Origin of the sequence: Paenibacillus sabuli (assembly GCF_014705605.1) — a bacterium.
GTDB lineage: Bacteria > Bacillota > Bacilli > Paenibacillales > Paenibacillaceae > Paenibacillus_D > Paenibacillus_D sabuli.
The window spans coordinates 1-57,671 of sequence record NZ_JACXIZ010000006.1 but is presented as its reverse complement, the minus strand read 5'-3'; the positions used below and the strand labels follow the sequence as shown (position 1 = coordinate 57,671).

Sequence of the window (57,671 nt, the reverse complement as noted above, 5' to 3'; positions counted from 1 at the left end):
TGTTCGACGCGGCCAAGGCGGCCAGCGTGGCGGGCAAGGCTCAGTCGCAAGGCCAGCCCAAAGCGATCATTCTGATCGACGATCTGCCGGACGACCCGGCCGACGAGGTGAACGTGACGCTGCCGCAGTCCTCCGTAGGCATTCTGGCGGAGCACAAGATAGCGCTGGAGATTCGCTCCGAGGAGGCCCGAGTCGAGCTGCCTGCGGAGAGCCTGGCGGCGATGGCGGAGGCGGGCTTGACGGATCTGTTCTTCCGGCTCGTGCCGATTCGCGGGGAGGCCAGACAAGCGATCGCGCAGCGTACGGTCACCTCGGAGCAGGTGGAAGCCGCGGCCGGCGGCGGGATGGCGCAGGTGTTCGGCACGCCGATGACGATTGAGACCAACTATTCGGACTTCGCCACCCGGCTCGTGTTCCCGCTGCCACAGATCGAGCTGCCTGCGCAGGCAGTGGCGCTGCAGCGTCTGCTCGATTCGCTGGCGGTATATATCGAGCATAGCGACGGCGAGAAAAAACTGCAGCGCGGCGTTATCGTCTACGACGACGCCGGCGCGCCTGCAGGCATCGAAATCGAAGTAAGCAAATTCAGCACCTTCACCATCGTCGGCCTTGGCGAGGAAGAGAGCCACGTGCCGTATATCACAGGCTATCCGGATGGCCGCTTCGGTCCGGAGCGCATCGTGACCCGCGCCGAGCTGGCGGCGATGCTCTCGCGGCTGCTGGGCGAGGTCGAGCTCCGTCCGGAGGTGGATTACCGCGACCTGAGCGGCGAGCATTGGGCGGCGGGCTACATCGCCGACATGCAGGCTCTCGGTCTGATGCAAGGGTACCCGGACGGCAGCTTCCGTCCCGATCAGACGATCAGCCGCGCGGAGCTGGCGACCGTCGCCAGCCGCCTGCTGCCGGTCGATGCAGCGGCCGGGGTGGCCGTGCCAGATACGACGGGACACTGGGCCTACGAGGCAATTGGCCGCATTGTGGCAGCGGGCCTCATGCAGGGCTATGCCGGCGGGGAGTTCCGTCCCGATCAGGGCCTGACGCGGGCCGAGGCGGTCACGGTGCTGAATCGTCTGTTCGAGCGGGCGCCCCTGACCGGAGCGGGCAACCCGTACACGGATGTACCGGCTGGCCACTGGGCGCAGGGCGATATCCTTGAGGCGTCGGTGGCCCATGCGGCAGCGGATCGGCATGACGCGCGATGACGCTTGCCAGAGGCGAGCTCCTCGTATATAATAGCGACTATTACGTCCTCTAGGGTTCCGCGCCATGTCGGCGGCCTGGTCCGAGAGAGGACGCGCAGCCCTCGCGCGATTCGCGCGTATAGATCGCGTCTATACTCGAATATATAGAATTTATTAGTTTCACGCTAATAAACGGTCTCTATATTCTCGGAACGAAGCTTGCTGCTCCATAAAAGACGGCTTGCCCGTTTCGCCTTGGCTGTGACACGGCGGGACAAAAGCCCGGGAGATACGCACGTGCGGTGCGTGGCTCCCGGGCTTTTTCGGATGGAAAACAAAGGGATCCGCGCGGCGCGCACGAGCAACACGGAGGAGGATGAACATCATGAATCGTGCTTGGGGAACGGTCCTGCTGGCGGCGGGATTCGAGGTCGGCTGGGTCCTCGGACTCGGCCATGCGGACAGTTGGTGGACATGGGGGGCGACGGTGGCTGCGATTGCGGCGAGCTTTGGTCTGATGATCGCGGCGGTGCGGGCGATTCCGGCAGGGACCGCATATGCAGTGTTTGCCGGCTGCGGCACGGCCGGCACGGCGCTCGCGGAGATCGTCTGGCTGGGGGCGCACGCCGATCCGGTCAAGCTCGGCTTGATCGCGCTGCTGGCGGCCGGCGTCGTCGGCTTGAAGTGGCTGAGCGGCTCGCCGCAGAAGGAGGGAGAGGCGCGATGAGCTGGCTATGGCTGATGCTGGCGGGGCTGTGCGAGATGGCCGGCGTGCTGCTGCTGGGCCGCATCGCCCGCCGGCGCACCTGGCGGGACGTCGGTCTGCTGGCGCTCGCCTTCGGCTGCAGCTTCACGCTGCTGTCGCTGGCGATGCGCACGATCCCGATGGCGACCGCGTATGCGATCTGGACCGGGATCGGTGCAGCCGGCGGCGTCACGCTCGGCATGCTCCTGTTCGGCGAGCCGCGGAGCTGGCAGCGCGTCGGTCTGCTGGCGGTCGTGCTCGGCGCGGCGATCGGACTGAAGCTGACCGGGTAGCGGCGGCGCCGCGTGACGGGGCGAAGGGGCAGGAGGCGCGGATGTTGCTTTGTAGAAGGGTGCAGGAGTAGTGTGGAGGAGCGGAAGAGTGGTGTGCAGGAGTGGTGTATAGGAGAAGACGTGTACAGAAATCGTGTATAATAGAAGCAACACCTCGAAGAGGAGCGTGAGAGAGCATGCACGAAGTTGACACGACCCCGTTCCGCTTGCCGCTCACGAATGACGGAGCCGAGCTGACGCTTCGCGGCGACATTCGGGCCCCCCGCGACGGCGGCCCCTGGCCGACGGTTGTCCTGGTGCACGGCTTCAAGGGCTTCAAGGACTGGAGCTTCTTTCCGTACGCGGCCGAGCGGCTGGCCCGAGCCGGGATGATGACGGTGACCTTCAATTTCAGCTGCAATGGCGTTGGGGAGGGCACGGATTTTGACGAGCTGGACAAGTATGGCGCCAATACGTACGCGCGCGAGCAAGCCGATCTGGCTGCGCTGCTCGGGGCGCTGCGTGCGGAGGAGCTGCCAGGTGCGGCGCGGTGCGATACGCGTCGCCTCGCCCTGCTCGGCCATAGCCGCGGCGGCGGCAACAGCCTGATCCGGGCGGCGGAGGACGCGGGGATCGGCGCGGTCGTTACCTGGAATGGAATCGGCGATGTCGATTTGTTCAGTCGCGACTTCCGGCAGACGGTGCTGCAGGATGGAATCGGCTATGTGGAAAATGCGCGCACGAAGCAGCAAATGCCGATCACGGCAGCTTTTTTTGAGGACTTGGACGCCAACGCGGAGCGCTATGACCTGCCGACCGTGCTGGCCGGACTGCGCACGCCTGTGCTGCTGCTGCAGGGCGATGCGGACAGCGCGCGGCTGCTGGACGGTTTTCGGCGCTTGCGCGAGGCGGCGCCCGCTCAGACCTATGCAGGCATTGAGGGGGCCGGCCACACCTTCGGCGCGGTCCATCCGTTCGCGGGGACGACCGCTGCGCTCGAAGAGGCGCTGGAGCGGACGCTGGCGTTTCTCGGAACGCAGCGGATTCGTCCGTAAAAGACAGCCTCGCCGTTTTGTCTTGCGCGGCCAAAGGATGGCGCCAACTGATTCGCTTTGCAGCTAAGCTGGAGCTTGCCTGATTCGCTGTCCTTGCGGTACCATTACTAGCGGAGGGATTGCAGCATGCGCTTTACACGCCACCGCTTTGGCAAACGCATTATCAAAACCGGCGCCGCGATTTTTGTGACGGCGCAAATTTGCGACTGGCTCGGATTGCCGGCCATCTTCGCGGTCATCTCGGCGATGGTGACGATCGAGCCGACGATCAAGGCTTCCTTTCGCAAGGGCGCGATTCGTCTGCCGTCCGCCGCGATCGGGGCCTTCTTTGCGATGGTGTTCGACTACGCGCTCGGCCCTCAGCCGCTGACCTATGCGCTGTCCGCGCTGGCCACGATCTACGTCTGCCACCTGTTGCGCTGGAATGACTCGATTGTCGTCGCCACGCTGACAGCGGTCAATATGATTACTTATACGGACGTGCACTATTTGCACGACTTTGCCATTCGGCTCGGGACGACGACGACCGGAATCGTCGTCTCCTCGGTCATCAACCTGCTCGTCTTTCCGCCGAATTACCGCCGCCCGATCCTGGAGACGGCGCCGCCGATTGCGACGCATACGCTCGAGCTCGCCGACCTGACTGTCCATGCGCTGCTGGAGCCCAAGTCGGCCGCTGCCACAGCGCATCTATTGGATCGGCATGCTGCGATCAAGCGCCAGTGCGCCCAGGCGCTCGTGCTGATCGGCTACTATGTCGACGATCATCGCATCCGGCGGCGACCGCTGGCCGAGCTGCGGCACATGCTGCGGCTGCGCGATGCAGTCAGTCAATGCCGCGAGATGACCGTATGCATCGACGTGCTGCTGCACTCGCGGCACGAGATCGCGCGGCTGTCGGAGGCGTCCAAGCGGCTGCTGCTCGAGCGCTGGCGCAGCGCGCTCGGCGGCAGCGGAGGCAGCGGCGACGTGCTGACGCTGGACGGCGGCGAGACGTCCCGGCCAGCGCACACCTCGCGCGGCCAGCGGCTGGAGCTGAGCCAGCTGGAGCTGCTCTACGCGCTCGCCGAGCGGCTGCGCTGCACAGCGCTGCGCGCCGCCGGGGCGGACGATGCGTCCGGCGACCGCGACCCGCACGGCGACGACGGCTCGCACGGCGACGACTCGCCAGGGGCGCCCGGGCTCATCTGAGCATGACGGCGCCGATTCAAGCTCGCCATACGCGCTTGAATCGGCGCGGCGAGCCTGCGGCGCCGCAGGCTCGCAAAGCGCGCTTAAATCGGCGCCCGGCGAGCACTCGCCCATGACCTTTGCAAAAGCGACGGCCTTGCTGCCTACACGCCGGTGAAGCCACCGCCTGCTTCGCCGTCAGGCGGGACCGCACATTGCCGCACTCTGAGGCTCCGCATACACATTGCTCCAACATTGCTCTCCCTTGGCGGTCCGCGAGAAGCTCGCTACTCCTTGACCGCGCCGATCATGACGCCCTTCACGAAGTACTTCTGCAGGAACGGATACAGGAACAGGATCGGCAGCGTGGCGACAATGATCGTGGCGTACTTGATCGTCTCGCCGATCGGCATCGAGTCGCTGCTGGCGACGGAACCGATCATGCTGCCCGTGTCGTTGGCGATCAGGATCTCGCGCAGAATGAGCTGCAGTGGGAACAGCTCGCGCGTCTGCAGGTAGATCATCGCCGGGAACCAGGAGTTCCAGTGGTATACGCCGTAGAACAGCACCATGACCGCGACGACCGGCAGCGACAGCGGCAGCACGACGCGGGCCAGGATCGTCCAGTCGCTGGCGCCGTCCAGCCGCGCCGACTCCTCGAGGCTGACCGGCACGCCCTGGAAGGCGGTGCGCATGATGATCAGGTTGAATGCGCTCACCGCCGTCGGGATGATCAGCGCCAGCCGCGAGTCGAGCATGCCGAGATTGCCCACGAGCAGGTAGAGCGGGATCAGTCCGCCCTCGAAGAACATCGTGAACACGATCAGGAACATGATCGTGTTTTTCCACATTACGTTGCGCCGCGACAGCGCGTAGGCGCCGAGCGAGGTCATGACGATGTTGACGGCGGTGCCGCAGACGACGTAGATCAGGGTGTTGACGTAAGCGGTGGCGATGTTTGGGTTGGCGAAGACGAGCTTGTACGCCTCCAGCGTCAGTCCCTTCGGGTACAGGAGCAGCCCCCGATTCTGCACGACGGCGTTCGGATCGCTGAGCGAGGCGAACAGCACGAAGACGAGCGGGTACAGCGTCACCAGCGCGAGTGCGACCATGAGCGCGGCATTGAAGCCGTCAAAGGCGCGTTCTCCGATTGTTTTGTGCATCATTACCGCCTCCTTACCATAGTCTCGATTCGCCCAGCCGCCGCGCGATGGCGTTGGCCAGCACGAGCAGCGTGAAGCTGATCATCGCATTGAACAGCCCGATCGCGGCGCTGTAGCTGAAGTCCGCCTGCAGGATGCCCTTGCGGTACACGTACGTCTGAATGACATCCGCGGTCTCGTACGTGACGGGATTGTACATGAGCAGGATCTTCTCCGCGCCGACGGTCATGAAGCGGCCGATGAACAGGATGAGCAGGATCGTCACCGTCGGCAGGATGCCGGGGAAGGTGATGTGCATCGCCTGGCGGAAGCGGCTCGCGCCGTCGATGCGCGAGGCCTCGTACAGCGCCGGATCGATATTGCTGATCGCAGCGAGGAAGATGATCGAGCTCCAGCCGATGTTCTGCCATAGATCCGAGCCGATGAACAGCGTGCGGAACCAGCCCGGATCGCGCATGAACGGCACCGGCCCGATGCCGATCTGGCCGAGCAGGTTGTTGATCAGCCCATTCGTCGACAGGAAATCGACCATCATGCCGACGATGACGACGAGCGAGATGAAGTGCGGCATGTACGTGATCGTCTGGATCGTCCGCTTGAAGCGCGGGTTGCCGATCTCGTTGAGCAGCAGCGCCAGCACGATGCCGGCGGGGAAGAAGAACAGCAGACTGTAGAAGCTGAGCAGCAGCGTATTGCCGAGCAGCCGCCAGAAGTAGAAGCTGTTGAAAAACGCGACGAAATGGTCGAAGCCGACCCACGGGCTGCCGGTAAAGCCCTTGGACGGGATGTAATTTTTGAAGGCGATCTGCAGCCCGTACATCGGACCGTACTGAAAGATGATGTAGTAGACGAGCACCGGCAGCAGCATGAGATAGATGGTGCGATTTATTTTGAAGTCGCGGATGACGCGGCGGCCGAAGCGGTCGCTCGCGAACGTCTTCTGCTGCTGCGGGTTCGGCGCGCCGGGGCGTTGGAGCTGAGCCATGATGGATGCCTCCTTCTTCGAAACATGGGACGGGCAAGTTCGAGTGGGCCCGCGTGAGTCTGAGTAAGACCGGGTGAGCCCGAGCTAGACTGAACTAGAGTGAGATAGGCTGAGAAATCCTGAGCTAGACCGAGCAAGCTCAAGCGAGACCAAGAGGTCGAGACGAACTACACGATCTAATCGATCTAGCCGATCTAACGGATCTAGCCGATCTCGTCAATCTAACGGACACCAGCGACGCTTAGCGCCTCCTATGTCCGTTAGCGCTCGATTTCGCGGAACGAAACTGACTCGGCCGTTAATAGACGGCCGCGCCGTTTCGCCTTGAAATCGAGCAGTCCTGCGCTTCACCTGCAGGACCAGGCGCTCGATTTCGCGGAACGAAACTGACTCGGCCGTTAATAGACGGCTGCGCCGTTTCGCCTTGAAATCGAGCGTGCCCTGCGCTTCACCTGCAGGACCAGGAGCTTGATTTCGCGGAACGAAACTGATCGGCCGTTAATAGACGGCCGCGCCGTTTCGCCTTGAAATCGAGCGTGCCCTGCGCTTCGCTTGCAGGACCAGGCGCTCGATTTCGCGGAACGAAACTGACTCGGCCGTTAATAGACGGCCGCGCCGTTTCGCCTTGAAATCGAGCGTGCCCTGCGCTTCGCTTGCAGGACCAGGCGCTCGATTTCGCGGAACGAAACTGACTCGGCCGTTAATAGACGGCCGCGCCGTTTCGCCTTGTCACCGCCGATTACCGCTGATTATAGCGGTCGAGAGCGGCTTGCTGGATCTGGATCGCCTGCTCGATGCCCATGCCCTTCAGCGTCTCGACGTATTGGTCGAAGCTGGTCAGCGGCTCCACGCCCATGATGAATTTGGTCACCATTTCGTCGGAGTACGTGTTCAGATCGGTCATGATGGAGGCGAATTGCTGATTCTCTTCAGCGGTCATCGTCACCGGCGGCATCTGAATTTTGTTTTCCGGCTCGCTCCAGATTTTCACCGCTTCCTTCTGCGCATCCATCTGCATGTATTGCTCGATGTAGCGCTTATCCTGGATGAACGGGCCGCCGTAGGCGGAGCGGAAGTGCATGCTCATCGCCTGCGAGACGTTGAGCCCGTCGGGGTTGTTCATGATCGTCTCGGTATAGGTCGGGTAGCCGTCGATCATCTCGTAGGAGACGCCTTCCTTGCCGAAGTTGAACAGCATATGGCCTTCCTCGCTGTAGGCAAAATCGAGCCACTTGACGATCTGCTCGGGATTTTTGGCCTTGCCTGTGATGGCGGCCGTGTAGCCGCCGGAGTAGGCGCTGTCGCGCTGGCCGAGAGGCGCGACTTTTCCTTTTTCCAGACTCGCATAAGGGGTCGGATACAGCTCCGCCTCCGGATAGTCCTTCTCCATCAGACCGGTGTAGCGGCCGATGCCGCTGCCGGCATAGCCGTAGAACGCCCCGAGCTGGTTGCCGGTTACCTTGGCGTCCTTGAGGCTGCCGTCGGTGGCGGCGAAGTCCGGATCGAGCAGCCCCTCCTCGTACCAGCGGCTGAGCACGGTCAGGAATTCCTTGAATTCGGGCTGAATCTCGCCATACTGGACCTTGCCGTCCACCTGGTAGAACTGGGCGGCGATGCCGAAGCTGCCGATGAAATTATTCAGGCCGGGACTCTTCACGTTGCCGTCGTACTTGACGAAGAACGGGATCTCGTCTTGCTGCCCGTTGCCGTTGGGATCGTCGTCGCGGAAGGCGGTCAGGACATCCTCCCATTCGTCGATCGTGGTCGGCATCTCCTTGCCGACGGCTTCGAGCCAGTCCTTGCGGATGATCGGTCCGTTGAACACCATCAGCTGCTCGTCGCCGCGGATGAACGGGAAGCCGTAGATGCTGCCCTCGTCGGTCTTGATCATCTTCTCCACCTCGGGATGCTCGTCGAGGTACTTGCGGAAGTTGGGGGCGTGCTGCTCGATTAGCTCGTTGAGCCGCAGAATCGTGCCCTCCTGGATGGCATTCTCCGGTCCGCGCGGGATCGTCAGCCAGTTCGTCTCGACGACGTCGGGCAGATTCTGCGAGGCGATCATCAGGTTGAGCTGCTCGGTCACCTGCTCGCCCTCGCCGCTCGGATGCTTGAAGTCGACCTTCGTGCCGGTGATGCGCTCCAGCTCCTGATACAGCGACACCTCGTTCAGGCTCGTGACGCTGCCTTTGATGTGATCGACGATGGTCGTCCAATACGTAATTTGCGCGGGATATTCGACATCCGCTGCTTCCCCGTTGCCGGCGGCGCCGGTGTTGCCATCGGAATCGCCAGACGCGGCACCATCGTTGGTGCCGCTCGCGTTATCTCCCCCGGAGCAGCCGGCGAGCAGCGCCAGCACCAGCGCGGCGGCGGCCAGCAGGAGCATCGAACGGCTCGTAAGCGTCTTCATCATCGTGTGTAGCCTCCCTTTTTCGATTGTGATGAATGCGATCTTGCGATCTGTCTTCAGCATAATCGTCGCCCCCGCAGACGGCTATCCCACATCCTCGCGATCGGTTATCCGCGCTTTGGATCGGGGATTATCCGTTCTTTGGGCGGGTAATCCGTTCATTGGAAATGGTTGCTGCGGTACTGGCCGGGCGTGATGCCCTCGATTTTTTTGAACACGCGAATCAGGCCGACGCTGTTGGCGTAGCCGACCCGTCCGGCAATGTCGGAGATCGTCAGCGACGGGTCGGCGAGCAGCGCCTTGCACGCTTCGATGCGCCGCCGTGTGATGGAGTCGGACAGGTTCTCGCCGCTGTGCTTTTTGAAGAAGGCCGACACGTAAGAGGCATTGAGCGCGAAATGATCGGCAATCGAAGTCAGACTCAGATTGCTGCTCGGGTACTCGGCCTCGATGTAATCGAGCATGCTGCGGTACAAGCGCTCCCCGGGGCTCGGCCGCTGGCTGCGCACCTGCTCGCAGAGCATGCGGAACAGCGTCTTGGTATGCGCCAGCATCTCCTCGGCGGTGGCGCTGTCCGAGATCAGCTTGATCGGATCGGGACTGTCCGCTGGTCGCGGCGGTTCGTCCAGGTTGACCGCGCTGGCCGCCTTGAGCAGGGTGCTGGTCAGATTGAAGAACAGGCACTTGCCCATCTCGGGCGTCAGGCCGCGGGCATGGAAATTGACCTCGTAGATCTGGTCCAGCGTCGTCTCGGCTCCGGCGGCGTCGCCGCTCTGCACATAGTTCATCAGCTGGCCTTCGGTCGCGGCTGGATAATGATAGTAATGGCGGATGCGATCCCGCAGGTCGTCGTAATAGATGACCGTGTGGCGGCCGCGGATCAGCTTGTAGTCCATCGCCATGATCGCCTCGCCGTAGCAGGCGGCGACTGCGCTCAGCCCGGCGTGGACGCGGCTGATCGCCAGGGTGACGAGCGTCCGGAAGCGCTGCTGCAGGATCTGGCTGAGCTCGCCCGCGAAGGCGCGCATCTGCAGCTCGCCCTCGTCCCCGTCCTGCGGCAGATTGACGAGGAACAGCACCCGCCCCAGCTCCAGCTCGATCGCGTGCGCGCGGCTGCCGAGCAGCTCGCCGCCGAGATTGCGGATGACGAAGCGCAGCAAGGCCCATTCCTTCTCCGAGGCCTCGCGCATGAAGGCGTGGCCGTCGTCGATATCTGCGAGGATGACGCAAAAGCGGCCATGCGGGAAGGTCAGCCCCAGCGCGGCCAGCTCGCCCTCGGTCACCGCCGAGGCGTCGATGTGGCCGCGTACGAGCCGCGAGAGGAAGTCGGTCTGCACGACCGGCGTCTGCTGCGAGATCGTGCGGCGCAGCCGGCGCTCCTCGTCCATGGCGGCGGCGAAGGACTGCCGGATGAAGTCGTATTCGTTGGCATAGCGTTCGTGCGTCCCCTGGCCGCCCCGCGTGAGCGTATGGACGAGCTCGCGCAGCGGACGGTAATGCCGATACGCCATATAGTAAGAGCCGGCGGCGCCGAGCGCCAGGCAGAGCGCGACGAGCCACAGCGCCGCCGTCTTGATCGTGTTGACGCGCTCCAGCACGATCGCGCGCGGTACCGTGGAGACGTAGGTCCAGCCGTTCTGCGCGGAGATCGCGGAGGTGACGACCATCTCCTCGCCGGCGGCGGTCACGTAGGGCGCGTCCGGCGAATCGGCGGCCAGCGCCGCCTGCAGCCCGGGAGAGAGGACGTCCGGCTCGTCCGTGCCCGTCGCCATGATGACTTCGCCGCGTTCGTTCACGATGTAGATCGCGCCGCTGTTGACCCATTCGATCTGATCGAGCAGCTCGCGGATCTGGGTCTCGTCGATCAGGATGACGAGCGTGCCCTGCGGATTGGTGCGCTCGCCGAGCGGCAGCGACTGCACGTAGGTGATCACCCCGGAGCGACCCTCGTAGGCGGTCCAGGGCAGGAAGGAGCGCTGATGATACGTCTGCAGCACCTGCTCGCGGTAGACGGCGTAGCTCATGTCGTCGTAGGCGGCGATCTTGTGGTAGTAGAGGTGGGGATCGGTGCGCATGCTCGGCGTCAGGATCGTATCGGTATTGTCGAAGTAGACGTAGAACGTGTTGATGTAGCTGCTGACCGTGCCGTACCGGGCCAGATCCTTCATGAACTCGATGAAGCGGTACAAGTCCTGCGAATCCGAATAGTCGGTGCTGTCGAGCAGCCATTGCAGCTTGGGATTGAGCGCGATCTGCGCGGCGAGCTGCTCGATCTCGCTGACGCGGCCGTCGACGGCGACGCGCACCTGTTCCAGCATTGCCTTGTTGGAGCGCGAGGCGTGATCGATCAGGGCGCCCTCGATGCGGCCGTAGAACAGACCGCCGATCAGCACTGGCACGAGGAAGATGGCGAGGAACGACAGCAGCAGTGTCAGGAAGGCGCTGCGGCGTCGCTGCAGGGTCGGCGAGGCCGTGCGATTCGGCTCCGGATCGGAGCCCCCTGTGCGCGATGCCGGTGGCAGCGGCAGCTCGCGCACCCGGCCCGCTGCTGCAGTTCTCCAGGACGCAGGGCTTACCCTGAATATAAAGCGCTTCCAATCAGACATAAAAAGTACCTCCCGGCATGATCTGATGGTTCCCATTATAAGGCGTCCGGGGCATGGATACAATGTGCGATTCCTCCCACTGGATCGGGCTCCTGATTCCCGATTGGGCGCGTCCATTTGGATTAATGGAATAACAAATAAGCCGATCGCACGCCCGCTTCGGGCGATCGATCGGCTCGGACAACGCTAGTGCGGCTGACGTTCGACATGTGGAACCGGATGACCAGATGACCAGACAACGAGATGACCAGATACGCCGAGCTGCCGACTCGGCTCAGCCTCGCAGCAGCGAGCTGCCGCCGTCGATGTAGATGTCGGTGCCGGTAATGTGGGAGGACTCGTCCGAGGCCAGGAAGAGCACCAGATCGCCGCATTGCTCGATCGTGCCGGGCTGGCCTTCGAGCGGCTCGCTGCCCTCCGGGAACTTGACCGGAATCTTGACCTCGTCCAGCGTGTCGGAGCGGTCCGTATTGTCGTCGATATTCGTATCGATCGCGCCCGGACAGACGGCGTTGACGCGAATATGATCGGGCGCCAGCTCCAGCGCCACCATCTTCATGAAGGCGACCTGGCCGGCCTTGCTGGCGCTGTAGGCGCTCGCGCCGGTATTGGAGAAGATGCGGTTGCCGTTGATCGAGCTGGTGATGACGATGCTGCCGCCGCCGCCTTCCTTCATATATGGGGCGGCGTACTTGACGGTGAGGAAGGTGCCCTTGAGATTGATCGTGAGCGTCTGATCCCAATCCTCCGGCGTCAGCTCCTCCAGCGGCGCCCAGGTGCCGTTGATGCCGGCGTTGGCGAAGAGCACGTCGATCTTGCCGAACGTCTCGTAGACCTGCTTCATCGCCCGCTCGACCATCTCCGGCCTGGAGACGTCGGTCTCGATGACGAGGGCCTTGCCGCCGGCCTGTTCGATCTGCGCCTTCACCTTCTGCGCGGTGTCGACCGTCCGGTCGAGCATGCAGATCGTCGCGCCTTGCTCCGCCAGCCGCAGGGCCGCACCCTTGCCGATTCCCGAACCGCCGCCGGTGATGACGGCGACCTTGTCTGCTACGCGTCCTTGCTTGCTCATTATCCCTCACACTCCCTGTGTGCTGTGTAATTGTGTATATGCTTGCTTTACACCACAGCCGGGAACTTGACGCAGGCGATCAACTGCTGTGTCCGCCTGCTAGGCGGACATCTCGAACGGGCGCAGCATCCGCGCGCTCCGGCGCAGCAGCAGAAAGATCAGCGCCGTCAAGAGTGCCTGCACGATCAGCAGCGGGAGCAAAAAGCTCAGCTCGGTTTCGTCCACGCGCAGCGCGAACGATTGGCCGATCAGTTGGGCGGCCGCGACGATGGTGCAGCCCCACTTGTATATGCGCGCCGTCCAGGCGGCGGCGCCGTAGCCGCGAGCCGCGGCGCGCAGCGCGTACAGCCCGGCGCCCATCAGCCCGTAGCCGATCGCGTCGGGCAAGACGTCAACACCGGACAGGCGCAGGTCGAGCAGCACGAGCAGCAGGCCCCACGAGATGCGGAGCAGGGCGCTGCGTGACGTGGGACGCTTCATGGGCGAAGTCCTCCTTCCGGATCGACGGTACGAACATAGTCGCGCAGCGACTGCGCATCGATGAAGGGACGCGCCTCCAGCAGATGGGTCCACGCCGCCGACTCGGCGGCGCGCTCGCGGGCTCCGAGACGACGGGGATGTGCAGCTCCAGCGAGTAGAAGGTCAGCCGGCGCGCGTCCGGCGGCGGATCGAAGGTGTAGCTGAATTGCAGCTCATCGCCGGGCTCGAGCGTCACCGGCCAGTGCGCGGCGCGGCGGTCTGGAGGCGGCCCTCCGCCCGATGGCATCGATGCGCCGGAGCTGGCGGCCTGCACCTGCACCTCTTGCGCGTAATAGGGTTGAGCCGAGGGCGGCAGGATCGGCTGCTCGAGCGTCATCTTCTCTGTGGCTTCGACGCTGCGGCTGCGCCGCCCTTCGCTGCTGGCGGAGCCGCTGATGCTGCGGAAGGGGGGCGCGGGCGCTTCCCTCTCGCGCAGCACGACCCGGCCTAGCGATCGGCGCAGCGCGCTGCCGTCGTCGAAGAGCGCCTCGACCGCGGTGATGGGCGACTGAATGCCGGGAGGCAGGGACTCCTCCTCCGGAATCACGACGACTGCTTCATATACCTCATACAAGCCGTAGCTGCCGCGGCCCATCGTATGCTCCACGTACAGCGGCTGCTCGACGCCCGGGGCCCGCAGCGCCTGCAGCCGGCGAGGATCGCCGCGCCCGACAACATAGTACAACTCGATCCAGCTGCCGGCGGCAATCGTGCGATCGATGTGATGCTGGAGGAGGATCGGCGCCTCCAGCCGGTTGATCGTATAATAGCGGATATTGCTGAGCCACGCTGCTCCGACGAGCAGCAGGACGAGCGTCAGGATGAGCGGTTCTTTGCGCATATGCGGACCTCCTTGCGATGCATCGGCTATTCGGGCGGCTCCCGCCCCATCCGATACCATTGACTGTGCCATGGGAGATACTGGAATTCAATATGGACAAGAGCATTGCGTGCCCGGCGCGAGCGTGGTAATGTGGGGAAAGGCTGGGAAGACCGGAGAGACCGGCCAGCGTATCGATTAACGAGAGGCAGGGGAATCACGTGACGAAATCGACCATTCGATGGGGCATCATGGGGGCAGGCAATATCTCCCGCAAATTCGCAAAGGACCTGGCGTATGCCGAAGGCGCCGAACTGACGGCGGTCGCTTCGCAGACGCTGGAGAAGGCCGAAAAATTCGCGGCGGAGCTGAGCATTCCGCGCGCCTACGGCAGCTATGAGGAATTCCTGAAGGACGACAACGTCGACATCGTCTACATCGGCACGCTGCATCCGATGCATCTGGAGGGCATCCTGCAGTGCCTGCGCGCCGGCAAGGCCGTGCTGTGCGAGAAGCCGTTCACGATGAACGCCGAGGAAGCGGCGGAGGCGGTCCGCGTCGCGCGCGAGCACGACACCTTCCTGATGGAGGCGATGTGGACGCGTTATCTGCCGCCGCTCGTGCAAGCGCGCCAGTGGATCGAGGCGGGCAAGATCGGCGAGGTGGTGCAGGTGCATGCCAACTTCGGCTTCAATGCCGGCTGGAACCCGGGCGGGCGCTTGCTGGACAAGAAGCTGGGCGGCGGCGCCTTGCTCGACGCGGGCATCTACCCGGTCTCCTTCGCCTCGATGATCTTCGGCCGTCAGCCGGACCGGATCAGCAGCACGGCGCATCTCGGCGAGACCGGGGTGGACGAGCGCTTCTCGGCGCTGTTCGAATACGACGGCGGCCAGACGGCGCTGCTCAGCGGAGCCGTGCGGCTGCGTCTGTCGAACAATGCTTACGTCTACGGGACGGAAGGCTTCATCCACCTGCCGAACTTCCTGTTCGGACCGTCCGCGACGCTGCATGCCAATGGCGAAGAGCCGGTCGTCTTCGACGAGCCGCGCGAGGCCAATGGCTACAACTTCGAGGCCGAGGAAGCGATGCGCTGCCTGCGCGAGGGCCGCAAGGAGAGCGCCATCATGCCGCTCGATGAGACGCAGGCGGTCATGCAGACGCTCGACACGCTCCGCCGCCAGTGGGGCCTGGAGTACGAATAAAGCTTCGCAGCGACCGCAACGGCGGCCGCACGCAACGAAACCGGGCTGCCCGCTGAAATGCGGGCGGCCCGGTTTTCTTAAAAAAAGCAGTCCTAGCTCGCGATCTCGACTACCAGAAGGACGTAGGAAAGGGCAAGCGTCAACCCCAGACTAATCAATATTGTCATGAGAAACGATAAAATGGATAACATCCACATTGTTTGGAGAGGAGCAAAACCAAGCTGGATCGGGCCAAAGCTGAACAGCAGGGTCAGCAGCAGGCAGGTGAGCGAAGCCCAGAGGCCATACTTATTTATGAATTTTAGAATGGCGGCATCACCTCGTCTTCACTGCTAACGGTTGTCAGCGTGCAGGGCTCATATTTTCGATCATGCTGTCCCATCTTAAACGCTGCGCCTTGGCCAGTTCCAGTTTGTCGGTTTTGGTTGCGTCTTTGGTGATTGAATTTGGAGCCTGCCCTCGTGCCTTGCACTTCAATGCGCGCCAGGATATACGCAATTTTAGCTGTCATAATCTTCGCGGTTTTCTCTCCACGCTCGGCCCGCATATTCAGATCCTCAATGTATTCCCAGACCTCCTAAGCGCTGAGCGCCGCTGGTGTCCGTTAGAGCTGCCGCGCGGAGTGGCGTTGCCCCGCGGCGCACCCGACTGCGCACTCCACACCCGACAGCCCGCTCCGGTCTGACTGCGTTAGCCGGAAGCGGCGAAGCCGCGGCAAAGGTCAGGCGACATACCGATAATGGCGGCGCCCCACGGCGATTCTTTCCGCGCGGGCCTCCCGGCGTGAAGATCGACCAGGCCGCATGGCGATGATGGCGGCGTCCCATGGCGCCCCTTCGGCAGCAAGCGGCAACAGACGTCCGATGACGCGGCGTGGACGTTTCAGGCTCCCTGCCTGCTCACGTAGCCGCGGTACAGCGCGCTCGAACGGAGCAACTCGTCGTGCGTGCCGTGGGCGACCGCTTGCCCGCCGTCGATGACGTAGATGCGGTCGGCATTGCGGACGGTGGACAGGCGATGCGCGATCACGATCGTCGTTCGCCCTGCCCGGAGGCGGTCGAGACTGTCCTGGACCCGACGCTCGGTCTTCAGATCGAGCGCGGACGTCGCCTCGTCCAGGACAAGCACCTCCGGATCGCGCAGCACAGCGCGGACCAGGGCGAGCCGCTGCCGCTGGCCGCCCGAGAGCGTCACGCCCCGTTCGCCGATCACGGTGTCGTAACCCTCCGGGAGCGCGGCGATGACGTCGTGGATCTGCATCGCTCGGCATACCTCTTCGACCCGCTCCGGGGGCTGCTGCCGGCCGAGCAGCAGATTCATGCGGATCGAGTCGGGGAACAGATACGGCTCCTGAAAGACGATCGTCACCCGCTCGCTCCACGCTTCGCGCCGGATACGCTCCAGCGGGACGCCGCTCACTGCGAGCGTACCGGCGTCCGGCTCGAAAAACCGGGCCAGCAGACTGGCCACGGTCGATTTGCCGCCGCCGCTGGGACCGACGAGCGCAATCTTCTGTCCCGCTGTCACAACGAGCTCCAGGCCGCGCAGCACCGGCTGCTCATCGTATCGAAATTCGACCGCGCGAAAGGCGATGTCGCGGATCGGTCCATCGATCGGCTGAACGCCTTCTCCGTCGCGTGCTCCCTCCACTATCGCGCGAATGCGGTCGGCTGCCGCCAGCTTGCCCGACAGATCCATCGCATACTGGTATACCCCGCTCAGCGATTCCATCAAGCGCGTCGTGAATTGCACCGCCACGACGAACAACCCGACACTAAGCTGATTGTCCATTACGAGCATTCCGCCGTACATAAGGACGAACAGCAGCGAGCCCCACTTCAGCGGATCGCTGAGCAGCAATTGCTTGTTGATGAGCTTGCCTTCTCGCACCACCTGACCGAAGTAGCTGCCGAACTTGCCGGCATAGCGCTCCGCCTCCCACGCCTCGCGATGATAGGCCACGACTTCGCGTGTCGAGGCGACGCCTTCCTCGAGCTGCACGAGCAGGGCGGAGCGGCGCTCTGCCACGGCGGCAGCAGCCTGCTTGCGCAGCGGCGCGAATCGTCGGCCGAGCAGCGCGTACAGGGCGGTAAACCCGAGCATCGCCAGCAGCATCATGGGACTCGCCGCCGCCATAATCCCGATGACCGCCAGCGCGGTGACGACTTGCTGGACCAGCCGGGGCAGGTCGCTGGCGCCAAGATGGGCGCAGGTCTGCAGATCGTGAGTGAAATGATAGACGTAGCTTGCCGTTCGCGACTGCTGCATAGTGGCGGTCGGCAGACGGAACAGCCGTTGCATGAGCGTCTCGCCCAGAGCCAGGCGCAGACGCGCCACGGTGAGATGAATGACATGCGGACCGAAGGTGAACAGCAACGAATGCACCAGGTACGCCGCGCCGATCAGCGCGAGCGTCGGCCAGAAGCGCGCGTGCGCGCCGCTGAGCAGCACATCGTCGATCATCCGTTGTTGCAAGGCGACGGCGGCGAGCGCGGACAGCGACTCGACCGCCATCAGAACAACGGCCAGCGCAAGCAGTCCCTTTGCCTGACGAGCATAGCGCCAGATCCACTTGAGTGTCTTCATTCCGCGCCTCCTCTTGCCGCTCGCCCCGGCGTCGTGGCACTCGCGGCTGCGGCGGTATCCGCAGCACGCGCAGCGCCTGCCGTACTGGCAATGCCTGCAGCTTGCGCAGCACGCGCAGCGACCGTCGTACCGGCAGTGCCGGCAGCGCCAGCTATGCTGGCGACGCGCCCGGCGCATGCGGCCTCCGCCGTGTCTGAGGACGCTGCCCGACCCGCGTCGGCCGGATCGCTGCCGGCGGCCTGCCGCTTGTCGCCCTCGTTCTGCAGCAGCCGGCTGTAGAGGCCGCCCGCGTCAGCCAGCTCGGCATGCGAGCCGAGCTCTGCGACGCGCCCCTCCGCGATGACGGCGATGCGGTCGAATTGCCGGACGGTCGAGAGGCGATGGGCGACGGCGATGACCGTGCGGCCCCGGAGCAGTGTCCCGAGCGCCTGCTGCACCTGCGCCTCGCTGTCATTGTCCAGTGCGGACGTGGCTTCGTCGAGCAGCACGATCGCCGGATCGCGGATGAGCATCCGAGCGATCGCGATGCGCTGCTTCTGACCGCCGGACAGCTTGACGCCGCGCTCTCCGAGCAATGTATCGTATCCGTCCGGCAGCTGCTCGACAAAGTCGTGCGCACAAGCGGCCCTGGCAGCACGCTCGATCTCCTCGTCCGTAGCCTCCGGTCTGCCGAAGCGGATGTTGTCGCGTACCGAAGAGCCGAATATGTACGTTTCCTGGAAGACATAGCCGAGCGCGCCGCGCAGCTCGCCCAGACCGAGCCGGGGCAGGGGCATGCCGTCGAGCCGAATCTCGCCTTCGTCCGGATCGTAGAAGCGGCCGAGCAGCTTGAGCGCCGTCGATTTGCCGCCGCCGCTCACCCCGACGAGTGCGACGCGTTCGCCCGCAGCGATCGACAGATCGAATCCGCGCAGGATCGGAGCGGCCGTGCGGTCGTAGGCGAAGCCGACCCGCTCGAAGCGTACCGCGCCGGCGATCCGGGTCGGCCGGATCGGGTGCGCCGGCTCCGATACCGCAGGGCGCAGACTCATGAACTGATGCAAGCGGGTCACCTGAGCCATCAGCACACGCTGCTCGGTGATATTCGTCACGACCGCCGTCAGACGATGCATCGCGGTGAAGTAGATCAGCAGGAAGGCAATGAACTGCCCGGCGCTCAGTGCTTCGTCCCGGAGCAGCGCGAAGCCGTAAATGAAAATTGCGACGGCACCCAGATTGTAGGTGAGGCGCCGGTTCGTGCCGCGCAGATAAGCGAACCAGTACGTGCGGATCATGCTGGCGTTGAATGTGCGGACAAGCTGCAAATAACGGCGCAAATCCCATGCTTCGGCTGCGGAAGCGCGCAGCTCCTGAATCGCGGATACGCTCTCATAGATCTTGCGGTTCTCATCCACGCGATCCCGGGCCATCTGCTTGCCGCTGATCGAAGCCCGGCGCTCCAGCATCGGGCCGAACAGGTAATACAGCAGGAAGCAAGGCGCGACGATCAGCGAGAGCCTGGGACTGGTCGCGATCATGAAGCCGACCGAGATGGTGGAGAATACGAGGCCGTCGATCAGCCACGGCAGCTGCTGGCGGTAAAAATTCTGCATCGCAGCGACTTCCGTATTCAGAAAGGAGAGCGTCTCACCGGCGGGATGACGCTCGTAGTAGGCGAAGCCAAGGCGGCGCAGATGGCGGAAAATGGCTTGCTGGATATCGCGGGTCGGCTTCTCCTGCAGATGGCGGCGCAGCAAATTCTGCGCCATGCTGGCCGCCACGACCACAAGCAGCACGATCGTCAGCAGCGCGCCCAGCAGCCAGAACAGGCGGCGGTCATCAGCGGGCAGTACGATGTCGACAAAAAATTCGATGCTCTTGGGCACCGCCAGCTCGGCGGCGGAGAGCAGGACGGACGTGCCGACGACGAGCAGCAGCAAGCCGAGGTAGGGCCTCAGGTAGGACAGCGACCAGCGGTAGACGGGCCAAAGACGGACAGGCGCGTCCGGTGCAGTTGGCGATGGCGGGGCAGCAGCCTCAGATGAGCGGGGCAAGGGCGATTCGCTCCTTTCGGTTAGCGGATGAAGGCATTCTGCGCAGATAATTGGTAGAATTATCATCTTATGGTACGTGACGCGAGCTGTCAACGATTTTTTCGCGCCGAAGCGCCAATAGCGTTCGTAAGAGAACCTGCTCTTGACAGCCTGGTGTATGGCGTGCATAATACACTGTATAGTGTATGAACTACATAGTACACACACTTGCAACGAATGCGAGGCGAATAAGATGACCAATGAAGAAGGGTGGAAGGATGTCGCCTTCAACAGCCGCGATCCGGTTTACCTGCAGGTGGTGCGGCTTTTTATGGAGAAGCTCGTCACCGGCCGGCTGGCGGCAGGGCAGGTCATTCCGTCGCGAAGGGAGCTGGCGTCATTGCTGAAGATTAATCCGAATACGGCGCAGAAGGCTTATAAGGAGATGGAGGAGCGGCGGCTCATCGTCACCGAGGGCAACGCGCCGAGCCGCGTCACCGAGGACGCCGGCGTGCTGCGCGGCATCCGCGCGGCGCTGGTCGAGGAAGCGGCCGACGAATTCATCGCCGCCGTGCGGCGCATCGGCATGCCGGCCGATGAGCTGATCGAGCTGGTGCGGCGCAAGTACGACGAGCGGCAAGGAGGCGGCGCGCATGATTGAAGTCCAGGAGCTGCGCAAGCGGTACCGCCGCCGCGACGTGCTGGACGGCGTGTCGTTCACCGCGGACAAGGGGCGCATCACCTGCCTGATCGGCATGAACGGGGCGGGCAAGTCCACGGTGCTCAAGGCGATCATGGGGCTGGTGCCGTATCGGAGCGGCACGATCCGCATCGGCGGAGAGCCGCCGAGCCCCGCGGTCATGGAGAAGATCGCCTTCATCCCCGACCGGCTCATGATGCCGGGCGGCATGCGCGTGCGGGAGGCGCTGGCGTGGATGCAGGAGCATTATGCCCGGTGGAATCCGGCGCGGGCCGAGGAGCTGCTCGCCTTCTTCCGGCTCGACCCGGCGGCGCGCATCGCGCAGCTCTCGCGCGGCACCGAGGCGAAGCTGAATCTGGTGCTCGGACTCAGCCGCGACACGGACTATGTGCTGATGGACGAACCGTTCTCGGGCATCGACATGCTGAGCCGCGAGCAGATCGCCGATGTGTTCACCAGCGAGCTGGTGGAGCGGCGGGGCGTGCTGCTCACGACGCACGAGATCGCCGAGATGGAGCGACTGATCGATCAGGCTGTGTTCCTGGATCAGGGCCGCGTCGTGCGCGACTTTGACTGCGAGCGGATGCGCGAGGACGAGGGCAAGTCGGTCGTCGATGTGATGAGGGAGGTGTACCGGGCGTGATGCATTATCTCAAGCTGGTGCGCATGGAGGTGCATCGCTTCCGCTACGTGCTCGCCGGGCTGGCGGGCCTGACGCTGGTGTTGCAGCTGCTCGCGGTGTGGCTGACGACGAATCAGAGGCTGAGCGAGCTGCGCGAGTCCAATTTTGTAGATTCTGGCGCACAATTCTCGCACTCCAAGCTGAGTTTTACCTTCATCTTGTATAACACACAGTTCATGTACGCGCTGCCGATCCTGCTCAGCATCCTGGTGCTGGTGCTGTACGTGCCGGGTATCTGGTACCGCGATTGGCTGGGCAGGAGCAGCTTCATCTACCGTTTGCTCGCGCTGCCGATGCGGCGGGCGACCCTGTATTGGTCCAAGCTGACGGCGCTGCTGCTATTCGTGTTCGCCTTGCTCGGCTTGCAGGCCGCATCGTTGCCGCTGCAGTGGTGGATATTCAGAGCGATGGTGCCGCAGGCGTGGCAGGCGCCTTCCTATCTGTCCGACATCATTGGACAGAACAAGGTTTTACAGGTGCTGCTGCCGGCCAATCCGCTCGACTTCGCGCTCTATTATGCACTCGGCGTCCTCGGCGTGCTGGTCGTCTTCACCGCGATTATCATTGAGCGTAGCTACCGCGGCTGGGGCGTGCTCTATGCGATCCTGTATGTGTTGGCGTGCACGCTGCTTGTCGTCGTGCCGCTGCCGCTGTTGGGCACCAATCACAATGCTATGGGGCTCTATCCGATCGAAGTTGTGACCATCGCATTGACGGCGGCGCTGCTCGTACTGGCGAGCGCGATCTGGCTCGGACTGCGGCTGCTGCGGCGCAGCATATCCGTATGAGGAAGGGGGAATTCGGAGTGAGACGCTTCTGGTTGACAATCGTGCTGCTCGTCGTGGCGCTCGGCGGCATCGGGGGGTACTACGGCGCGCGCGCCGCAGAGGAGCTGCCCCCCTTTCGGCTCGTGACGCTCGAGGGAGATGCAGAGCTGGCGGAGCCCATTGCGCTGAATCTGGTGTACGGCAGCAGGGCGGAGAGCGAGTTTTTACGCATTGACGAGGCGGGCAGTCACTATAGCACGAATCAATCCGTGTTCGACGATCTGTTCCGTTACAATTATCGATATCCCGAGGTCGAAGCGCTGGTCGAGGCGCACCGCGGCTTCATGCGCGGCAAGCTGATCGGCGACTATTACACCGATGAAGAATGGGTGCTGCACGCAGTCATCGACTACGAGCGCGTGGCCAAAGAGCAACTGGATGCCTACTTCGAGCTGAATTGGCTCAAGGTCGACACCGGTAAGTCTGCGGGCGGGCGCTACCGCATCGAAGCTATGCAGGGACTGCGCGGCTACGCCAATGTAATCGGGCTGCAGCGGCGCGATCAAGAGCTGCACGTGCTGGTCCAATACAGCGGGTCCAATGCAAGCGACGAGCAGCACTTGGGCGTGCTCGACTACGTGGTCTCGACCGAGGACGGGGGGCTGCTGCGCACTGTGCCGGTCTACGAGGCGACGGGGATGAATGCCAACAGCTCGATCAGCGCGGTCGGCGACAATCAGGTGAGCCATCCGGACGACTACGCGCTGCTGAACGTCAGGATACGGGAGGAGGAGCCGGAGTCGCCCAGCGTCACCGTGTCCGGCAACCGGATTGCGGTGGAGGCGGCCCCGACGGCGAGCCAGTATTATAGTTACCGCTACGAGACCGGCGAGCTCGTGCCGATCACGATCGAGCCGGACGAGCTGGTTCGATCGGAGGCTGAACGAACCTGGCAGGGTCTCTATTACCGTGATGGTGTCCTGACCCGGCTCGAACAGGCGGATGGACGGATCGTGCTTCATCGCTACGATGTGACGGGCCAGACGGAGCACAGCCGCACCGAGCTGCAGGCGGAGCAGTTCGGCGATTCGATGTTCTACTCGCCGGGCCTGGACGGAGATCGTCTCTATGCAGTGGTGAGCGGTGATCCGTATCGGAGTGCGGACGGCAGCTTTGATCGGGAGGGCATCTACGTCATCGTCGTCGACAGCACGAGCGGCGAGCTGCTGTACAAGGGCGAGGTGCAGTACGACGGTCCGGCCGAGGAGGCGGCGGGGCATCTGGCAGGGCTCTATTCCTTCAACCTGTATGTACGACCATAAGCACGCCGCCCCGTCCAACGCCATAGCCGGGGACGGCGCCGCTCGGGACCGGATCGCCGCCTTGCGCGAGCTGGAGCTGTACGCCTATCGCGTGGCCGTCTATCTGCTCGGCGAAGGGACTGCGGCGGAGGAAGCGGCGAAGACGGCGCTGCTGGAGCTGGCCCGCCACCGGACGCTAGGCGGCGTCGCTCCGCGCGTGCAGCAGGCGCTGGCCAAGCGCGCAGTCATGAAGTGCGCGCTTGCGATTCGACGTGAGACGGCGGCGCAGGCGACGAAGGGTCCTTTCCTCGCATAGGGACGCGCGCCCTATTGCTGCTGCTCCGGAAGGCGCGGTGAAAAAGTAGAGCCGTCATGCCCGAAATGCGGTTCCGTCAGCCCCCGTGTTGACCTCTTTATGAGGCGATCCGGGGGTTTTTGCGCTGGCATCCTCAACTCGTTTATTTAGCGTATTAAACGTCATTAACCATGAAGGGGATGAACAATTCGCGCCTGCAGTGGTATAGTTAGGAAGACGGTTAAAAAAAGACGGAAAGTTGGAATGATGACTCTTGAATAAAAAATCCGGCGGCTTGCTGGTGGCGGCGCTCTTCATCGCCGCGCTCAACCTGCGGCCGGCCATTAATTCGATTGCACCGCTGCTGGAGACGCTGCGCGAGGAGCTCCAGATCAGCGCCTCGTTCGCCGGGCTGCTGACGGCTATCCCGGTGCTGTGCATGGGGCTATTCTCCCCGGTGGCGGCGGGCATGGCGAGGCGGTGGGGGATCGAGCGCGTCATCGGCACGGCGCTCGTGCTGATCGGCGCGGGCACGGCTCTGCGCTTCTATGCGCATTCGCCGCTCGTGCTGATCGTGACCGCCTTCGGCGCGGGACTGGGGATCGCTTCGGTCAGTCCGCTGCTCTCGGGCTTCATCAAGCGCTACTTCCCGGGCCGGATCTCCTGGATGATTGCAATCTACACGACGGCGCTGACGATCGGCGCCGCGCTGGCCTCCTCGCTCTCGGCGCCGCTGCAGGCGGCGGCGGGCGGCAGCTGGCGGATCGCGCTCGGCAGCTGGTCGCTGCTGGCTGTGCTGGCTGTGCCCATCTGGTGGCTGTTCGTGCTGCGGCGCATGCCGGCGCGCGCGCCGGCGGCCGGGGCGGAGGGCCTGCCGGACGGGCGGATGCCATGGGGCAGCGGCAAGGCGTGGCTGTTGACGATCTCGTTCGGCCTGATGGCGATGCTATTCTATGCGGTGACGGCCTGGCTGCCGCCGATCATTGAGGGCATGGGCTATACCAAGGCCTACGCCGGCTATGCGCTGACCGGCTTCGTCTTGATTCAGATCCCGGCGGCGATCATGCTGCCCGCGCTGCTGCAGCGCAAGCCGAGCCGCATGCTGTGGCTGCTCGCCGCCTCGGGCGTCGAGCTGAGCGGCTTCCTGCTGCTGCTGCTCGGCTTCCAGCCGTGGCTGGCGGCGCTGCTCATCGGCGTCGGCGCAGGCACGGTCTTCCCGCTCAATCTGATGCTGCCGATCGACGCGGCGGATACGCCGGAGGCGGCGGCCTCGTGGGCGGCGATGACCCAGTCGGCGGGCTATGTGATCGGCTCGCTGGGGCCGCTGCTGCTCGGCTGGGTGCATGATTGGAGCGGGAGCTTCGTGCCGGCCGTCTGGTGCATGATCGGCATCATGGTGCTGATGATCCTCGTGCAGCTCCTCGTCGGCCGCACGCTCGCGCGCTCGTCCGCGTCCGAGGGCGGACTGGCGGCGGCTCAGGCCGGCGAATCGCGCTGACCCGCCCTGCAGCAGGATGATGGGAGCCGCTGACGCTGACCGGCGAGTGAGCGCGGACGTCGCGGAGACACGAAGGCGGATGGGCAAGCGTCGACAGGAGACGGCGGCTCGGCCAGCATGGACGCCACAAGGCGGCTCGGTCAATTGTCGCAAGCAGCGCATGCGGGAGGCCGGAGGTAAGCAGGCAGAGCGTCAAGTGCAGGCAGGCGAGGCCAGAAGGGGGCAAGCGCGATGTATATCGGGATCGACGGCTGCCGCGGCGGCTGGGTGGCGGCGCGGCTGGAGGCACCGTCCGGCGGACCTATCCGGCCGGGCGCTGCCCTCGGCGCAGCCGCGGTACCCGTCCGGCTGCGCTGGGAGCTGACGGATGATCTGACGACGTGGTGGGCAGGCGGGGAGATCCGGGCGCGGCGCGTGCTGCTGGACATGCCGCTCGGCCTGCAGCGCCGCGGCCGCCGCGCCTGCGACGTGCAGGCGATGGAGCGGCTCGGCCCGGTCGGCCGGCGACGCTGCTTCCACGCGCCGAGCTGGCGCGCGCTGGCGCGCTGGCGGCAGCTGCATGAGCAGGAGGCGCCTGGGGCGGATACGGATGAGTCTGATACGCGTGGACGCGCCAGGCGGCGCGTCATCTATGACCAGGTCAATGCCTGCAATGCCGAGGATACCGGGCTCAATCTGACGCCGCCGGGCTACGCGCTGCTGCCTCGGATCGACGAGGCGCGTCGCTTCGTGATCGGCTGCGGGCTCGCGGACCAGGTGCGCGAGGCGCATCCGGAGCTGATGTTCATGGCGCTCGGCGGCGGCGAGCTGCTGCCGACCAAGCACGCCGCGGAGGGGCTGGCGGCGCGGCGCCGGCTGCTCTTGCAAGCGCTGCCCGAATCAGCGGCCGCGCTGGAAGCGGCATCCGCCGGACTCGGCGCGGGCCGGCTGCGCGCCAAGCCGGACGACCTGTACGATGCGGCCGTGCTGGCGGTGGCGGGCCTGCTCCTGGACGAGCAGCCGCAGCGCGCGATCTGGCTGCCGCCTCGCGGCGGCACAGCGCCGCGGCTGCGTGATCCGGACGGGCTGCCTGTGGAGATCGTCGGCGTATTGCCTTGAAAGTATAGAAAGAATATGATTTCGCATATCCTTGTCTAACTTTCTCGGAACGAAACGCACTGCGCTGCCAAAGGACAGCGACAGCCGTTTCGCCTTGACGATGGGGAGACCGTAGGCTGAAGATGTGTGAGTGTGATGCGCGATGCGCGATGCGTGGTGCATGATGCGAGATACGAGATACGAGATACGAGATACGAGATACGAGATACATGGGCTGTACGCTGCAGCTGCATGCGACGAGTGACGCGACGAACAAGCGATGTGCACACACGAACGGAAGGAGAGAGAGGCATGCGGTATGTGATGATCCTGTTCGGAATCCTGCTGCTGGCGGTCTCCGCGCCGGTGATGCTCGCGATCGGCGGCGAGCTCTGGACCCAGCAGCGGGTGCAGCAGAGCTATGAGATCGAGCGGCTGCGAGCGAATGCGGGCGGCGTGGGCACGGTGGAGGTGCTGGCGGACGGCCAAGGGGTCCAGGCGGACGGTGTGACGCTGCGCAATCTGCTCTTGTTCGGCGGCGAGGAGCGCGAGCTCGAGTCGCGGGAGGATTATGCGGCCGTGCTGGCCGAGGCGAGCGACGCGCCCGAGGTGCGGTACGTGCGTGAGTACCGCTGGGCAGGCAACGTGATCCGGGTCGAGGACCTGATCGAGCAGTCGGCCGAAGGGGGCGAGGCGGCCAGGACCCTGGCGCCGCTGGGCACCGCCGTCAATGGCCGGGACTGGACCGATCCCGCGCTCGTCACGGTGCGGCCGGGCTTCCTCGACGAGAATCGCTATCACGGCTATTGGGGCATGCTGCGGGTGCAGCCTCGCGGCGAGGAGGCGCGGCTCGTCCTGATGCAGCGGGTGTCGGGGCCGGAGTTCGGCCGGGAGGAAGACCTGGCCTGGCGCGCGCTGACCGTGCACCCCAACGGCGGCGTCGACGAGACGCTGATCGCCTACGAGACGCGCGACGAGACGCCGCAACTGGTCGATGCGATCAATGCGGCGTGGGCTTCGCCGATCTCGCTGGGTTACAAGTCGAATGTGCTGATGGGCTGGCCGACGATCGTCTTCCCGTTGCTGTATCCGCTCGGGACGGGGGCGCTCGGACTGCTGCTGCTCGGCGGCGGCGTGCTGGTCATCCTGATCCGGCGCGCGCGGCGCCGCAGGCCGGCTGTCGGCACGGAGTGACGGGATCGGCATGCGGAAGGGGCGAATGCGATGACGAGCATGCAACAGGAGCTGCCGGAGCGGGCACAGCGCTGGGTGTGCGCGGCGCTCGGCGAGGGGACGCGGATCACGAGCGTCCGGCCACTGGCGGGCGGGATCTCCTCGCTGGTGCATCTGCTGGCGGTGGAGAACGGCGCGGCGCGGTGCGAGCTGGTGCTGCGGCGCTTCGACAATGCCCGGTGGCTGCGCGAGGAGCCGGAGCTGGCCGAGCACGAGGCCGCCAGTCTGGCGCTGGCGCAGCGCTGCGGCGTCGGCGCACCGCGGGCCGTTGCGTACGACACGAGCGGGGCAGGCTGCGGCATGCCGGCGGTGCTGATGACCAAGGTCGAAGGCGAGAATGTGCTGCGGCCGGTCGATCTGCCGTCCTGGCTGGACGAGCTGGCCCGCACGCTGGCGGCGATTCACCGGTCGGATGCGGACCGCATCGACGCGGACGGCGGCGCCCGGGCCGATTGTCAACCGGACGATGCGGAGTCGGAGCGGCCGGATGCGGGCATCTCGGACGTGCGGCCGTCTCGGGTGGGCGCGGGGGATGCGGACGCGAGGTCGTTTCGCTGGCGCTATTTCACCTATGTGGATCTGACGCGGCAGCCGGACCTGAGCTGGTCCGCTGCGCCGGCGCGCTGGCAGGCGGCGCTGGCGCGCGTGCGGGGCCCTCGGCCGGAGCCGCAGCTGCGCTTCATCCACTGCGATTATCACGCGGCGAACGTGCTCTGGCATGGCGGGCGCATCTGCGCGGTCGTCGATTGGGTCAACGCCTGCATCGGTCCGGTCGGCGTGGATGTCGGCCATTGCCGGGTCGACCTGGCGCAGCTGCATGGTGTGGCGGCGGCGGATCTTTTTTTGGAGGCGTATGTTCGGCATGCGGGTCCAGACTTCCGGTACGAGCTGTACTGGGACTTGTTGTCGGCCATCGACGTGTTGGAGGATGCACCGGGCGTCTACGGCGGCTGGGCCGCGCTCGGCGTGACCGATCTGACGCCGCAGCTCGTGCGCGGGCGGCTCGACGCTTATGTCGCCAGTCTGCTAGCGCGCGCGGAGGAAGACTGACGGGCGTGCGGCAATGCCAGTCAGACATGCAGGCGAGCATGCGGCAATGCCGATCAGACGTGCAAACGGGCGTGCAACGATGCCGATCAGACATACAAGGTCGCACCAGTCTATTGACAATCGTTGGGCCGGTTCTTGCGCCATCACATCTACATAAGGGAGAGAGTATAATGAAGCAACAGGGGGAGCCGTTTGTATTTGTCGGGACAGAGCCGCAGCCCCTGCGCCATCGGCCGGCGCAAGGTGAGCCGGTCGTTCTTCATTCGCCTGCGGGAGTGGAGGAGACATACGAAGAGGGGCAGGATTATCTCGTCGATTACGGAGCGGCCACGATCACGCGCACGGCGGACAGTCGCATCCCGGATTGGCGGGTGCATCCGCACTATGGCGTCAAGCGCTTCGACCATATGCAGTATGCGGACGGGTCCAACACGCGATACACCTGCTACGCCGACTATGTCCGTGCGCCAGGCCGGGAGGCGGAGGTGCTGAATGAGGCAGCTACGGCTCGAGGCAGTAGAGCTGACGCGGAGTCGCGCCTTTCGGCGGCGTCATTGTCCGCAGGAGAGCCGGTCGGAGCAAGTGGCGATGAGGCGTCGCCGATCGGGGCCGATGTGCCGAGTGCGGGACTGCCGGCAGAGATGGACGAGCCGGCTGATGCGAGCCGGCCCGGATCGGGGACGCAAGCCGGTGGGACGCAGGCCGGTGCTGCCAACGCCGTTATCATGCGGCTGCAGGCGCGACTGGAGGCGGGCGGCCGGCTGACCTATCTGGTGCTCGGCGACAGCATCAGCACGGGAGCGGAGGCGAGCGAGCCGGCGCTGGGCTATCCGGAGCGGACCGCGGCAGCGCTGCGCGCGGCGCATCCCGGGACGGCGATCCGCGTCGTCAATGGCGCTGTCGGCGGGGAGAACACGCGGGGCGCGCTGGCGCGCATCGACGAGGCGTTGGTGCGAGAGGTCGCACCCGAGCTGGTCACGATCGGCTACGGCATGAACGATCAGAATGCGCGTCTGGACGGCGTCGGCAACAGTGTGCCTTCGGCGGAATTCGCTGCCAATCTGGAGGAGCTGATCGCTCGCGTTCGCCGTGCCTCAGAGGCCGAGATTGTGCTGCTCACGCCATGTGTGCCCAATCCGCAGTGGCAGCACGCCAGTGCGAACGTGGAGGACTATGCGGAGGCAATTCGCGCGGTCGGCCGCCGCGCCGGCGTGCCGGTGGCCGACGTCCAGCCGGCCTGGCTGGAGGAGCTCGCGGCAGGCAAGTCGCATCAGAGCCTGCTGCGCAACAATATCAATCACCCAGGCGACTATGGGCACGCCCTGTACGCGGCGGTGCTGGGCAGCCTGCTGCTCTGGGCGCGATAGATAGCCTGAGACCGCAGCGGACTGCAGACCCGGCGTGGCACGCAGTTGCTACGTTGCCCATCATTGCCCCATAGTCGCTAGGTCGCCCATCATTGCCCCGTAGTCGCTACATCGCCCATCATGCTGCGATGCACATGCAGGCAGGGCTTGGCCCGTAATCCCATATCCACCCGCCGTGCGGCCTTCCGCACGACGGGTGTTTTTTTGGAACCGCCCAACGAACTCGATCGCACCATGCTGGTACCGCGAAGGGCTCGCCCGCGATGCCGCGGATATGCGCTTCCCCGCTGACCGCGCCGTAGATCGCGTTGTGGTCGATGCACCAAGACGCCGGTTGGCGAACTGCAAAAATACATTTCAATTGGTGCCGGATTGCTTATTTTAGCGGCTGAACTGCATATGTGCAGTTTAAAAATCGCTTTCCGGCCGACTTTGGCGATAATAAGCCGATTTAACTGCATTTTTACAGTTCACCACGTTCAAATGGACATATCTCGCTGAATGTACTGCACTTTTACAGTTCAGGAGATAGGCGATGTTAGGCGATGAGTACAATTGGCATCATTGCGTACGAAGCACGGCTAGAGTAACCAGTAACCGCACAGGGAAGCAGCGTCAAGTTCTGCTTGATTCCCAGCAGGTATCCTCACGCGTTCGGACAAGCGCCCATGTACGATCGAAGCCAGTGGATCATGCGTCCCTGGGTGGCCCCATGCGCCCCGGAGCCCGGCATGCATCCCTCGTGCAAATCCGCTATACTGGTACATACCGGTGCGCCCTCGCGCGTGGATGGCCGAGTTGTCGGTCAATGCATTTCGCGGCAGGGCGCAACCAACCCGGGTCCAAGAAAGGGTGTGCCTGCCATGCTGTTCATCGACAATCGCGGCATCACGGATGCGGCGCTCAATCTGGCGCTGGAGGAGTACGCGCTGTACAATCTGCCACTGGACGAGCCTTGTCTGCTATTCTATATCAACGCGCCGTCGATCATCGTTGGCCGCAATCAGAATACGATCGAGGAGGTCAACAGCGACTATGTCGCGAGCCGCGGCATCCAGGTCGTGCGCCGGCTCTCCGGCGGCGGTGCGGTGTACCACGATCTGGGCAACCTCAACTACAGCATTCTGACGAAGGACGACGGCCAGTCGTTCCACAACTTCGCCCGCTTCACCAAGCCGGTCACCGACGCGCTCAACAAGATGGGCGTGCCCGCCGCGCTCACCGGGCGCAACGACATCCAGGTGGAGGAGCGCAAAATTTCCGGAAATGCGCAATTCTTCTCCAAGGGACGAATCTTCACACACGGCACGCTGCTGTTCGATTCGGAGCTGACGGAGGTGGCGAATGCGCTCAAGGTGAAGCCGATCAAGATCGCCTCCAAAAGCACCAAGTCGGTGCGCGGCCGCGTGGCGAATATCTCGGAGTTCCTGCCGGAGCGGATGCGGATCGAGGAATTTCGGCGAATGCTGCTGCGCGAGCTGTTCGGCTGCGCGCCGGAGGAGGTCCCGGTCTATCCGATGACCGAGCACGAATGGGAGGAGGTGCGCCGGATCGCCGATGCGCGCTACCGGAGCTGGGATTGGAACTATGGCCGCTCGCCGGAGAGCAACATCGAGCATACGCTCAAGTTCCCGTCCGGTATCATCGACATGCGGCTGCTCGTCAAGGACGGACGGATCGAGCAGGTGCGGCTGTTCGGCGATTACTTCGGCGCCCACGACGTCGCGGAGCTGGAGACGCTGCTGGTCGGCGTGCGCTATGACGAGGCTGCGCTGGACGCGGTGCTGGCGCAGGTCGAGCTGGCGCGCTACTTCGGCGCAATTGAGCGCAGCGACCTGCTCGATCTGCTGCTGCCGACGCGCGGCGCAGAGGCGTAAGCCGTCGAGCGGGCGACTGTCCCCGCCAATCGACCAAGCCATGCGCGCGGGAAGACGCGAGCAGGCAAGGCGAAATGGATGACGCCATCTCTGGCGGCGACACATCAAAAAAGAGAGGCCGGCTGCCGCACGGGCAGCTTCCGGCCTCTCTTTGTCGTCATTGCCGCTAAAGCCCGCCGAACTGCTCAACTGGAGGACTGCGATTGGGAACTGGTTGGTGGCTGCGACTGGGACGGAGGACGAGACTGAGTATCGGACTGGGACGGAGCCTGAGACTGGAATAGAGATTGCGACTTGGTCTGATTCTGTGATTGAGCCTGGGACTGGGACTGCGTCTGATCCTGGGACTGCGATAGGGCCTGAGCCTGAGCCTCAGATTTACCTTGAGCTTGGGCGTGGGCTTGAGCTGGTGGTTGGGGCTTGGATTGCGTCTCGGTCTGCGCCTGCGCCTGCGATTTGGCCGGGCGGGCCGGCCTGGCCCTCTCTGCATCGAAGACTTCGCGCAACTCGGCCATTTTACGCGCATCGTCGAGCGGCACCTTGCCCCTGAGGAATTGCTCGGTCACCGTCTCCCACTTCGGCTCGGCCTTCTGTGCGCGGATCGTACGGATGGCCTGCTTGACGAAGCGGCGCTCTTTGGCGTTGGTGAAGACGTCCTTGTAGTGCTGCTGCTGCGACAGATCGAGCTGATCGAAGACGGCGCGGAAGATTTCGGCGGTCATCTTGGCGTCGTCGAGCGCACGGTGCGCATTGCCGCTCGCTTCGATGCCGAGCTCCTCCATCGCCTTCTCCGGGCTGACGTCGTTGGTGAGGCCCTTGCAGCGCAGATAGCCCTTGAGCAGGTCAAAGTAAGGCGTGCTCAGCCACTGGCTGTCGTCGAGCTTGTGCATGCGGGTATCGAAGACGATCCGCTTGAGATCCTCGCCGCCCCAGGTGACGAGCACGGTGTCTTTGCCGTCAGCCGCATCGCCGAGCCAGCGCCGGAAGGCGCCGATCACCTTGGGGAAGTTATCCGCGGCGTCGATCCCTTCCTGGGGGATGCCGGTTTTTTTCCTGATAAAACTGTTGAGCTTGGCGAAGTAGCGCGGCTTGATGAGCGAGGAGAATTCCCCCGTGAGCCGCAACTGCTCATCGAGGCGCACCGCACCGATCTCAATCACCTCCATCGGCAGCTCGCTCGCGAACTTGCGGCCGTTGAATTCAATGTCCATGACAATATATTGCATCGTTGTGTTGCCCCCGTTCTGTTATGCTGGTCTGTATCTATTCTACCAGAATTCGCCGCGTGCACGCGAGCCCTTTGCCGACGAATGTTTCGTTTGGCTTCCGTCGTCGGTTTGACCTGCTGGCAACGTATTGGGGAGAGATGCTGCCGCTCGTTTAGTACTCGTCTGTTCGTGTCGCCCCGGGGCCACTGCCGGCGCTTCGCTGTCCGGAGTTGTCTTCGAAAGCGCTTTGGCCTGCGTCTGTTGTCTGTTATGAAGGTAACGATAATATTAAGAAGGGCCAGGGCGATCTCCGTTCTCAGTGTAGGCTGTGTACAGGTCCAAAAAAACTGAACCTTAGTAAAAAATTTGAGGTAGGAACGTCATTCTTTTTCTTTTAAACTGAGGTTGTATTTTACTTAAGAGGAGCTGATGGAATGGGAAAGCGAAGCATTTCGATCGTATTTGCGATTATGATGAGTCTCCCGTTTTTTTATTTGACAGATACTGGATACAGGGATCATGCCGCCGCTCAAAATGAAAGCGCGCTCTTTGTGTCTGTGGATGGAGACGACGGGAACGTGGGAACCATGGCTGCACCGTTTGCGACGCTTCAGAGGGCACAGCAAGCGATCCGTGACATCAAGATGAACGAAGGCCTTCCGGCAGGCGGAATCACGGTATACCTGAGGGAAGGCGATTATCATTTTACGGAGACTTGGCAGATTGGACAAGCCGATTCGGGAGAGGCGGGCGCGCCGATTGTATATCGGTCGTATCCCGGCGAACGGGCTTCGTTAAAAGGAGGGTATCGGCTGGATCCAAATCTATTTTCACTGGTGAACGACCCGGATATCCTGGACAGGCTTCCTGCAGAAGCTCAGGGACAGGTATGGGAGTATGACTTGCTTGGTGATGGGATTACAGCGTATGGAGAGCTCCCTTTTTATGGCCACAGCATGTATTATGTTTCCGAGGTCTACCCGGAACTGCAGACCGGACCTCCCGCTTCGGAGCTGTTTTTCAATGATGAGGTCTTAACGTTGTCGCGGTGGCCGAATGAAGAATTTGAGACGGTCGCAAGCGTCGTCTACCAGGGATCGATTCCGCGCGACTATTATGACAACCCGGCGCTAACGGAAGATCCGTACCAAGGATTTGTGATTGGTTATGACGGGGATCGACCGTCCCGTTGGACAGAGGCGGAGGACATCTGGATGTATGGGTATTGGTACTATGACTGGTCGGACCAGTCGTTGCAGGTTGAGTCCGTCGATCGGATTACCAAGCAGATAACATCCAAGCAACCGAGCGCGTACGGCGTGAGGAGCAATCAGCGCTACTACGTGTTTAATTTGTTGGAGGAGATCGATCTTCCGGGTGAATGGTATCTGGATCGGACGACCGGCATCTTGTACGTCTATCCACCTGATGATATTCAAGAGGCAAATGTGGAACTGTCCCTGCTGGATGACACGATGATTGTGATGACTGGGGCATCGCACATTTATTTTGAAAATCTGAATATTGAAACGATGCGTGAAACGGCTATTCGTATGACAAACAGTTCCGACAATCGCATTGCAGGCAGCACTTTTCGGAAAATTGGTCAACAGGCGGTCATTGTTAGCGGCGGTGTGCGAAATGAATTGCTCAGTAATGATTTTTATGATATCGGAGCAGGGGCCGTTCGAATGGAAGGCGGCGATCGTGTGACATTGACGCCCGGTGAACATGTTGCTGAAAACAACTATTTTTATAATTTTTCACGTATTCAATCGACCTATACACCTGCCATTTCGCTAGGAGGCGTTGGGAACAAGGCGGTTCGGAACCTGATTCGTGAAGGCCCGCATATGGGAATCAACTATTCGGGAAACGATCACTTGATCGAAGGCAATGAGTTGTTTGATCTGGTGAAGGATACTGAGGACGCGGGGGCTATCTATGGGGGGAGGAATTGGACATTCCAGGGTAACCAGATCGTTCGCAATTTTCTTCATCATCTCGGGGAGAAGGATGTCACCAGTCATGGAGTAGTCGGCATCTATCATGATGATCAGCTCTCCGGTATTCAGGCTGCTGACAATGTATTCTATAACATAGAAGGAAGAGGCGTTCTGGGTGGAGGAGGACGAGATAATGTCTTTACGAACAATATATTTATAAACGTGGGGCGGGCTATGACGTATGACGAGCGAGGCTTGACATGGAATGCAGGCGCTGCCCAGCAGGACCTGCTTAATAAATTAAATGCTATGCCCTACCAGAGCGAGCCGTGGTTGTCGAGATACCCGAGTCTATCGCAAATCCTGAGCGACGAGCCTTCGGAGCCGCGTCGGAATACGATCACCGGCAATGTGATGGTGAATACAGGAGACATGGAGCTGGTTGAACGCGTTAGCGAATATGGAACGGTCGAAAATAATGTTCATGTGCCGGAGGGGGTCGATCCGGGTTTCAAGGACCCGTCCAATTATGATTTTGGCCTGCAGGTCACATCGGCTGTGTATGATGCCTTGCCGACCTTTACAAGCATACCCTTCGATCAAATTGGTCTGTATACCGACACCTACCGACAGGCGCTTCCTCCAGTAGGACGTTTCCATCTGAACGCTCCAAGCGTGCCCGATGGCATATCCAGCCTCTTCACTCCGACACTAAGCTGGGAGCCCGCATCCGGATCACGAAGCTACCTTGTCCAGATTGCCGAAGATGCGGCTATGCAGACAGGCTTGCAGGAATGGTTGGTTGAAGAACCGCAGTTGATTCCTGAAGGCCTGATGCCCGATACTGAATATTTCTGGCGGGTGGAAGCTCAGCCGGGCGGCAAGAGCATGACCGCGCGATGGAATACAGAGGGTGTCGCAAGTTTTGCAACCGAGACATTGGACCCGCCTGTTGTTCCGAATATTGTGGAGGCCCTGGGGATAGGCACCTCCGATCCGCGTGTTGTGATTCGCTGGGAGGCTTCGGAACGGGGCGAGGGCTATCGTCTGTACCGACAGGCGCCTGGTGAGACGAGCTTTTCCCTGCTGGCCGATTCGCTCGAGACCTATGCGTATACGGATACGGATGTGGTGTTGTCCGGGCAATACAGTTATAAACTTACTGCATATAATGCAGCAGGTGAAAGTGCGATGTCTGGCACAAGCGAAGTGACGATTAGTCCCTTAAGCCTGACATCTGTGGATATGGTTCCGACACAGACTGGCCTGGCAGTGGACGAAACGGTACAAATTCAACTGCAAGGCACCGGGAGCAACGGGGAGGTTCCTTTGACTGGAACAGTGGATGCCTCGTATACAAGCAGTAATCCGTCTTTAGCTTCAATTAACTCGGCAGGTGAAGTAACCGGACATTCTCCCGGGATTGTTCATATTGAAGTGGAGATGGCCGTTGCCGGACAAGCTGATCTTAAAAATACGCTTACCGTGATCATCTATTCAGAAATAATGGCCGAGGAACGTTTTGAAACGGAGCAATACAGCAACGAGCGAAGCCGAACAGGAGATCGAAGCGCGAAGTTGGTACTGGATCAGCAAAGTACAAATTTTATCTTTAATCGTGTAACCGGAGTGGCTGAGGCCTGGTTCTACGATGACGGCCAATCTTCCAAAGAGGCGATGGTCAATCTGATGTCGGGCTCAACGGAGCTATTTCGAATCGGCGTAGTCTACCAGATGTCTGACTACCGGATCCGCAACATGCCGGGTACCGAAAAAATTGCGACCTCGGTCGACAGAAGCGTGGGCTGGCATCAGGTCCTATTTGATTTGAGCGATACACAAAGGCGAACGATTTATTTGGATGGGGAACAGGTATATGAAGATTACCAAACGCATAATGGCTTCACTCGAATGGGAGGCATTGATTATTGGGTGGATAATCGGATTTCCAACATGTTTTTTGATGATTTTGTCGCCTACGGGGTTGAAGCGAACTCCAATCCTTCATAAGTAGAGCGTGCTTCTTTCTCTCAATCCGTTGCTTGAGGATGCGGAGGCCCGGGATGCCGGTGTCGGCACGTTGATCTTGCCGGATGGTGTGCTTGACTTCAATATCTGTCCCACACAGAGGAATAGCCCGGGGGTACAGGTCGATTATTTGAGAATGAACGACCTGCCTTCCGGGCAAAGCTGGATCTGTCTCGAAATTGGCAGGGCTCTGGTATTCGGGCCAGCCATCGGACTGAACTGTCCCGGGCCCGCAACAACCAATAAGCCGGAGCAGATTGAACTGCAGCGGTGGGCAGGCCGACAAACGTTTCTTGAAACTGTGGACTTGTTGTCTTGCAAGAATTCAGTGATGAGGGTAGTATTCAAATCAAAGGCTTGGACGATGCGGAACCTGAGGATAGTGGCTTGGTACCGGGACAACCAGAACTGTCCGATAACAGTGGATAGGCTCATGGCTTGAATGACGGTAATTTCACATTGGCCATGAATATGTGGTGGGGCAACAACGGGACGAGCCTCAAATTGTATGAGAATGGGCAGTTTCTCAAGGAGCTGGAGCTGGAGGATTTCTCTCCGCAGCGCCAGCACATTGAGGTGGGACTTCGGGACAGAGCGTACGGGACCTACACGTATTCTTGCGAACTATGGCATGCAGACAAGATAGCGGATAGGGGGGGCGATCGGGTATGTATTCACTGCTTATCATGGATGATGAATTGTTTATCCGTCAAGGCATTATGGATTATGTTCCCTGGTCGGAGCTTGGCTTTGAGGTTGTTGCTTCTTTTCAGGACGGTAGCGAGGGAACTGAATATCTGGAGCGTCATCCTGTTGATGTAATAATTTCTGATATTTGTATGACAGAAGTGAGTGGTCTTGCCGTAGCAGAGTATGTATATAATCGAGCATTGCCGACAAAGGTCGTCTTATTGAGCGGATACAAGGAATTTGAATATGCGAAGCAAGCGATCGCCATGAATGTGGAGCATTATTTGCTCAAGCCGATCGCTTACGAGGAGATCATGCGCATCTTCACCGGGCTGCGAAATGAACTGGACAAGGAAAGGTCGGAGAAAAAGGCCGCACAGGAAAAGGAAAGACGGCTGCAACAAATTCTTCCGCTCCTGCAGGAGCATTTTTTTTCCGATTTGCTTGCTGGTGAATTGGTGGACACGAGGGAACGCCATTCGCGCATGGATCAAGCCGGCTTGAGGACAAGTCTGGCTTCGCGCACTTGCTGCTGTGCATGGATGGAACTGGTGCACAGGAGCGGGACTGGTCCACTTGGCCGAGATGCGTACGAAGCGATCAAGGCGACGTTGCGGGTCGAGCACTCGACCTACGATGTTTTTCCATTTACGGGGAGAGGTCGCAGGCTTGGTCTGCTGGTATTTACGCATGAATGGCGATCGAGTCAGGAGATGCGGTCATGGCTGGAGGCGGAGTTGATAGAGAAGCTGGAGAAGCTACAGGGTCGGTTTGGGATCGAGCTTCGCATGCTAACGCCTGAATGCTATGCAAACGTTGATCAAATGGCCGCTAATTCGATTGTCTTTAATCCTGCACCACTGGATGGACATGAGGTAGAGGAATCGATTTTAAAGCTAGTTGAAATGGGGAAAAGCTATATTTTGCAGCATTTTAATCGAGATCTCTCATTGAATGAGGTGGCGGATCACGTCTTCTTGAATCCCTCCTATTTCAGCAGAATGTTCAAAAATGTGACGGGTATTAATTTTAGTGAGTTCCTCACGCAAACCCGTTTGGACAAAGCGATGGCGTTGATAAGGGAAGGCAACTACAAAATCTACGAAGTCAGTGAGCAGGTTGGGTTTTCAAGCAGCAAATACTTTTCCACCATTTTTAGACAAAAAATAGGGTGTACGCCTAAAGAGTATGACCGATTGATGAAGTTCAAGAGTAAGGTTGAACATCAATGAGGCTCAACAAGCGTTTTTTCCAGTCCTTGTTTAACTTTAAGTTTCAGAGTCTGTTTTTCAGAACGCTGGTGTTTATCCTGCTTGTTTTTATTTTGCCGTTTGTTTGCCTGTCCGTTGTCATCTACTCGTATATGAACGCCGCTTTTGAAGAAGAAATCACAATGACCAATTTGAACGGAGCCAGGCAGGTGCGAGAGGTAATTGACAATGTATTTGTTGAAGCGGATCGACTGGCAACCAAGCTGTCCTTGCAGAGGGAGACAGAGGTTTTTTTGGTTTCTCCGCACTCCGTTCACTTGTTGGATGGAGGCATTCGTAATATTGACCAGACGTTATCCATGTTTACGATGATATACAATCACATGGATACGATTTATGTCTATTCCGAAGTCAACGACTGGGTCATATCCAATCGTGACAGCAGTGCGCTGAGCAACTTTGAAGACCTGACCTGGTATGGGGATTACGCTGCTAACGAGGAGGAGCGTTCTTTTGTCGTGGCGCGCAAAAAAAACGGCAAGTATCCGCTCTATCTGTCACTGGTACGACCGGTCTATTTGTTTCAATCGCTAAAAGCCGGAGCGGTTATTGTTAATATGGACATGCAGAGGCTGGGCAGGTTGATTCAGCAATCCGCCCGGAGCGATTCCAAAGAATGGTATATTGTGAGCGCCGATGGCGAGGTTTACTATCATGAGGATCACGACTTGTTTTTGACCCATCTTGCACTTGCAGAGGCCTGGCCGTCATATGAGGAGTTGGAGCAAGAAGGTGTATCAGCCATTCGGGAATGGAATGGGCAGCAGAGTGTGGTGTCAATGGTTGCATCCAAGGCACACGACTGGATCTATGTGTCCGCGCAGCCATTGAACTTGTATGAAGAGAAAAGGAGGAGCCTGGTCCGCTTGCTGATCGTCTTTGTCGTAATCGGATCGGCGGTATTATTTTTTGTATCGCTACTTATCGCTTATCGGACGTATGCGCCGGTAAATCAAATTATGAGTGTCGCGCGTCGAATTGATGCACCTCCCTCACTATCCGAGCAGGATCACAACGAGCTGCGATACATCATTCGCGCCTTCGAACAGACCGAGCATTCCAAGCGTCTGATGGAAGAGGAGCTGGAGGAGCGAATGGCTGTGTTGAATAAAGCCCAAACCGCTGTGCTGCAGGCTCAGATCACCCCCCATTTTTTATTCAACACGTTGGAGATGGTGAAGTGGATGGCGATTGGCCTGACACGTGCTCCAAATGCGGTATCGGACATCATTACCGCGCTGTCACACTTGATGAAGATAAGTATGAATTCGGATCAATATCTCATTCCGATTGAGGAAGAACTGGAGCACGCACGATACTATCAGCAGGTTATGGAAAAGCGTTTTGTCGATGTGTTGCACATTCAGTGGGAAATCGATCCTGCCATTTACCGGTATAAAATGGTCAAGCTATCGCTACAGCCATTGTTGGAGAATGCGTTCTATCACGGGATTAAGCCTTTGAAGCGAAAAGGGAGAGTCATCGTTCGCGGATGGAAAGAGTCCGGGCGAATTTGCTTTGAAATTGAAGACGAAGGGGTCGGCATGTCTGCTCAGACGCAGGCGAAGGTCAACGCGACGTTGGCAGGAGAGCCCGGACTGTCTGAAGAACATATCGGGATCTACAATGTTCATGTAAGAATGAGGCTGGTGTTCGGAGAACCGTATGGCTTGAGCGTACGTAGCGAATGGGGGACAGGCACCACCTTTCTTTTGTCGCTTCCATTGCTTTCCGACGAACGTGCAGAGGATCACGACGGGCAAGTACCTCAATAGAGTACTTGTTTTTTTACTTTTAGCAGTAGTGTAAACTATCAATTCTGCATTCGTTTTTTTGCAGGTTTTATCTAGTCAAAAAACCGAACGAAACACAAAAATCTAGCGTAGTAAAGCGGCAATGCGTCCCCTAAAATAAAGAGAGAGAGGAGGGTAACGATGAAGAAATTGCGCCGACCATCCATTCGTATGGATCAATACGCGTTGTTGCTGCTGGCTGGTCCCGCTATCGTTTATTTTTTCGTATTTCACTACTTGCCAATGGTCGGCGTCGTGCTGGCCTTCAAAGACTATCGGTACCACTTGGGGATATTGGGCAGTGAGTGGGTCGGACTATCCAATTTCGACTTTTTCTTTCGCTCGGCAGATGCATGGAGGATTACGAGAAATACGGTTGGCTACAGTTTTCTGTTTATTGTAGTAGGGAACCTTACCGCTATGGTCGTCGCTCTTTTGTTGAATGAGATCAGGAACAAGTTCGCTATGAAATACTATCAGACCACCATGATCTTTCCCACTTTTTTGTCCTGGGTGTTGATTAGCTTTATTACGTATTCCTTTCTACATCCCACCTTGGGCTTATTGAATCAGTTCTTGGTTTTCTTGCACTTTGAGCCGGTTTCCTGGTTTTCGGAGCCGAAATACTGGCCGTTCATCTTGACGATTATGGATGTCTGGAAGGGAGTCGGCATGGGCAGCATTCTTTACTTCGCTTCTCTAATGGGAGTGGATGCATCCCTCTACGAAGCTGCCAGGATCGATGGAGCTAATCGTTGGAAACAAACGCTCCATATCTCCATTCCGGCGATTGTGCCAGTGGCCACCATTTTGACCATTCTGGCAATCGGCAATGCCTTTCGTGCAGACTTCGGACTTTTTTATCAGATTCCGAGAGATGTAGGGGTGCTGTACCCGACTACGGACGTGATCGACACATACATTTTCAGGGGCTTGCGAAATGGCGATGTCGGCATCACGGCAGCTACCGGATTGTTTCAATCGGCGGTTGGCTTGATCATGATCGTTGCGGTCAACAGCATCATCCGCAAATTAAAACCGGAAAATGCACTTTTCTGACAGAGGAGGGGTGAAGCGGTGCATCGCGGGATCATTCATGCGTTCTTTATCTTGTTTTCACTCGTGTTTATCATTCCAATGCTTATTGTCATTTCCATCTCTTTTTCCAATGAACAGGACATTGTGAGGGATGGATACCGACTTTTTCCCGAGAACTTTGAATGGACTGCTTATCAAATTGTATTTGCCAATCCGGAGCAAATTCTCAACGCCTACGTCGTGACGACGATTCAGGCGGTGCTGGGCACTCTCCTGAGCGTTCTGATCATGTCGCTTTGTGCGTACGCCTTATCGCGGCAAAACTTCAAATGGAGGAAGCCGATCACCCTCTTTATTTTCTTTACCATGTTGTTTGGTGGCGGATTAATCCCGACCTATATTTTGATTACGCAGTACCTTCATTTGGGGAATACGATTTGGGTGTATATTTTGCCTAGCTTGGCCAATGCCTTTTATATCATTATTTTTCGGACATTTTTCCAGGGGCTCCCGCATGATCTGGTGGAGTCGGCCAAAATGGACGGGGCCGGGGAACTTCGCATTTACTTTACCATTATGCTTCCGCTCTCCAAGCCGGTGCTCGCATCGCTTGCTTTCATGACGCTTGTGAATAAGTGGAATGATTGGTTTACGGCATTGGTGTACGTGCGTGATAACAAGCTCTACACACTCCAATATTTATTGCAACGGATACTGAAGGAGTCGGAGTTTATTAAGCAAATGAGTCGGGACATGCCGGAAAACATTAATTTGGGATCTTTTGATTTGCCGACAGAAACCGTACGTTTTGCCATGGCCATTGTGGCGGCGGGTCCAGTCATGGTTATTTTTCCCTGGTTTCAAAAGTACTTTGCACGAGGGCTGACGATCGGAGCCGTGAAAGGCTAATCCTGTTGAAGGTAAAACGAATTTGGAATGTCAAGGGGGAACGATTATCCATGTTCAGAAAAAAAAATGCAACATTGCTGGTGACGGTTTTGATGATGCTCGCGCTGCTGTTGGCGGCTTGTGCAAACGACAATCAGGTGGATTCTGTCGAAAATCAAATGGACACGGAAGGTTCAGTTGACTACAATGAACCCAATGTTACCTTGAAATGGGTGCTGATGGGGCCGGGGGAGCAGAAGGATTCGCAAAAGGTCTGGGCGGCTTTTAATGAACGGTTGCAAGCGTATTTACCAAATACCAAGGTTGAATTTGAGGTTATTCCGGCGGCTGAGTATCAGGAGCGGTGGCAGTTGATGGCAGCTTCGCGGGAAAAGGTGGACCTGGCGTGGCACGGATGGGTTATTCCCTACGCTGATGAGGTGCGCCGGGGTTCCTATATGCCGCTTGATGATCTGCTTGCCGACCATGCACCGGAGCTGATGAAGGAATTTCCCGACTGGGTGTGGGAAAAATCTAAAATCGACGGACAAATCTATTCCGTTCCCAACTTCCAAATGATGGCCAGCACGCCGGTCGGGTTAAAAATGCCGGAAGCGCTACTGCCCTACATGGATGTGGAAAATGTGACAGAGATGCTTGGCGACCGTACGGAGCCTCTCCGGGAAGAGCAGATCCATATTCTGGAATCCTATCTGATGAATCTGAAGGAAGCGGGCAAGCTGCAGGAAGGTTTTAATCCATGGAACTTTGAATGGATTCAGTCTACTGGTTACAGCACGGTGGCGAATCTGGCCGTAGCGGATCAGGATTTTCATGTTGTCAATCTCTATGAGACGGACAATATGCGTTTGATCTATGATACAGCATCGAAGTGGTACGAAGAAGGATTTATTCGTCAGGATATATTGACGATCGACGATGCTCGCAAATTCGAGGGAGTAGAAGGCGGGGATGTGATGTGGATGCACAACTATACGCCGTTTTCTGCGGAGTCGGAAAGTTTAAGCAATGGATTCCCGATAGCTGTATTGCCCTTAACAACCGCCTATACGGTCAGCTCTTCTGCGTCTGGGACCAACATGGTCATTCCCAGCACTTCAGAGCACCCGGAGCGAGCTATCCAGTTATTGGAGTTGATGAATACGGAGAAGGGCAAGGAGTTGTACCGCATGCTCGTCTGGGGGCTTGAGGGAGAGCATTATGAGGTAGTAGGAGAAAATAAGATTCAAACGCTGGATTATGAAGGTGCGCCCGATAGCAATTCCAATTATGGCCTTGATAAGTGGGCGGTAGGCAATACGCTTCACGGTTTTGAAACGCAAGTTGATCCGGAGGGGTATCTGGATTATGTCAAAGAGGTTCATGAAAAAGCGGTGCGCGCCCCCCTTTACGGTTTTCAGATGAACCCGGAGCCGGTCAGGACGGAGATCGCCCAGATCGCGGCAGTAATCGGGGAGTACCATGAAGTGTTGCGCAGCGGAGGCGTCCGGAATGGAGATCAATATTACGAGGAATTTCTAGATAAATTAAGAGCCGCGGGTTCAGAACGGCTGATTGAGGAGGCGCAAAAGCAAATTGATGAATGGCGCGCGGAAAACTCACTTTGATCGACGATATTTTCATTTCGATTTTGCACGGGAACGCATCTATCACGAACAGGAAATGAACGAATTACTGGATATACTTGCCGCACTTGGCTATAACGGATTGTGCGTCTATGTCGAGGGGGCGCTAGACTTCGAAGCGTTCCCGGGAAGCATTAGGCCCGGGGTGCTGACTCGTGACAATGTCCGATGGCTGGTCGAAGCGTGCTGTAAACGGGGGATGGTCTGTATACCGATGACCAACCTCGTTGGACATATGGAGCATTTTATGGTGCAGGAGAGATTTGCGCACCTGGCCAAAGGAGAGCTTTACCAGCTTGACTTTGCACGTAGCGAGGCGGAGGCTTTTGCTTTGACCATTGTTGACGATTTTATCGATATGTTTGCAACAGATGTGCTGCATATTGGAGGCGACGAGGTCGAATTGGAAGAAGCGGAGCAGGGGGCGTATGCCCGCTTCTTGGCCGCTTTGTGTCATAAGCTGCTGGACAGAGGAGTCAGACCGGGCATATGGAGCGATATGATCTGGATGAATCCGCAGTTGATCGATTTTTTCCCCAAAGAAGTTGAAGTTTATGATTGGAATTATTATGGACATCGTTCAGCAAGTCTCTCGATGTGGAAGAGTAAGGGCTTTGAGCGAATCTATGCGTGTCCGTGCGAGAATAGCTGGGAAGGGTTTATCAACGCCCAGCGGATATCCGGTCATCTGAAGTCCCAGCTGGAACCGGACGTCGAGCTTGACGAAATCGAAGCCTTTCTGCAGGATGCTGTGGATACAGAGATCCGTAATGGCGTAATTACGACATGGAGTCATGAGTACGGGAATCCTTTCTGGGCGCAACTGGTTCCCATTGCTAGAGCAGGCCTGTTCATGTCCGGCGACTGGGTCCCCGGCGCACCGATCGATGAGCAGGTGGAGCTACTGTTGTTCGGACGCCATACGCCGTACACTGCGGTCACCCGAACATTGCAGACGCTCGTTCAAAAGCCGTTGCAAGACCTGCGGTCTGTGCTTGATCCGGGTACAGCCCGCAAGGCGCTGTATCATCGGGGGAAGTTATTCGATTTGCTGGATGCTGCTCCTGATATCGGCCCCGGGCTGATCACGAGCTTTGAGCGAGCTTTGCCGGCCATTACGGAGCAATTAACAGCCTGGACGCCGGCGAGCTATAGAGAGGAGCTCTGCCATATGGCGCTGGAGCTCTCGGTGGCTAACATCCGGGCGGCGATAGAACTGTTACGGGTCGGAAGCCAGGCCAGCGCACATTACAAGCAAGCGGCAGAGCTGCAGTACGTGAATCGAGAAGAGAGTGCCGCGTGCTTGCGGCAGGCGATCCGAACGTTCGCCCCGCTGCTTGCCGCATATGATGCACTGGCCGAAGTACTTGATGCGGTAAGCGAAGCCAGCGGTCATAGCCGATCCGATGCGGTGCGGCTTCAACACCGCAAGCAGGATATCGTTCATATGATACGCGGGATAGAGCGTTGCATATCTTTTGTCAATGGCAAGGCGGATCAGGGGCAGCTCCCATTGCCGGCGTGGAAAAAATACATTCGCTACTGTGTCATGCTGCAGCCGATAAGGGGCTATCCTGTTCTTGAAGATGAGTCGGCAAGGTGATCAACATGAATCTCTGATGACCGATTACCTGAATACTGATGTCATTGGAATACGCTCGTTCGCAGAAACCCTGTAATGGTGAATACCTGCATCAGATCAAGCATGCCCCGCGAACGCAGTATCCCGTCGGCGCCCGATCTATGCGCAACCGACCGGCGAGGAGGCGTGCTCTTTCTTTCGGTATCGCACATTTGATAAAATGGAGGGTATCAAGCAGAGTCAGGCATCGGCACCTCACAATGTCCGCATGCCACGATACCATCCAATCCAATGTACGTATTGCGGGAGGGAGTCACGATGTTGAAAATAACCGGTCTGTTCGCAGGTGTGGCGGCACTCGGCGCAGCCGCGGCCGCCGTCTTGGCCTGGTATCCGCCGCTGGGCGGGCGTCAGGAGGCGCGCCGTCGGCTGCACTATGCGCAATCGCCGCATTATACCGGCGACAAGTTCGCCAATCCGTCGGGCGCCTCGGCGTCGATGGAGGCGGGCACGATGCTGGGCGTGATGGGGGAGATGCTTCGGCGCGCGCCCCAGCGCCGACCGTCGCGGCCGCTGCGCGTCGAACCGATGCGGCTGGGGAAGGCAGCGCGCCTCGGCGAAGAGGAAGCAAGCTCGGCCGGAAGCAGCGGGCGAGCGACTGCTACAGTCGCCGCGGACGCTGCGAGCGCTGTGCGCGCCGTCGGTGCGACAGGGCCTGCGACGTCACATGATGCAGCCTCGCATGGTAGCACACGAGCCGGCTCCTCCGTATCCGAGGCGGTCCCGCAAAGCGCGGCACAGTCGGATCCATTGCAAGCCGAATCCGGATCGCAAGACAATGCGCAACCCGGCATCGTACATTCCGACGCAGCCGCATCCGGCGCAGCACGCACAGCGCGCTCCGGGGCTGCCCGCGTGACGTGGTTCGGCCATTCGGCCCTGCTCGTCGAGCTCGACGGCAAGACGCTGCTGCTCGATCCGATGCTCGGCCGCGCCCCGTCGCCGGTGCCCTGGGTTGGCGGCCGCCGCTACAGCGCGGGCCTGCCTGCCGAACCCGAGCAGCTGCCGCCGATCGACGCGGTCATCTTGTCGCACGACCATTACGACCACCTCGACTATGGCACGATTCGCAAGCTGCGGCACAAGGTGAAGCATTATTACGTGCCGCTGGGCGTGGGCGCGCATCTGCGGCGCTGGGGCGTGGCGGAGGCGCGCATCACGGAGCTGGACTGGTGGCAGGAGGCAGATGCGGACGGGCTGCGACTGGCCTGCACGCCGGCGCAGCATTTCTCCGGGCGCTCGCTCACGGACCGCGGCCGCACGCTGTGGTGCTCGTGGGTGATCGCCGGTGCGGAGCAGCGGCTGTTCTTTAGCGGGGACAGCGGCTACGGCGCGCACTTCCGGGAGATCGGCGAGCGCTATGGCCCGTTCGACCTGACGATGATGGAATGCGGCCAATACGATCCGCGCTGGGCGGATATCCACATGCTGCCCGAGCAGACGGTGCAGGCGCAGCTCGACGTGCGGGGCAAGGCGATGATCCCGGTGCACTGGGGCGCCTTCACGCTGGCGTTGCATAGCTGGACCGACCCGGTCGAACGGGTGCTGCGCGCCGCCGCCGAGCACGAGCTCGCGGTGGCGACGCCGCGCATCGGCGAGACGGTCGAGGCCGGCGCGGAGGCCTATCCGATGACGCCATGGTGGATCGAGGCCGAGCGCGCCGACGCGCAGGCGGGCACCCGGCACGAGAGGCCGGAGCGTGAGCGTCGCATGCGGAAGCTATGTCCCCCCGCGAAATAGCGGGGGAGCCTCGCTTTAGCCCGCATCAATCAGCGCCTCCATGAAGGCGCGCAGCGCGTTGTCCGCGATGGCGGCGACGCGCTTTTTGGCCGTCTCTTCGTCCGCCTGGTAGGCCTCCAGCTCCGCCTGGAGCTGAGCGGCTCGGGCGGAGCTGCCGGGCGACCGGGACGCGTTGGGACCAGCCGTCTCGACGGCCAGCGCCTGCTGTAGCTCGCCGAGCAGCAGACTCCAGTCGCGCTCGGGCGCTCCATTGCTGCGATCGGGATAGCGTCGCGCCAGCTCCAGCGCTTCCTCCAACGAGCCGCCGCGCAGCAGCTGTACGGCGATGTAGTCGCCGATGAAGCGATGGCTCGGATCGCGTTCCATGGCGCGATTCAGGGATTCTCCCGCCTCGTCCAGCCGCCCCTGGCGCATCAGCGCGATGCCGTGCCGGGCTAGCGTGTAGCTGGAGACGGCGGCCCCGTCGTCCTCCGCGCGCTCGTAATAACGGGCATACACCTCGTTGTACGTCTCCCAGTCCTGCATCTCGAAGGCATGATCCAGCAGCTTGTACGCATATTCGCTCTCCGGCATGAGCTGCAGGATATCGCGGACGTAGGGCATCGCTTCTTCCATATAGCGCGCCTCGTCGCGGTCTTCTTGCTGCATGCGGCTCCGCGCTTCCAGGATCCGAATGATCCGGCCAAGGCTGTACGTATCCTGCGGATCGCGAGCATAAGCCTCGCGGTACGCCGTCAGCGCCTCCTCCATCTGCCCGTCCAGCATGAGCCGATCCGCCGCGGTCAGCTCGCGAGCGCGCAAGTAGAAGAACGGCAGAGCGCCCACGTGCTCCGGCGCGAGCCGGTACCCCTTGCTGCGCGTCAGCATCCGGTGCTCGCCATCGTAGGCTTCCACATACCAGCTGTAGCGCGCACCGGGATCGGCCATGCCGATGATCGAGACGGGATCGACCGTTCCCTCCTCATCGCCGAACAGAATGGCCTGCGGCGCGTGGTACAGGCGCTCGAGCGGTACGGTCAGCTCCGTCTCTGCGACGTGGTCGTCGATGAGCACTGCGAACGTGCTGGGGCTGTCATAGCCGGTCAGGTTCACGTTGACCGTGTAGTAGGCGGCGCCGTCGACGGGCTCCCAGGCGAATCGGACCTCGTCGCCGCGCAGCACGGTCTCGTCGACCGGCGCGCGCAGCTCCAGCAGCGGTCGCAGCTGGACCTCCTGCGTCAGGACTTCGCCGGATGTCAGGCTGATCCATTCGTCGGTCCGGTACGGGTATGTCCAGCCGTCGATCTGGGCGAAGGTCAAGCCCAGGTGAAGCTGGTAATCCCCCGGTGTGACGGCGGGAAAGGCAAACCGTCCCTGCCCGTCGGTCACCGTCTGATACGGCTCGCTCTCGAGGATGCTGTGCGCAATGTCCTGCCGTGCCCGCAAAAATATGCCGGCATGGGCGACGGGCGTGCCGTCGCTGTAGGTCAGCGTGCCGCCGACGCGGGCGGGGGCATAGGCGCCGTCGGCGGTCGCGGCGGCGAGGCGCGACTCGAGCTTTTGCAGCTCCTCCAGCTCATAAGGCTCCGTGCCGGAAGCCATCCACGCCTCCGGCTTGCGCGTCTTCCACCAGGCTTCATAGGCCGCGCGCTGCTCCCGCACATCATCGAGGGCTTCAATGGGGCTGCCTTGCTGCATGAGCAGCCGGGTGCGCACGCGGACGGCCCGGGCGCGAATGTCCCACTCGTCCGGCGCGGCCTGTGCCAGCTCGGCCTGGATGATGGCCTCGGCCTCGTCCGTGCGGCCGAGCTCGCCGAGCAGCCGCGCCCGCTCCAGCGCGAGCGCGGCCCGGATCGGCGCGATGGCATAGGTGCGGCTCTTCGCCTGGGCCAGCCGCTGCTCGGCCCCTTCGAGCATGGCCAGCGCCGCATCCGCCCGGTCCTCGCCGGCCTCGTATTCGGCGAGCCGCAGCGCGGCGTCGCGATAGTCGAGGTCGATGGGGCCTTGCTCGACGTACTGCGCCAGATAAGGCGCGGCCGCCGCCGTCGAGACGGCCGGGCGCGGCTGCCGGGGCTCGCCGCTGACCATCGTCATCGACGGTCCGGCATATACGTCGAAGCGATGCGCCAGCGGGGCCGCGACGACACCGAGCAGATGCTCGCGAATCAGCGACCAGCGGCGCTCCGGTGAAGGGGCCTCGTCGATCGTCGCCAGCAGCTCGGCCTCGCCGGCGCTGCCCGACGCCCACAGCCGGTCGACGCGCGCGACTTCCAGACGGGGCAGCACGACCGTTGCGGCCAGCACGGCGAGCAGGCCGAGCGCCGCGATCAGGACGGCCAGATGCTTGATTTTAATGCGCAGGATCACGCAGCGCCACCGCCCTTTCGTATTCGTCCTGCCAATATAGGTTGCCGCCGGCCTCCACGAGGGTGCGCTTCGGCTCGTGCACAGCGGTCGGCGCGATGCTGTCGTCCCAAGGCCCGTAAGCGAGCGCGAGGATCAGCACGCCAGCCAGCAGCAGAGCGCCAGCCGGCAGCACGGGCACCTCCAGCTCGCGATTCCACCATGCCGCGAGCCGCTCGCGCCGGGTGGCGGGATGGGTGCGGCGCAGCACCGCCGCCTTGCCGCCAAAGCGCAGCCCTCCCAGCGCCTCCTCCAGACGCGCCCGCACGGCCGCTTGCTCGCTCGCCCGTGTCCGCCCGGCGGCTGGCTCGCTCGCCCGTGTCCGCTCGGCTGGCTCGCTCGCTTGCGAACGCCCGGCCGCTTGCTCGTCCACACGTGTTGGCGCGGCTTCTTGTCCACTTGTCCGTGATCGCAGGGCGGCTGGTTCACCCGCAGTTGTCAGTCCGGCCGGCTCCTCGCCTGCACGCGCTTTTTGCTCCTGCTCCTTATTCGATCCGGGCATCGCCGCTCGCCTCCTCTCGTTCCAATACATGCCGCAGCTGCGTCCGTGCGCGCGCCAGCCGGGACTTCACCGTGCCGGGGCGGGTCCGCAGCTGATGTGCGATCTCCTCGACGCCGAGCTCCTGGTAATAGTACAACGTGACGACCTCGCGATAACGATAACCGAGCCGACCGATCGCTTCGAGTAGCTCGGCGCTGCGCTCGGCCCGTAACAGCAACGCCTCCGGGCCCGGAGGCGCACCGGCGCCGCCAGAGTCCGGCTCGACCTGCGGCATCGGCAGCAGCCGGTTCCAGCTCCAGGCGCGCCGCCGCATGCGGCAGCGGCTGACGACGATGGCGCCGAGCCAGCCGGCGAGGCGAGCGGGATGCTGGAGCTGTCCGATCTTGCGGTAGGCTTGCACGAACGTATCCTGCACCGCCTCCTCGGCGGCCTGCCGATCGCCCAGCAGCAGCGCCGCAGTGCGCAGCAGCCGGTCGCCGTAGCGGTCGATCAGGCCGGCGAGCGCGGCTTCCTCGCCGCGTTGCAGTCGGCGTACGAGCTCTTCGGACTCCTGTTCCAGCTTCGCTTCCCCCTCTCTCTACCCTATAGATGCGGGCTGGCGCGATTCGGTTGCATGACGGCCAGGTTCGTCAGCAGGAGCCGCGCAGCACGAGCGTGCAGGAGAGCGCGATGCGCTCGCGCGGGCTCGACGGGTAGCGGATGCGGCGCTCCAGCGCCTCGACGGCGCGGATGCCGAGCTCCTCCTTGCCCAGATCGACCGTCGTCAGCGGCGGGTCGGACCAGGCTGCGGTGGCGATGTTGTCGAAGCCGGCGACCCCGCAGCGCTCCGGCACGTCGATGCCGAGCGCTTGCAGGCGAGCCATCGTCTGCAGCGCGATGTCGTCGTTGGCGCCGATGAAGCCGTGCGGACAGTCGCCCGGCGCGAGCTGGGCGAGCTTGTCCCCGAGCCGCTCGGCCCATCCGGGCTCCGGGTAGGGGATCGTCCACTTGCGCAGCGTCACCCGCACCTGGCGGGCGAGCGCCTCGGCGGCGGCCATCCGGCAGCCCCACCAGCGCTCGCGGAAGCTGACTGCAAAGCGGTCGTTACCGATAAAAACGAGCTCGGGCGCGCCGGATTCGGCCATTCGGGCGATCAGTTGGCGCGCCGCTTCGATGTTGTTGTTGACCACGGCATCCGCCCCGGCGAACGGATCGTCGTGATCGACGTGCACGATCGCCAGCCCGGACTGCGCCAGCGCAGCGGCGACGGGCAGCGGCAGCGCGCCGATCGCCAGTCCCCCGACACAGCCGCTCGTATCGACATAAGGCGGGATCGGCGCGGCGGCTCCGCTCCCGTCCGGCGACAGCAGCAGGTAATCCCAGCCGCGCGCCTCGCAGGCCCGACCGATGCCGGCGACGACTCGCTGCCAGAATAGCGATTCCCGCCGCTCCCGGTACGGCATCCACACGAGTACGAAGGGGGAGTCGCCGCGGACCGCAGCGTCGTCGCGATCTATAGAGCCGGCGACGTCTGCAGAGCCACCCCGATCTGCAGAGCTGTCGCGGGCCGCTGCTCCGTCGTGAGCAGCAGCGCCGCCTGCTCCCGCGTCGATGCGACCGCGCGCCGCCGGCAGCGGATACCCCATCGCCCGCGCCGTCTCCAGGATGCGTCGGCGCGTCGCCTCGGCGACGCCGGGCTTGCCCCGCAGCGCCTGCGAGACGGTGAATTTCGACACGCCGAGCCGCTCGGCGATGCGCTGCATCGTTACTTTTCCAGTCCTCATCGTGGGTGCCTCCTCTTGACAGCGAGCCGGAATATCCGTACAGTCACGGTGCTGTTAGCATAACATTAGCCTAACAAACCTAACAAATCCAAATATATGGTCTGGAAAGGAACGATGCAACGTATGAAGGCAATTCCTCAAACCGAGCAGCCCGCCCTTGTATTCTACGATCCGGGCTTCCCGTATGCGGGGGAGCGCCCCACCGCCGAAGCGCTAGCGGCGATCCCGAACGCCCGCATATGCGGCGCGAGCGCACTCGCCGAGGCGCTGAAGCAAGGGGGCGGGGCGGCCCCGCTCATCCACCTCCATGGCCCGTACTTCCCGAAGGCGGCGTGGCCGGCGATCCTGGAGCATCTGCGCAGCGGCGGCGGCCTCGTGCATGCCGGGGGCGCGCCGTATCGCATCCCGGTGCGTCAGGGGGCGGACGACTGGCAGGAGGAGCCTGCGCAGACCGCCTACCACCAGACGCTGGGCATCCACCAGGCTATGGCGATCGGGGAGCTGCCCGCGGCGCGTGTCGCGGCCTCGGCGGAGATCCCGCTGCTGGCGGGCCGCGAGGCGCTGCTGGGCGATGCGGCGGATACGCACGGGCTCGTGCTGCATGTGACGCATGCCGCGGATCAGCCGCATGAGCTGGGCTCGGCGGGTCCGATGGATGCGCGCCTCTATCCGCTGCTGACGAGCGTGCTGCCATCCGGGCGCGCGGCGGCCGCTCCGGTCGTGCTGCTGGAGTATGCCAAGGGCGCGTTCGCCGGCGGGCGCTGGGTGATGATCAATCGTACGCTGAGCTCTGCCTTCTGGGCAGGCGGCGGCGCGGCGCTGCTCGGCGAGCTGGCGGCGTTCGCCGCGGCGGGCGTGACCGAGCTGTGGCTGAAGCCGGGCTACGCCTGCTACGAGCCGGGCGAGCGGCCGACGCTGACGCTGCAGCATGAGCGTCTCGGCCGTGCGGGCGCGGCTGCGGCTGCGGCTGCGGCTGCGGATGGCAACGCGGTGCGCTGGGAAGGCCGGCTGCGCGTATACCGGGAGGCGGCGCTGCGCGCGGCGGCCTTGCCCAGCGACTCGACGGATGGCGCCGCAGCAGATGGCGATGCTGCTGGCGGCCCTGCGGCTGCTGGCGCAGCCGGAAGCACATCCGCCGAAGAGGAAGGCAAAGCGGCGGACAATAGCGAAGCCGCGTCTGCGGCCGGGCGGGCGCGTGAGGAAATTCACGCCGAGCCGCTGCGCTTCGCGGCGGGGCGGGGGCTTGGCTTCGAGCGGTTGACGCTGCCGCTTGCGGCGGAGCCGGGCTTTTACACCGTGGAGGCGGAGCTGACGTCGGAGCGCGGCGAGCGGCGGGTGCTGCGCCAGGGCTTCTGGGGCCGCGACGAAGCGCTGCTGCAGGCGGGGGCGCCGCTGCGCGCCGGACGCGATTATTTCACCCGGGCCGGCCGTCCCGTGCCGATCGTCGGCATGACGTACATGACCTCGGACGTGGCGCGCAAGTTCCTCCATCTGCCGAATGCGGCGCTGTGGGAGCGCGACATGGCGACGATGGCCGGCGCGGGCATCAATCTGCTGCGTACCGGCATCTGGACGGCGATCCGGACGATGAGCCTGGCCGACGGGCATGTGAGCGAGGAGATTCTGCGGGCGATCGACGCTTTCTTCCTCTGTGCGAAGCGGCACGGGCTGGAGGTGACGTTCAACTTCTTCGCCTTCACGCCGGAGCGCTGGGAGGGGGCCAATCCGTACCTCGATCCGCGCAGCGTCGAAGCGCAGAAGCGCTTCATCGCGGCTGTCGTGGCGCGCCACCGGGCGAGCACGCATGTGCATTGGGATCTGATCAACGAGCCGTCGATGTTCGATCCGGACAACCTGTGGTCGCCGCATCCGGTGCGCGATCCGTATGAGATCGCGGCCTATCGTAGCTGGCTGCGGGAGCGGCACGGGGATATCGAGACGCTGCAGGAGAGGTGGAACATGACGCCGGAGCAGCTGCCGTCCTTCGATGCCGCGCTGCCGCCGCTGCGCGAGGAGATGGGCATGAATACGACGGAGATGACGCCGCGCCGAGGCGGCCAGTGGCTGGACTTCGTGCTGTTCTCGATGGACATGCACAATCGCTGGGCACGCGAGCTGCGCGAGGCGATCCGGCAGATCCAGCCGGAGCAGCTCGTCACGGTCGGTCAGGACGAGGGGCTGCGCTCGCTGCGGCCGTCGCCGCTCTTCTATGAGGAAGCGGTGGACTACACGACGGTGCATTCGTGGTGGCAGATGGACGGGCTCGTCTGGGACGGCATCTTCACCAAGGCCCCGCACAAGCCGAACCTGATTCAGGAGACAGGCATCATGTACGTCGAGACGCCGGACGGACGTGCCAAGCGGAGCGAGGCCGAGCTTCGCAATATCCTTGAGCGCAAGTATGCGTACGCCTTCTCCACCGGCGGGGCGGGCGCGGTACAATGGCTGTGGAATATCAACTATTATATGGACAATGTCAACGAGTCCAACATCGGCGCGGTGCGTGCAGACGGGACGCAAAAGCCGGAGGCCGACGTGTCGTACGACTTCGGCGCGTTCATCGGGCAGGCTGCGCATTTGTTCGCGGAGCGCCAGCTCGAGGAGGTCGCGGTCGTGTATCCGTTCAGCAACGACTTCTCCAACCGCCGCCTCGCCGACGAGGCGACGCTGCGGCTGACGCGCACACTGGCGCATCGGATGAACGTGCCGTTCCGCGCGCTGGGCGAGTATCAGCTGGGGGCGCTGGCGGAACAGGCGGCGCCGCGACTCGTCATTGTGCCGTCGGCGCACAACTTCTCCGACGAGGCGCTGGCGCGGCTCACCGCGCATGTGGAGCAGCACGGCGGCGTGCTGCTGCTGACCGGGCCGCTCTCGCTGGACGCTTACTGGCGCCCGGGCGGTCGTGCGGCGGAGCTGGTGGGCCCGAGCCGGATCGTCAACGTGCGGCGCGAGGAAGCGCTGGCGCTGGACGGTCGGCTGCTGCCGGTCTCGTTCGGCGGGGCGGGTATCGCCAAGCTGAACAAGGAGCTGCTGCCGGATGCGGACGGCGTGTATGCGGACGGACCGGCGACGCTGCATGAGCGGCCGCTCGGCGCGGGCCGGCTGATCTGGTGCCCGCTGCCGCTGGAGCTGGGCGAGACGTATGAGCCGCTGGAGGAGGTGTACCGGCACGCGCTGGCGGCGGCGGGCGTGGCGCCCGAGCTGGAGTGGCGCGCGGGCGGCGAGCTCCCCGGCGTGTACGGGCGCAAGGTGGCATTTGGCGAAGGGGTGCTGTACGTGTTCGTCTCCGAATACGGCGCGCCCTGCACTGTCGAGGTGCGCGACCCGGCCAGCGGGCGCGGCTACCGCTTCGAGCTGGAGGCCGAGCGCTCGGTGCTGTTCGCTACGGACGCGGCGGGCGAGCTGATCGCCATCTATCGGCCGGACGAGGTGCGGGTGGAGGTCGTGTAGGGAATCGAAGGAGCAGGACTGGTTGACAATATTTCACGATATACAGCATAATGAAGGCATGAAGCACCCCCGAAAGCATCGGAGGCTCTTGAAATCGCAGCGGCGATTTTGGGGCCTTTTTTGTTTTCCAGATTTTATCGAACAAGGTATAATGTAGAGAGGATGTGGAATTATGCGAGTGCGCATTGTCGATTTCGATGGAAGAGCGGTTGCCTTGAGGTTGGAGAACTTTCACATGGAGGATGTAGAGCGAATCAAGGGCATTCCGGGCAGAAGCTGGTGCGAGGAGACCCGGCTATGGCGTATTCCGTGTATGGGGCATCAGCTGCCGACGCTCCAAGCGCGTCTCCCTGAGGCGACGTTCGTGCTGGAAGGTCAGGTCGCAGAGGCCTATCCTTGGCTCCAGGAAGCGTTGTCGGCTCACGTTCCACGCATGGCTCTTGGTGGGACGATGGACGTGGTGAAAAGCCGTCCGATGGACGTGGTCAAGGCCCGGTCGATGGACGTGGTCAAGTCCCGTCCAAGAATGACGGAAGCGGAAGCTGCGGAAGCGGCTGCGCTGCGCCGATTTCACGAGGCGATGCGCCTGCGTAAGTACAGCGCCAGGACGATGCGTGCGTACGCCGGCCAAGTGCGGCGCTTCCTCGGCTATGCCAAGCAAGAAGCCCTGCCGCTCCATCCAGATACGGTCAAGCGTTATACGCTGGGACTCGAGCCATTCTCCTCCGCCTACATCAATCAGGCAATCAGCGCCATCAAGTTCTACGCCTTGCACGGGCTGGGCTGGCCGAAACCGAGCGTGGCCTACGTCCGGCCCAAGCGGCAGAAGAAGCTGCCCCAAGTGCTGTCGACCGAGGAAGTGCTGCGGCTGATCGGGGCAGTGGCGAATCGAAAACATCGTGCGCTGCTCATGCTGATCTATGCTTCAGGGCTGCGTGTCGGAGAGGCTGTCCGCCTGCGCCCCAGCGACGTGGACCATGCACGCGGGACGGTCCGTATCCTGCAGGGCAAGGGGCGCAAGGACCGGCAAACGTTGCTGTCCAAGCAGGCTGCGCAGGCGCTGCTGACCTATCTCAAGACAGACGGACAACATAGTGGCTGGCTGTTCCCGGGGCAGCGGGCGGGGAGGCATCTCACCGAGCGCACGGTGCAAAAGGTGTTCGAAGAAGCGCGTCAGCGCGCAGGTATCGCGAAACAGGTGAGCGTGCATGTGCTGCGGCATTCGTTTGCCACGCATTTGCTGGAGAATGGTACGGACCTGCGCTATATTCAGGAGCTTCTCGGTCACGAGAGCCCCCGCACGACCCAGATCTACACGCACGTGAGCACCCGGGATATTCGGCGCATCGTTAGTCCGCTTGATCGATTGACCTTGCCTGATCGCGACGAGTAAAAGTGGGGCGCCCATACAAGCGTCCAATACATATTTGCGAAGTTCACAAATATGTGAGTTATCTGCAATTCGCACAAGACTAAAACCGAAATAATCTATTAACTTCAAAGGAGATAAAACCAGGTGAATATAAAAGAGACCGGATTCATTTTATTTTTAGAAAATTACGAAGAAAACCTCTCATTCTATACGGAAAAACTTGGACTTAATGTAAGAGAGAGAAAAGATGGTATGTCAAAACTTGATTTTGGTGGAAGTTACTTAATGATTGAAAATAATGGCGTCTTGAATTTGAATGAAAAGAATAGGGCTCAAAATCCTACTGTTATAAGAATTGAAGTACAAAACTTTGATGAAACAATAAATGAGCTTGAGAAACGAAAAGTGAATATTGAAGTGCGAAAATTTAATTGGGGGAAAATAGGAGTCATTATTGATCCTGAAGGAAATAGAATTGAAATAAAGGACTTTTAGTAGTCTCGAAGAAGGCGCAAACAGCAGATAACAACGAGTTCGATGCTGCGCGGCTTTGCCGCTTGGTCCGGACCGGAGGTATGAAGCCAGGAAGTAGAATCAGCCGGACACATCCGACTTCGTCGGACGTCATGAACCCTAAACGTTAACTGAAACCCCTGGTTGAAGGACG

The 57,671-nt window shown here is 61.4% G+C and carries 42 protein-coding genes and 1 riboswitch (1 of these 43 running past the window's edge); of the genes, 28 read left to right on the top strand and 14 right to left on the bottom strand.

The window, feature by feature from the left end; translation table 11 throughout:
* The 5 genes from IDH44_RS01730 to IDH44_RS01710 form a co-directional block, all read left to right on the top strand.
* A protein-coding gene (locus IDH44_RS01730) for an Ig-like domain-containing protein (protein WP_190914081.1) crosses the window boundary here: on the top strand, window positions 1–1,202 show its 3' portion. 2,227 nt of this gene lie to the left of the window's left edge; the window shows 1,202 of its 3,429 coding nt (coding positions 2,228–3,429); its start codon lies beyond the left edge, outside the window; it ends in the stop codon at window positions 1,200–1,202.
* Window positions 1,203–1,240: 38 nt separating this feature from the next.
* A riboswitch (guanidine-I (ykkC/yxkD leader) is annotated at window positions 1,241–1,472 on the top strand.
* 94 nt (window positions 1,473–1,566) lie between these two features.
* A complete protein-coding gene (locus tag IDH44_RS01725) occupies window positions 1,567–1,908 on the top strand; it encodes a DMT family transporter (protein WP_190914079.1) in 342 nt (113 codons plus the stop codon).
* Entirely contained in the window at window positions 1,905–2,219 is a 315-nt protein-coding gene (locus IDH44_RS01720) for a DMT family transporter (protein WP_190914078.1), read from the top strand. The genes IDH44_RS01725 and IDH44_RS01720 overlap by 4 nt, the downstream gene beginning before the upstream one ends.
* Window positions 2,220–2,395: 176 nt before the next feature.
* The gene (locus tag IDH44_RS01715) at window positions 2,396–3,253 is read left to right on the top strand and encodes an alpha/beta hydrolase family protein (RefSeq protein ID WP_190914076.1); all 858 of its coding nucleotides are present in this window, start codon (window positions 2,396–2,398) and stop codon (window positions 3,251–3,253) included.
* A gap of 126 nt (window positions 3,254–3,379) precedes the next feature.
* Window positions 3,380–4,444: an aromatic acid exporter family protein gene (locus IDH44_RS01710; protein ID WP_190914074.1), complete on the top strand. Its 1,065-nt coding sequence runs from the start codon at window positions 3,380–3,382 to the stop codon at window positions 4,442–4,444.
* Between the two features lie 266 nt (window positions 4,445–4,710).
* Here IDH44_RS01710 and IDH44_RS01705 read toward each other — a convergent pair whose 3' ends face one another.
* The 7 genes from IDH44_RS01705 to IDH44_RS01675 form a co-directional block, all read right to left on the bottom strand.
* Entirely contained in the window at window positions 4,711–5,589 is an 879-nt protein-coding gene (locus IDH44_RS01705; protein WP_190914072.1) for a carbohydrate ABC transporter permease, read from the bottom strand.
* A 10-nt stretch (window positions 5,590–5,599) separates the two neighbouring features.
* Window positions 5,600–6,571, bottom strand: a complete 972-nt coding sequence (locus IDH44_RS01700; RefSeq protein WP_190914070.1) for an ABC transporter permease — start codon at window positions 6,569–6,571, stop codon at window positions 5,600–5,602.
* 739 nt (window positions 6,572–7,310) lie between these two features.
* Window positions 7,311–8,984, bottom strand: a complete 1,674-nt coding sequence (locus IDH44_RS01695; protein ID WP_317890088.1) for an extracellular solute-binding protein — start codon at window positions 8,982–8,984, stop codon at window positions 7,311–7,313.
* Between the two features lie 155 nt (window positions 8,985–9,139).
* Window positions 9,140–11,587 carry a helix-turn-helix domain-containing protein gene (locus tag IDH44_RS01690; RefSeq protein WP_190914069.1) on the bottom strand — a complete coding sequence of 816 codons (2,448 nt, stop codon included), beginning with the start codon at window positions 11,585–11,587 and terminating at the stop codon, window positions 9,140–9,142.
* Window positions 11,588–11,861: 274 nt separating this feature from the next.
* Window positions 11,862–12,659 (bottom strand): SDR family oxidoreductase, encoded by a 798-nt coding sequence (locus IDH44_RS01685; RefSeq protein WP_190914068.1) that lies wholly within the window; start codon window positions 12,657–12,659, stop codon window positions 11,862–11,864.
* 99 nt (window positions 12,660–12,758) lie between these two features.
* Complete coding sequence (locus IDH44_RS01680; RefSeq protein WP_190914066.1) at window positions 12,759–13,139, bottom strand: hypothetical protein; 381 nt, start codon at window positions 13,137–13,139, stop codon at window positions 12,759–12,761.
* Window positions 13,051–14,019 (bottom strand): hypothetical protein, encoded by a 969-nt coding sequence (locus IDH44_RS01675; protein WP_190914064.1) that lies wholly within the window; start codon window positions 14,017–14,019, stop codon window positions 13,051–13,053. The genes IDH44_RS01680 and IDH44_RS01675 overlap by 89 nt, the downstream gene beginning before the upstream one ends.
* A 200-nt stretch (window positions 14,020–14,219) precedes the next feature.
* Here IDH44_RS01675 and IDH44_RS01670 point away from each other — a divergent pair, with 200 nt between their 5' ends.
* Window positions 14,220–15,200, top strand: a complete 981-nt coding sequence (locus tag IDH44_RS01670) for a Gfo/Idh/MocA family protein (protein ID WP_317890087.1) — start codon at window positions 14,220–14,222, stop codon at window positions 15,198–15,200.
* 882 nt (window positions 15,201–16,082) lie between these two features.
* Here the strand turns inward: IDH44_RS01670 and IDH44_RS01665 are convergent.
* On the bottom strand, window positions 16,083–17,786 hold the full coding sequence (locus IDH44_RS01665) for an ABC transporter ATP-binding protein (protein ID WP_190914062.1): 1,704 nt from the start codon (window positions 17,784–17,786) through the stop codon (window positions 16,083–16,085).
* Complete coding sequence (locus tag IDH44_RS01660) at window positions 17,783–19,819, bottom strand: ABC transporter ATP-binding protein (RefSeq protein ID WP_190914060.1); 2,037 nt, start codon at window positions 19,817–19,819, stop codon at window positions 17,783–17,785. The genes IDH44_RS01665 and IDH44_RS01660 overlap by 4 nt, the downstream gene beginning before the upstream one ends.
* Window positions 19,820–20,051: 232 nt before the next feature.
* On the opposite strand from IDH44_RS01660, the gene IDH44_RS01655 reads away from it, so the two are divergent.
* The 11 genes from IDH44_RS01655 (at window position 20,052) to IDH44_RS01605 (ending at window position 31,645) form a co-directional block, all read left to right on the top strand.
* Window positions 20,052–20,459 (top strand): GntR family transcriptional regulator, encoded by a 408-nt coding sequence (locus IDH44_RS01655; protein ID WP_190914058.1) that lies wholly within the window; start codon window positions 20,052–20,054, stop codon window positions 20,457–20,459.
* Entirely contained in the window at window positions 20,452–21,141 is a 690-nt protein-coding gene (locus tag IDH44_RS01650; protein WP_190914056.1) for an ABC transporter ATP-binding protein, read from the top strand. The genes IDH44_RS01655 and IDH44_RS01650 overlap by 8 nt, the downstream gene beginning before the upstream one ends.
* The gene (locus IDH44_RS01645) at window positions 21,138–21,968 is read left to right on the top strand and encodes a hypothetical protein (RefSeq protein WP_190914055.1); all 831 of its coding nucleotides are present in this window, start codon (window positions 21,138–21,140) and stop codon (window positions 21,966–21,968) included. The genes IDH44_RS01650 and IDH44_RS01645 overlap by 4 nt, the downstream gene beginning before the upstream one ends.
* A gap of 17 nt (window positions 21,969–21,985) precedes the next feature.
* Entirely contained in the window at window positions 21,986–23,269 is a 1,284-nt protein-coding gene (locus IDH44_RS01640) for a hypothetical protein (protein ID WP_190914053.1), read from the top strand.
* On the top strand, window positions 23,256–23,564 hold the full coding sequence (locus IDH44_RS01635; RefSeq protein WP_190914051.1) for a hypothetical protein: 309 nt from the start codon (window positions 23,256–23,258) through the stop codon (window positions 23,562–23,564). The genes IDH44_RS01640 and IDH44_RS01635 overlap by 14 nt, the downstream gene beginning before the upstream one ends.
* 253 nt (window positions 23,565–23,817) lie before the next feature.
* Window positions 23,818–25,041 (top strand): MFS transporter, encoded by a 1,224-nt coding sequence (locus IDH44_RS01630; protein WP_190914049.1) that lies wholly within the window; start codon window positions 23,818–23,820, stop codon window positions 25,039–25,041.
* Window positions 25,042–25,272: 231 nt separating this feature from the next.
* Complete coding sequence (locus IDH44_RS01625) at window positions 25,273–26,139, top strand: DUF429 domain-containing protein (RefSeq protein WP_190914048.1); 867 nt, start codon at window positions 25,273–25,275, stop codon at window positions 26,137–26,139.
* A gap of 291 nt (window positions 26,140–26,430) precedes the next feature.
* Entirely contained in the window at window positions 26,431–27,312 is an 882-nt protein-coding gene (locus IDH44_RS01620) for a hypothetical protein (RefSeq protein WP_190914046.1), read from the top strand.
* A 30-nt stretch (window positions 27,313–27,342) separates the two neighbouring features.
* The gene (locus tag IDH44_RS01615; RefSeq protein WP_190914045.1) at window positions 27,343–28,401 is read left to right on the top strand and encodes a phosphotransferase family protein; all 1,059 of its coding nucleotides are present in this window, start codon (window positions 27,343–27,345) and stop codon (window positions 28,399–28,401) included.
* Between the two features lie 170 nt (window positions 28,402–28,571).
* Complete coding sequence (locus tag IDH44_RS01610; protein ID WP_190914043.1) at window positions 28,572–29,768, top strand: SGNH/GDSL hydrolase family protein; 1,197 nt, start codon at window positions 28,572–28,574, stop codon at window positions 29,766–29,768.
* Window positions 29,769–30,631: 863 nt separating this feature from the next.
* The gene (locus IDH44_RS01605; RefSeq protein WP_190914042.1) at window positions 30,632–31,645 is read left to right on the top strand and encodes a lipoate--protein ligase; all 1,014 of its coding nucleotides are present in this window, start codon (window positions 30,632–30,634) and stop codon (window positions 31,643–31,645) included.
* Window positions 31,646–31,830: 185 nt separating this feature from the next.
* Here the strand turns inward: IDH44_RS01605 and IDH44_RS01600 are convergent, their stop codons facing one another.
* Window positions 31,831–32,871, bottom strand: a complete 1,041-nt coding sequence (locus IDH44_RS01600; protein WP_190914040.1) for a 3'-5' exonuclease — start codon at window positions 32,869–32,871, stop codon at window positions 31,831–31,833.
* A gap of 416 nt (window positions 32,872–33,287) precedes the next feature.
* On the opposite strand from IDH44_RS01600, the gene IDH44_RS01595 reads away from it, so the two are divergent.
* The 8 genes from IDH44_RS01595 to IDH44_RS01560 all read left to right on the top strand — a co-directional run bounded on the left by IDH44_RS01595 (window position 33,288) and on the right by IDH44_RS01560 (window position 47,535).
* Window positions 33,288–36,809, top strand: a complete 3,522-nt coding sequence (locus IDH44_RS01595; protein WP_190914038.1) for a right-handed parallel beta-helix repeat-containing protein — start codon at window positions 33,288–33,290, stop codon at window positions 36,807–36,809.
* A 686-nt stretch (window positions 36,810–37,495) separates the two neighbouring features.
* Window positions 37,496–38,749, top strand: a complete 1,254-nt coding sequence (locus IDH44_RS01590; protein WP_190914036.1) for a helix-turn-helix domain-containing protein — start codon at window positions 37,496–37,498, stop codon at window positions 38,747–38,749.
* Window positions 38,746–40,563, top strand: coding sequence for a sensor histidine kinase (locus tag IDH44_RS01585; RefSeq protein ID WP_190914034.1), 1,818 nt, complete (start codon window positions 38,746–38,748; stop codon window positions 40,561–40,563). The genes IDH44_RS01590 and IDH44_RS01585 overlap by 4 nt, the downstream gene beginning before the upstream one ends.
* A gap of 159 nt (window positions 40,564–40,722) precedes the next feature.
* The gene (locus IDH44_RS01580) at window positions 40,723–41,640 is read left to right on the top strand and encodes an ABC transporter permease (RefSeq protein WP_190914032.1); all 918 of its coding nucleotides are present in this window, start codon (window positions 40,723–40,725) and stop codon (window positions 41,638–41,640) included.
* Between the two features lie 18 nt (window positions 41,641–41,658).
* The gene (locus IDH44_RS01575) at window positions 41,659–42,528 is read left to right on the top strand and encodes a carbohydrate ABC transporter permease (protein WP_317890086.1); all 870 of its coding nucleotides are present in this window, start codon (window positions 41,659–41,661) and stop codon (window positions 42,526–42,528) included.
* Window positions 42,529–42,578: 50 nt separating this feature from the next.
* A complete protein-coding gene (locus IDH44_RS01570) occupies window positions 42,579–44,135 on the top strand; it encodes an ABC transporter substrate-binding protein (protein ID WP_190914030.1) in 1,557 nt (518 codons plus the stop codon).
* Window positions 44,107–45,756 (top strand): family 20 glycosylhydrolase, encoded by a 1,650-nt coding sequence (locus tag IDH44_RS01565; RefSeq protein ID WP_397326730.1) that lies wholly within the window; start codon window positions 44,107–44,109, stop codon window positions 45,754–45,756. Before IDH44_RS01570 ends, IDH44_RS01565 begins: the two co-directional genes overlap by 29 nt.
* 297 nt (window positions 45,757–46,053) lie before the next feature.
* Complete coding sequence (locus IDH44_RS01560) at window positions 46,054–47,535, top strand: MBL fold metallo-hydrolase (RefSeq protein ID WP_223869282.1); 1,482 nt, start codon at window positions 46,054–46,056, stop codon at window positions 47,533–47,535.
* A gap of 15 nt (window positions 47,536–47,550) precedes the next feature.
* Here the strand turns inward: IDH44_RS01560 and IDH44_RS01555 are convergent, their stop codons facing one another.
* From IDH44_RS01555 to IDH44_RS01540, 4 genes are all read right to left on the bottom strand, one after another.
* Window positions 47,551–49,881 (bottom strand): carboxypeptidase-like regulatory domain-containing protein, encoded by a 2,331-nt coding sequence (locus IDH44_RS01555; protein WP_190914027.1) that lies wholly within the window; start codon window positions 49,879–49,881, stop codon window positions 47,551–47,553.
* Window positions 49,865–50,419, bottom strand: a complete 555-nt coding sequence (locus tag IDH44_RS01550) for a hypothetical protein (RefSeq protein ID WP_190914025.1) — start codon at window positions 50,417–50,419, stop codon at window positions 49,865–49,867. Before IDH44_RS01550 ends, IDH44_RS01555 begins: the two co-directional genes overlap by 17 nt.
* Window positions 50,403–50,912 carry an RNA polymerase sigma factor gene (locus IDH44_RS01545; protein ID WP_223869288.1) on the bottom strand — a complete coding sequence of 170 codons (510 nt, stop codon included), beginning with the start codon at window positions 50,910–50,912 and terminating at the stop codon, window positions 50,403–50,405. The genes IDH44_RS01550 and IDH44_RS01545 overlap by 17 nt, the downstream gene beginning before the upstream one ends.
* Window positions 50,913–51,048: 136 nt before the next feature.
* A complete protein-coding gene (locus tag IDH44_RS01540) occupies window positions 51,049–52,182 on the bottom strand; it encodes a LacI family DNA-binding transcriptional regulator (protein WP_190914023.1) in 1,134 nt (377 codons plus the stop codon).
* A 123-nt stretch (window positions 52,183–52,305) separates the two neighbouring features.
* Between IDH44_RS01540 and IDH44_RS01535 the strand changes: the two genes are divergently transcribed.
* From IDH44_RS01535 to IDH44_RS01525, 3 genes are all read left to right on the top strand, one after another.
* A complete protein-coding gene (locus IDH44_RS01535; protein WP_223869281.1) occupies window positions 52,306–55,632 on the top strand; it encodes a beta-galactosidase in 3,327 nt (1,108 codons plus the stop codon).
* A gap of 235 nt (window positions 55,633–55,867) precedes the next feature.
* Complete coding sequence (xerA, locus tag IDH44_RS01530) at window positions 55,868–57,025, top strand: site-specific tyrosine recombinase/integron integrase (RefSeq protein ID WP_223869280.1); 1,158 nt, start codon at window positions 55,868–55,870, stop codon at window positions 57,023–57,025.
* Window positions 57,026–57,148: 123 nt separating this feature from the next.
* Window positions 57,149–57,499: a VOC family protein gene (locus IDH44_RS01525; protein WP_190914021.1), complete on the top strand. Its 351-nt coding sequence runs from the start codon at window positions 57,149–57,151 to the stop codon at window positions 57,497–57,499.
* Window positions 57,500–57,671: the final 172 nt, after the last annotated feature.

Coding starts and splice junctions, on each gene's coding strand:
- IDH44_RS01725 (WP_190914079.1), top strand. CDS start 1,567: ATGAATCGTGCTTGGGGAACGGTCCTGCTGGCGGCGGGATTCGAGGTC.
- IDH44_RS01720 (WP_190914078.1), top strand. CDS start 1,905: ATGAGCTGGCTATGGCTGATGCTGGCGGGGCTGTGCGAGATGGCCGGC.
- IDH44_RS01715 (WP_190914076.1), top strand. CDS start 2,396: ATGCACGAAGTTGACACGACCCCGTTCCGCTTGCCGCTCACGAATGAC.
- IDH44_RS01710 (WP_190914074.1), top strand. CDS start 3,380: ATGCGCTTTACACGCCACCGCTTTGGCAAACGCATTATCAAAACCGGC.
- IDH44_RS01705 (WP_190914072.1), bottom strand. CDS start 5,589: ATGATGCACAAAACAATCGGAGAACGCGCCTTTGACGGCTTCAATGCC.
- IDH44_RS01700 (WP_190914070.1), bottom strand. CDS start 6,571: ATGGCTCAGCTCCAACGCCCCGGCGCGCCGAACCCGCAGCAGCAGAAG.
- IDH44_RS01695 (WP_317890088.1), bottom strand. CDS start 8,984: ATGATGAAGACGCTTACGAGCCGTTCGATGCTCCTGCTGGCCGCCGCC.
- IDH44_RS01690 (WP_190914069.1), bottom strand. CDS start 11,587: ATGTCTGATTGGAAGCGCTTTATATTCAGGGTAAGCCCTGCGTCCTGG.
- IDH44_RS01685 (WP_190914068.1), bottom strand. CDS start 12,659: ATGAGCAAGCAAGGACGCGTAGCAGACAAGGTCGCCGTCATCACCGGC.
- IDH44_RS01680 (WP_190914066.1), bottom strand. CDS start 13,139: ATGAAGCGTCCCACGTCACGCAGCGCCCTGCTCCGCATCTCGTGGGGC.
- IDH44_RS01675 (WP_190914064.1), bottom strand. CDS start 14,019: ATGCGCAAAGAACCGCTCATCCTGACGCTCGTCCTGCTGCTCGTCGGA.
- IDH44_RS01665 (WP_190914062.1), bottom strand. CDS start 17,786: ATGAAGACACTCAAGTGGATCTGGCGCTATGCTCGTCAGGCAAAGGGA.
- IDH44_RS01655 (WP_190914058.1), top strand. CDS start 20,052: ATGACCAATGAAGAAGGGTGGAAGGATGTCGCCTTCAACAGCCGCGAT.
- IDH44_RS01650 (WP_190914056.1), top strand. CDS start 20,452: ATGATTGAAGTCCAGGAGCTGCGCAAGCGGTACCGCCGCCGCGACGTG.
- IDH44_RS01635 (WP_190914051.1), top strand. CDS start 23,256: ATGTACGACCATAAGCACGCCGCCCCGTCCAACGCCATAGCCGGGGAC.
- IDH44_RS01625 (WP_190914048.1), top strand. CDS start 25,273: ATGTATATCGGGATCGACGGCTGCCGCGGCGGCTGGGTGGCGGCGCGG.
- IDH44_RS01620 (WP_190914046.1), top strand. CDS start 26,431: ATGCGGTATGTGATGATCCTGTTCGGAATCCTGCTGCTGGCGGTCTCC.
- IDH44_RS01615 (WP_190914045.1), top strand. CDS start 27,343: ATGACGAGCATGCAACAGGAGCTGCCGGAGCGGGCACAGCGCTGGGTG.
- IDH44_RS01610 (WP_190914043.1), top strand. CDS start 28,572: ATGAAGCAACAGGGGGAGCCGTTTGTATTTGTCGGGACAGAGCCGCAG.
- IDH44_RS01605 (WP_190914042.1), top strand. CDS start 30,632: ATGCTGTTCATCGACAATCGCGGCATCACGGATGCGGCGCTCAATCTG.
- IDH44_RS01600 (WP_190914040.1), bottom strand. CDS start 32,871: ATGCAATATATTGTCATGGACATTGAATTCAACGGCCGCAAGTTCGCG.
- IDH44_RS01595 (WP_190914038.1), top strand. CDS start 33,288: ATGGGAAAGCGAAGCATTTCGATCGTATTTGCGATTATGATGAGTCTC.
- IDH44_RS01590 (WP_190914036.1), top strand. CDS start 37,496: ATGTATTCACTGCTTATCATGGATGATGAATTGTTTATCCGTCAAGGC.
- IDH44_RS01585 (WP_190914034.1), top strand. CDS start 38,746: ATGAGGCTCAACAAGCGTTTTTTCCAGTCCTTGTTTAACTTTAAGTTT.
- IDH44_RS01580 (WP_190914032.1), top strand. CDS start 40,723: ATGAAGAAATTGCGCCGACCATCCATTCGTATGGATCAATACGCGTTG.
- IDH44_RS01570 (WP_190914030.1), top strand. CDS start 42,579: ATGTTCAGAAAAAAAAATGCAACATTGCTGGTGACGGTTTTGATGATG.
- IDH44_RS01565 (WP_397326730.1), top strand. CDS start 44,107: ATGAATGGCGCGCGGAAAACTCACTTTGATCGACGATATTTTCATTTC.
- IDH44_RS01560 (WP_223869282.1), top strand. CDS start 46,054: ATGTTGAAAATAACCGGTCTGTTCGCAGGTGTGGCGGCACTCGGCGCA.
- IDH44_RS01550 (WP_190914025.1), bottom strand. CDS start 50,419: ATGCCCGGATCGAATAAGGAGCAGGAGCAAAAAGCGCGTGCAGGCGAG.
- IDH44_RS01540 (WP_190914023.1), bottom strand. CDS start 52,182: ATGAGGACTGGAAAAGTAACGATGCAGCGCATCGCCGAGCGGCTCGGC.
- IDH44_RS01535 (WP_223869281.1), top strand. CDS start 52,306: ATGAAGGCAATTCCTCAAACCGAGCAGCCCGCCCTTGTATTCTACGAT.
- xerA (WP_223869280.1), top strand. CDS start 55,868: ATGGAGGATGTAGAGCGAATCAAGGGCATTCCGGGCAGAAGCTGGTGC.